At 40.8% G+C, this 57,671-nt stretch carries 42 protein-coding genes, 1 tRNA gene and 1 pseudogene (1 of these 44 running past the window's edge); 15 read left to right on the forward strand and 29 right to left on the reverse strand.

The window, feature by feature from the left end; translation table 11 throughout:
• Positions 1-893 precede the first annotated feature (893 nt).
• The 15 genes and pseudogenes from rfbB (AB8M93_RS15985) to AB8M93_RS16055 all read right to left on the reverse strand — a co-directional run.
• A pseudogene (rfbB, locus tag AB8M93_RS15985) lies at positions 894-1,733 on the reverse strand (dTDP-glucose 4,6-dehydratase); the annotation flags it as partial.
• A 587-nt stretch (positions 1,734-2,320) separates the two neighbouring features.
• Positions 2,321-2,995 (reverse strand): hypothetical protein, encoded by a 675-nt coding sequence (locus AB8M93_RS15990; protein WP_373059514.1) that lies wholly within the window; start codon positions 2,993-2,995, stop codon positions 2,321-2,323.
• A 342-nt stretch (positions 2,996-3,337) separates the two neighbouring features.
• Positions 3,338-4,213, reverse strand: coding sequence for a glucose-1-phosphate thymidylyltransferase RfbA (gene rfbA, locus AB8M93_RS15995; protein ID WP_373059516.1), 876 nt, complete (start codon positions 4,211-4,213; stop codon positions 3,338-3,340).
• Positions 4,213-5,187, reverse strand: a complete 975-nt coding sequence (locus AB8M93_RS16000; protein ID WP_373059518.1) for a UDP-glucuronic acid decarboxylase family protein — start codon at positions 5,185-5,187, stop codon at positions 4,213-4,215. The genes rfbA and AB8M93_RS16000 overlap by 1 nt, the downstream gene beginning before the upstream one ends.
• Positions 5,188-5,374: 187 nt before the next feature.
• The gene (rfbB, locus tag AB8M93_RS16005) at positions 5,375-6,433 is read right to left on the reverse strand and encodes a dTDP-glucose 4,6-dehydratase (RefSeq protein ID WP_373059520.1); all 1,059 of its coding nucleotides are present in this window, start codon (positions 6,431-6,433) and stop codon (positions 5,375-5,377) included.
• 236 nt (positions 6,434-6,669) lie between these two features.
• On the reverse strand, positions 6,670-7,620 hold the full coding sequence (locus tag AB8M93_RS16010) for a GDP-L-fucose synthase family protein (protein ID WP_373059522.1): 951 nt from the start codon (positions 7,618-7,620) through the stop codon (positions 6,670-6,672).
• Between the two features lie 262 nt (positions 7,621-7,882).
• Positions 7,883-8,995, reverse strand: coding sequence for a GDP-mannose 4,6-dehydratase (gene gmd, locus AB8M93_RS16015; protein ID WP_373059524.1), 1,113 nt, complete (start codon positions 8,993-8,995; stop codon positions 7,883-7,885).
• 59 nt (positions 8,996-9,054) lie between these two features.
• On the reverse strand, positions 9,055-9,840 hold the full coding sequence (gene cysQ / locus AB8M93_RS16020; protein WP_373059526.1) for a 3'(2'),5'-bisphosphate nucleotidase CysQ: 786 nt from the start codon (positions 9,838-9,840) through the stop codon (positions 9,055-9,057).
• Positions 9,841-9,868: 28 nt separating this feature from the next.
• The gene (locus AB8M93_RS16025) at positions 9,869-10,222 is read right to left on the reverse strand and encodes a four helix bundle protein (RefSeq protein WP_373059528.1); all 354 of its coding nucleotides are present in this window, start codon (positions 10,220-10,222) and stop codon (positions 9,869-9,871) included.
• An 88-nt stretch (positions 10,223-10,310) separates the two neighbouring features.
• The gene (locus AB8M93_RS16030) at positions 10,311-11,567 is read right to left on the reverse strand and encodes a sulfate adenylyltransferase subunit 1 (protein WP_373059530.1); all 1,257 of its coding nucleotides are present in this window, start codon (positions 11,565-11,567) and stop codon (positions 10,311-10,313) included.
• Between the two features lie 73 nt (positions 11,568-11,640).
• Entirely contained in the window at positions 11,641-12,546 is a 906-nt protein-coding gene (cysD, locus tag AB8M93_RS16035; RefSeq protein WP_373059532.1) for a sulfate adenylyltransferase subunit CysD, read from the reverse strand.
• Positions 12,539-13,138, reverse strand: coding sequence for an adenylyl-sulfate kinase (gene cysC, locus AB8M93_RS16040; protein ID WP_373059534.1), 600 nt, complete (start codon positions 13,136-13,138; stop codon positions 12,539-12,541). The genes cysD and cysC overlap by 8 nt, the downstream gene beginning before the upstream one ends.
• Positions 13,131-13,574, reverse strand: a complete 444-nt coding sequence (locus AB8M93_RS16045) for a DUF2061 domain-containing protein (protein ID WP_373059536.1) — start codon at positions 13,572-13,574, stop codon at positions 13,131-13,133. The genes cysC and AB8M93_RS16045 overlap by 8 nt, the downstream gene beginning before the upstream one ends.
• A 452-nt stretch (positions 13,575-14,026) precedes the next feature.
• Positions 14,027-14,500, reverse strand: a complete 474-nt coding sequence (locus AB8M93_RS16050; RefSeq protein WP_373059538.1) for a UpxY family transcription antiterminator — start codon at positions 14,498-14,500, stop codon at positions 14,027-14,029.
• A gap of 534 nt (positions 14,501-15,034) precedes the next feature.
• Positions 15,035-15,116 (reverse strand) — tRNA-Leu (locus AB8M93_RS16055).
• 199 nt (positions 15,117-15,315) lie between these two features.
• On the opposite strand from AB8M93_RS16055, the gene AB8M93_RS16060 reads away from it, so the two are divergent.
• The 4 genes from AB8M93_RS16060 (at position 15,316) to AB8M93_RS16075 (ending at position 18,333) form a co-directional block, all read left to right on the forward strand.
• Positions 15,316-15,903: a HupE/UreJ family protein gene (locus AB8M93_RS16060; RefSeq protein WP_373059540.1), complete on the forward strand. Its 588-nt coding sequence runs from the start codon at positions 15,316-15,318 to the stop codon at positions 15,901-15,903.
• A gap of 87 nt (positions 15,904-15,990) precedes the next feature.
• Entirely contained in the window at positions 15,991-16,422 is a 432-nt protein-coding gene (locus AB8M93_RS16065; protein ID WP_373059542.1) for a deoxycytidylate deaminase, read from the forward strand.
• Positions 16,419-18,014, forward strand: a complete 1,596-nt coding sequence (locus AB8M93_RS16070) for a S41 family peptidase (RefSeq protein WP_373059544.1) — start codon at positions 16,419-16,421, stop codon at positions 18,012-18,014. The genes AB8M93_RS16065 and AB8M93_RS16070 overlap by 4 nt, the downstream gene beginning before the upstream one ends.
• Positions 18,015-18,024: 10 nt before the next feature.
• Positions 18,025-18,333: a hypothetical protein gene (locus tag AB8M93_RS16075; protein ID WP_373059546.1), complete on the forward strand. Its 309-nt coding sequence runs from the start codon at positions 18,025-18,027 to the stop codon at positions 18,331-18,333.
• Here the strand turns inward: AB8M93_RS16075 and AB8M93_RS16080 are convergent.
• From AB8M93_RS16080 to AB8M93_RS16090, 3 genes are read right to left on the reverse strand one after another with little or no spacing between them, the layout of a single operon-like run.
• Positions 18,325-18,936: an FAD-dependent oxidoreductase gene (locus tag AB8M93_RS16080; RefSeq protein WP_373059548.1), complete on the reverse strand. Its 612-nt coding sequence runs from the start codon at positions 18,934-18,936 to the stop codon at positions 18,325-18,327. The genes AB8M93_RS16075 and AB8M93_RS16080 overlap by 9 nt on opposite strands.
• Complete coding sequence (locus AB8M93_RS16085) at positions 18,936-19,136, reverse strand: hypothetical protein (RefSeq protein WP_373059550.1); 201 nt, start codon at positions 19,134-19,136, stop codon at positions 18,936-18,938. The genes AB8M93_RS16080 and AB8M93_RS16085 overlap by 1 nt, the downstream gene beginning before the upstream one ends.
• 1 nt (position 19,137) lies before the next feature.
• Positions 19,138-19,716 carry a MarC family protein gene (locus AB8M93_RS16090; protein ID WP_373059552.1) on the reverse strand — a complete coding sequence of 193 codons (579 nt, stop codon included), beginning with the start codon at positions 19,714-19,716 and terminating at the stop codon, positions 19,138-19,140.
• A 126-nt stretch (positions 19,717-19,842) separates the two neighbouring features.
• On the opposite strand from AB8M93_RS16090, the gene AB8M93_RS16095 reads away from it, so the two are divergent.
• The 5 genes from AB8M93_RS16095 (at position 19,843) to dgt (ending at position 26,596) form a co-directional block, all read left to right on the forward strand.
• Positions 19,843-20,418, forward strand: coding sequence for a DUF3109 family protein (locus AB8M93_RS16095; RefSeq protein ID WP_373059554.1), 576 nt, complete (start codon positions 19,843-19,845; stop codon positions 20,416-20,418).
• Positions 20,419-20,692: 274 nt separating this feature from the next.
• Positions 20,693-21,670 carry a ribonucleotide-diphosphate reductase subunit beta gene (locus tag AB8M93_RS16100; RefSeq protein WP_373059556.1) on the forward strand — a complete coding sequence of 326 codons (978 nt, stop codon included), beginning with the start codon at positions 20,693-20,695 and terminating at the stop codon, positions 21,668-21,670.
• Between the two features lie 147 nt (positions 21,671-21,817).
• Positions 21,818-24,277: a ribonucleoside-diphosphate reductase subunit alpha gene (locus AB8M93_RS16105; RefSeq protein WP_373059558.1), complete on the forward strand. Its 2,460-nt coding sequence runs from the start codon at positions 21,818-21,820 to the stop codon at positions 24,275-24,277.
• A 304-nt stretch (positions 24,278-24,581) separates the two neighbouring features.
• Positions 24,582-24,959, forward strand: a complete 378-nt coding sequence (locus AB8M93_RS16110; RefSeq protein WP_373059560.1) for a GxxExxY protein — start codon at positions 24,582-24,584, stop codon at positions 24,957-24,959.
• A 293-nt stretch (positions 24,960-25,252) separates the two neighbouring features.
• Complete coding sequence (gene dgt / locus AB8M93_RS16115; RefSeq protein ID WP_373059562.1) at positions 25,253-26,596, forward strand: dGTP triphosphohydrolase; 1,344 nt, start codon at positions 25,253-25,255, stop codon at positions 26,594-26,596.
• Here the strand turns inward: dgt and AB8M93_RS16120 are convergent.
• The 3 genes from AB8M93_RS16120 to AB8M93_RS16130 all read right to left on the reverse strand — a co-directional run bounded on the left by AB8M93_RS16120 (position 26,593) and on the right by AB8M93_RS16130 (position 30,779).
• Positions 26,593-27,663 carry an acyltransferase family protein gene (locus AB8M93_RS16120; protein WP_373059564.1) on the reverse strand — a complete coding sequence of 357 codons (1,071 nt, stop codon included), beginning with the start codon at positions 27,661-27,663 and terminating at the stop codon, positions 26,593-26,595. The genes dgt and AB8M93_RS16120 overlap by 4 nt on opposite strands.
• Before the next feature lie 305 nt (positions 27,664-27,968).
• Entirely contained in the window at positions 27,969-28,970 is a 1,002-nt protein-coding gene (locus AB8M93_RS16125) for a DUF3078 domain-containing protein (RefSeq protein ID WP_373059566.1), read from the reverse strand.
• A 36-nt stretch (positions 28,971-29,006) separates the two neighbouring features.
• A complete protein-coding gene (locus tag AB8M93_RS16130; protein WP_373059568.1) occupies positions 29,007-30,779 on the reverse strand; it encodes a 1-deoxy-D-xylulose-5-phosphate synthase in 1,773 nt (590 codons plus the stop codon).
• Between the two features lie 170 nt (positions 30,780-30,949).
• Here AB8M93_RS16130 and AB8M93_RS16135 point away from each other — a divergent pair, with 170 nt between their 5' ends.
• The 6 genes from AB8M93_RS16135 (at position 30,950) to AB8M93_RS16160 (ending at position 43,384) form a co-directional block, all read left to right on the forward strand.
• Positions 30,950-31,399 carry a nucleoside deaminase gene (locus AB8M93_RS16135; protein WP_373059640.1) on the forward strand — a complete coding sequence of 150 codons (450 nt, stop codon included), beginning with the start codon at positions 30,950-30,952 and terminating at the stop codon, positions 31,397-31,399.
• 86 nt (positions 31,400-31,485) lie between these two features.
• Positions 31,486-33,606, forward strand: coding sequence for a thioredoxin domain-containing protein (locus tag AB8M93_RS16140; protein WP_373059570.1), 2,121 nt, complete (start codon positions 31,486-31,488; stop codon positions 33,604-33,606).
• Positions 33,607-34,067: 461 nt separating this feature from the next.
• Positions 34,068-37,208 (forward strand): SusC/RagA family TonB-linked outer membrane protein, encoded by a 3,141-nt coding sequence (locus AB8M93_RS16145; protein ID WP_373059572.1) that lies wholly within the window; start codon positions 34,068-34,070, stop codon positions 37,206-37,208.
• A gap of 9 nt (positions 37,209-37,217) precedes the next feature.
• Entirely contained in the window at positions 37,218-38,936 is a 1,719-nt protein-coding gene (locus AB8M93_RS16150; protein ID WP_373059574.1) for a RagB/SusD family nutrient uptake outer membrane protein, read from the forward strand.
• 99 nt (positions 38,937-39,035) lie between these two features.
• Positions 39,036-42,431: a VCBS repeat-containing protein gene (locus AB8M93_RS16155; protein ID WP_373059576.1), complete on the forward strand. Its 3,396-nt coding sequence runs from the start codon at positions 39,036-39,038 to the stop codon at positions 42,429-42,431.
• Positions 42,432-42,514: 83 nt separating this feature from the next.
• The gene (locus AB8M93_RS16160) at positions 42,515-43,384 is read left to right on the forward strand and encodes a TIM barrel protein (protein WP_373059578.1); all 870 of its coding nucleotides are present in this window, start codon (positions 42,515-42,517) and stop codon (positions 43,382-43,384) included.
• 179 nt (positions 43,385-43,563) lie between these two features.
• Here the strand turns inward: AB8M93_RS16160 and AB8M93_RS16165 are convergent, their stop codons facing one another.
• The 8 genes from AB8M93_RS16165 to AB8M93_RS16200 all read right to left on the reverse strand — a co-directional run.
• Positions 43,564-44,442: a glycoside hydrolase family 16 protein gene (locus tag AB8M93_RS16165; protein ID WP_373059580.1), complete on the reverse strand. Its 879-nt coding sequence runs from the start codon at positions 44,440-44,442 to the stop codon at positions 43,564-43,566.
• A gap of 227 nt (positions 44,443-44,669) precedes the next feature.
• Positions 44,670-45,440, reverse strand: coding sequence for a glycoside hydrolase family 16 protein (locus AB8M93_RS16170; protein WP_373059582.1), 771 nt, complete (start codon positions 45,438-45,440; stop codon positions 44,670-44,672).
• A 630-nt stretch (positions 45,441-46,070) separates the two neighbouring features.
• On the reverse strand, positions 46,071-48,350 hold the full coding sequence (bglX, locus tag AB8M93_RS16175) for a beta-glucosidase BglX (RefSeq protein WP_373059584.1): 2,280 nt from the start codon (positions 48,348-48,350) through the stop codon (positions 46,071-46,073).
• Positions 48,351-48,453: 103 nt separating this feature from the next.
• The gene (locus AB8M93_RS16180) at positions 48,454-50,085 is read right to left on the reverse strand and encodes a family 16 glycosylhydrolase (RefSeq protein ID WP_373059586.1); all 1,632 of its coding nucleotides are present in this window, start codon (positions 50,083-50,085) and stop codon (positions 48,454-48,456) included.
• Positions 50,086-50,099: 14 nt separating this feature from the next.
• Complete coding sequence (locus tag AB8M93_RS16185; protein WP_373059588.1) at positions 50,100-52,226, reverse strand: hypothetical protein; 2,127 nt, start codon at positions 52,224-52,226, stop codon at positions 50,100-50,102.
• Positions 52,227-52,255: 29 nt separating this feature from the next.
• Complete coding sequence (locus AB8M93_RS16190; protein WP_373059590.1) at positions 52,256-53,791, reverse strand: RagB/SusD family nutrient uptake outer membrane protein; 1,536 nt, start codon at positions 53,789-53,791, stop codon at positions 52,256-52,258.
• Between the two features lie 27 nt (positions 53,792-53,818).
• Complete coding sequence (locus AB8M93_RS16195) at positions 53,819-56,929, reverse strand: SusC/RagA family TonB-linked outer membrane protein (protein ID WP_373059592.1); 3,111 nt, start codon at positions 56,927-56,929, stop codon at positions 53,819-53,821.
• Between the two features lie 241 nt (positions 56,930-57,170).
• Positions 57,171-57,671: the 3' end of a triple tyrosine motif-containing protein gene (locus AB8M93_RS16200; RefSeq protein ID WP_373059594.1), read on the reverse strand. The gene runs 2,283 nt beyond the window's last position; 501 of the gene's 2,784 nt are visible here — the last part of the coding sequence; the start codon falls outside the window, past its right edge — the gene reads right to left on this strand; it ends in the stop codon at positions 57,171-57,173.

The following is a 57,671-nucleotide window of genomic DNA, read 5'->3' on the forward strand; positions in this document are numbered from 1 at the left end:
GTGAGTAGTGAGTAGTGAGTAGTGAGTAGTGAGTAGTGAGTAGTGAGTAGTGAGTAGTGAGTAGTGAGTAGTGAGTAAAATTGAAAAAATTATCGCTGATGAGGAAATCAACCGGGGAAAGTTACTAACATTACCTAAGAATATTCTATTAAACAATGTCAGCATTTTTAAAGCTAAAGGCAAGCCATTTTCAGCAACTATAGATGGTAGGACAGCGTATTAATCAGGATGAGGTAAATTACAGAGAAAAACTTACAGCCTAAACCTGTAGCTTAAAAAGTTTTTGTGAGATGCAGGCCCACTCCAAATTTCGAATCTCTATAGGAATTAAGATCTGAACCAATTTTAAGATTAAGTAAAAAAGGCTTCTCCAGGATCCGGGCTTCGGAATAAAGGTACAGCGCATCTTCGTCTAATCCTTCAGAATTTAATGCTTCGGCATAAGTACCTTCGTTATGGGAATAACTTACCAGTATTTTGAATGGATATTCACGGGAGAAAAGATTTGCAATACCTTCCAGGCCAAAATGATGAGCAGCAAATTTATTATTGATAACAAGCTCCATTTCAGTGTCATAAAGAAAAAAAGGAGCACCTAAAATCTGGTCCTGGTATGCAAAACCCGAATTATACATCAAACGATGTCCTAAATAATTATCGGCACCCCATTTATTGACATCATGACTTTGGTCACGGGTATAATAAAATTCATAAATAATGGATTGAAACCAGCCGCTACCATTATTTTCAACAAAGATTCCGTACCGCCCATCAGGAAAATTGGCAAAACGGCTGCCTGAGCCATCTTCAAAAATATTATTATAAATAAATTGGGTAGTAAGATCGCCGCTCTTTTTAGTAATATACACTTCCCATGAGCCAAGATGGTTACCCAACGCATTGCTCACATCTCCCTGTCGTGCTCCTTCAGCACCCATCTGGTTGCATAGCAATTTCACCAGATCTATATTTTTCCATTCATTGAACCCACCAATATTATAGGAATCATTTAGTTTGCCTCTATGATACACAAGATCTATAGCAATGGCATGATCTATAACATACAACCAGTCCCGGGTGTAATTACCATCTCCATAAACTGGAAGGGGTTTTTTATTGATGATATTATGGATCATTAGGGGGATTAGCTTTTCCGGAAAATGATTGGGACCATAGTTATTGGAACAATTGGTTATTACTACAGGCAGGCCATAAGTATCAGCATAGGAGCGAACAAAGTGATCTGAAGAGGCTTTCGACGCGGAATAAGGCGAATGAGGATCATAGCTGGTTTTTTCGGTAAAAAAACCTGTTTCCCCCAATGCCCCGTAAACCTCATCTGTAGAAACATGATGAAAACGCTTACCACTAAAATCACGCTGCCAAATAGCTTTGGCCGCATTTAGGAGGTTTACAGTTCCCAGAACGTTGGTCTTAACAAATTCTAATGGTGAACTAATTGATCGATCTACATGGGATTCTGCTGCTAAATGTATCACACCATCAGGTTGTTCTCTTTTAAATAAATCCTCAATAAAAATAGCATCAGTAATATCTCCTTTTACAAATCTGTAATTGGTTGATTCCTCAATATCCTTTAGATTTTCAAGGTTACCTGCATAGGTAAGACTGTCGAGATTGATTATCTCATACTCCGGATAGTGGTTCACAAACTGCCTTACCACATGAGAACCAATAAAGCCAGCTCCACCGGTAATAATTATTTTTTTCATTTCTCTTGTATTATGTGAGAGGTTTTATTTTCATAATCAATGAAAACCTCTTAGAATCACTGATAAGAATTCCCCAATGTATTATTTTTGTTAACTAGAAAATACTTCATCACTCAAATTGCTGCTGTTATTTCCAAAAGAAGGTTAAGCAGTTTAATAAAATATATATTTACCAGTTGTTCCACGGCTTCGCCTCTATTAGCCCCAATTTTCGGAGTAATAAGACTATATTTTAGGAAGCCGCAAAGCTAGAGGTAGAAATTTTTTATCCAAAGCTTAATATGTTAAATTTTTTAACTATTAAATTTTTATACATTAAGAAATGATTAGATATTTTATAAAAGTTTTTGTAATTGTAAATAGTGGTAAGTTTATAATACCAATTAAAAAAAGATGCGCCCCTGTTTTTAAGGAATTCTGAAATTTAATAAGATCTTTCTTTTGGTATCTAACTCTAAAAAAATCATACTTTTATACAGATGATGAAGGAATTCATTTACATAAAGTAAATTAAACAGAAGGAGGAACTCGACCAAAGAATATTTACAAAGACAAAAACAGTTTTAATAAATTATTGCAGATGAATTTTAAAAATAGCATCCCCCACGGCCACTTCTAGCCCACCTGGGTTTACTAGTATCAAAGATCCTGTAGCCAATGCTGAGCATAAACTGGTTTAACCGCCCATCATCAAAATAAGCTTCCTGCATAATATTACCTATGTCCACAAACTGGTTTCTTTTAGAATCAAAGGTAAAATCAAAGCGAAGATCTATTTCCCACCTGTTAAGCACTACTTTAACACCCAGCTGGGTGGCAATATTCCTTTGTAGCTCCTGTATGGGAACAGCAGTATTTTCCAGGTCTGCCTGTAGAAAATTCTGATATGCAGGGCCTGCGTATATAGCCACAGGGCCATAAATATTATATCCAAATAGTAAAGGAATACTAATCTTATCTACGGAATATACAGAAGGCAGGTTTGGAAATGCGAATTCCCCTTCGGCATGGCTGTAAAACACCTCCGGGCGAACAAAGAATTTACCAAAACCCACTTCTAAAAAAGCCCCTCCTAAAAAACCAATTTTAGAATCTGCCGAAAAAGAACCGGCTGAACCAACTACTTCAGCAGCTTTTTCATTAACAGTATATCCCAGGCCTGCTTTCAGGCCAAAGCTATATTCCTGGGCAAAAACCGGAAATGCCCCGAACAGGAATATTAAAAATATTCCGATTTTAAATATGTGTTTTAACTTTCCCAATAGAATAGATTAAGCTTGAAACAACAGCTATTTTCAAAAGTAGAGAAAAAATGAGCTTTCGTTTTCTTATTCACAAATGTTTAAGATTATGTAGCTAGCTTTAACCTTAAAACGGGTATTTTGCAGATTTAGTCTCTGGTATAAAAAATTCCAGTAATTTTTGTTCTGTTAAGGCAGGAGTAAAGCCTTTTAGGTAATAACCTCCTCTTATTAAATGGCTGGAAGTTTTGCCTTAAAATTATTTACTACAGTATGGCATCCCGTTCGGAGCTAAAATTTTAGTTGTCCAGCTATAAAGTTCCCAGGAAAGCCCTTCGCCGTATAATAATTATTAAAAGACCTTTAATCCCTGATCCTTTTTAAAAGGTACTGGCCATAGGCGTTCTTTTGAAGTGGCAGCGCCAGTGCCCGTAATTCTTCTTTGTTGATATAACCTTTCTCGTAGGCTATTTCTTCTATACAGGCCACCTTCAGGCCCTGCCGCTTTTCTATGGTATGAATAAAATTGGAGGCTTCCAGCATGGATTCGTGTGTTCCGGTGTCCAGCCAGGCATAACCCCGGCCCATTAATTCCACTTTTAAATTCCCCTGTTTGAGGTAAGCTTCATTTACCGCCGTAATTTCCAGCTCTCCGCGATTACTTGGTTTTACCGCTTTTGCAATTTCTACTACAGAATTCGGATAAAAATACAAGCCAGAAACTGCGTAATTACCCTTTGGCTTTTCGGGTTTTTCTTCTATACTTATCACGTTGCCGCTTTTATCAAATTCGGCTACCCCATATCTTTCAGGATCATTTACGTAATAGCCAAAAACCATGGCTTTCCCTTTCTTTTCCACATTTTCCCGTGACTGCTTTAGAAGTCCGCTGAAGCCATGCCCATAGAATATGTTATCCCCCAGCACCAGACAAACGTTATCTTCCCCAATAAACTCCTCGCCAATAATAAATGCCTGGGCCAGGCCATCTGGGCTTGGCTGTTCTTTATATTCGAATTTCATGCCTAATTCTGAGCCATTACCCAATAATCTTTTAAAATTCGGCAGATCTTCAGGCGTTGAAATCACCAGGACTTCCCTTATTCCCGCCAACATAAGTACAGAAAGAGGGTAGTAAATCATCGGTTTATCGTAAATACTGAGCAGCTGTTTAGATATTCCTTTTGTGATTGGATATAAGCGGGTGCCGGAGCCCCCGGCGAGGATAATGCCTTTCATTATTCCTGGTTATTTAACTCTCTTGACCTTGTGGAGAGCAATTCTTCAAAATAAGCGATGGTTTTCACCAGCCCTTCTTCCAGCCCAACTTTTGGCTCCCAGCCACCTAGTTCCTCTTTTGCCAGGGTGATGACCGGCTTGCGCTGGGTAGGATCGTCTTTAGGCAGGTCCAGGTGGATAATTTTAGAATTGGAGTTGGTTAGGGAAATAATTTTATGGGCGAGTTCCAGCATGGTAAATTCGCCGGGATTACCAATATTTACCGGCCCGGTAAAGCCGTCCCGGCTGTTCATCATTCGAATGGTACCTTCCACCAGGTCATCTACATATTGAAAGCTTCGGGTTTGAGTGCCGTCCCCAAAGATGGTAATATCTTCTCCTTTTAAGGCCTGAACTATAAAATTGGAAACCACCCGGCCGTCATCAGGATTCATGTTAGGGCCATACGTATTAAAGATCCTGATGATCTTGATATTTACGTTATTTTGTAGATGATAGTCCATAAATAAGGTTTCTGCGCAGCGCTTGCCTTCATCATAACAGGAACGCTGGCCTATAGGGTTTACGTTGCCCCAGTAGCTCTCCGGCTGCGGATGTACAGCAGGATCCCCATAAACCTCACTGGTACTGGCCTGCAGGATCTTCGCTTTCACCCTTTTAGCAAGCCCAAGGGTATTAATAGCACCCATAACCGAGGTTTTGACGGTTTTAATGGCGTTATACTGGTAATGTACCGGGGAAGCAGGACAGGCAAGGTTGTAAATCTCATCCACCTCAGCAAAGTAAGGACGGGTGATATCATGACGAACCATTTCAAAATAAGGGTTGTCCAGCAGGCCTATAATATTCTTTTTACTTCCGGTGAAGTAATTATCCAGGCAAATCACCTCATTGCCCTCTTCCAGCAATCTTTTACATAAATGAGATCCCACGAAGCCGGCTCCTCCTGTTATAAGTATCTTTTTTCTTTCCAACTTTCTATATCTTTTTAATTTTTCGATTTAGCCTGTAAAATAAACCTAAGGATTAACTAAAGTATTCCTGACCGCCTATTTCAGCAGAACCTAAATAAAGTTTTATAAGTATTTAAAGGGTTTAATATCACTACTTCTTTAAAATTTTTCGCCTCTGTGCCTGCTTCAGCTTAAGCCAGAAGTTTTTTTAAACATACTGCTTTTTATAATACTCCTGGTAGGCTCCGGAAGTAACATTTTTTAACCACTTTTCATTTTCAAGATACCAGTCGATAGTTTTACCAAGTCCTTCTTCAAAAGTAACACTGGGTTTCCAGCCCAGCTCTTCATGAATTTTGCTGGCATCAATGGCATACCGGAGGTCATGGCCCGGCCGGTCTTTTACAAAAGCGATCAGCTTTTCACTTTCACCAGGTTCCCGGTTTAGTTTTTTATCCATCTGGCGGCATAGCAGTTTCACCAGGTCTATATTTTTCCATTCGTTGAATCCTCCAATATTATAGGAATTATCCAATCTGCCTTTATGAAACACAAGATCTATGGCGATGGCATGATCTATAACATACAACCAGTCCCGGGTATAATTGCCATCCCCGTAAACCGGAAGCGGCTTTTTATTAATGATGTTATGGATCATTAAAGGAATAAGCTTTTCCGGAAAATGATTGGGGCCGTAATTGTTGGAACAATTGGTAATAACTGTCGGAAGGCCATAAGTATCTGCATAAGATCTTACAAAATGATCTGAAGAGGCTTTAGAAGCGGAATATGGCGAATGCGGATCGTAACTTGTCTTTTCGGTAAAAAATCCTGTTTCCCCCAATGCCCCATAAACCTCATCTGTAGAAACGTGATGAAAAAGTTTATTGCTGAAATCATTCTTCCAAATTATTTTTGCAGCATTCAGAAGGTTTACCGTGCCCAGCACATTGGTTTTTACAAATTCCATAGGAGAGCTTATGGAACGATCTACATGAGACTCTGCGGCAAGATGAATAACCCCATCTGGCTGCTCTTTTCTGAAAAGTTCATTTACAAAGGTTTCTTCAGTAATATCTCCTTTTACGAAATAGTAATTATCCTCATTTTCAATATCTTTTAAATTTTCAAGATTGCCGGCATAGGTAAGTTTATCCAGATTGATAATCTTATAATCAGGGTATTTTTTTACAAAACGCCGCACTACATGAGAGCCTATAAAACCCGCACCTCCTGTAATAATTATTTTTTTTGAAAATGATTTCATTTACCTCATCCGGATTAGGCGGAAATATACCATTGTTATGGCTATTATGAAAATCCTAAGGCCGTTACACATCCGACTTTCCTTAAAGGAAGATCAACAAAATTGTAATTGTTCTATATAATTCAAAGGATTTACCCCATCTAACTACAATTATTTTTAAGCTAAAACCTTCTACCTGAAAGAAGAGACAGCTATGTTTTAAGTATATCCCTAAGAAGGGAAGACTTTAACCAATATTATAACTTTACCTGCTTATAATTTTCACTGTTTTGCAGGAACCATCCATAGGTTCTTTTAATCCCTTCTTTTAATGAGGTAGTGGCTTTCCAACCGGCGTTTTTCATCTTATCCACATCCATCAATTTTCGTGGGGTGCCATCCGGCTTACTGCTGTCCCAGATAATCTCACCATCATGGCCTACTATTTCCTGAATCAAGACTGCCAGTTCTTTTATGGTGATATCTTTCCCTGTACCTATATTGTAAAGATTTTCCGGCAGTTTATTATTAAGAGCAAAGTAAACAGCATCGGCAAGGTCATCTACAAACAAAAATTCTCGCATAGGATTACCAGAACCCCATAATTCCACAGGTGTATTTCCATTTTTAGCGGCATCATGGAATTTCCTGATCATCGCGGGAAGTACATGGGAGGTCCTTAAATCGAAATTGTCATGCGTCCCGTATAAATTAGTGGGCATAAGGCTTACAAAATCTTTTCCGTGCTGCTTTCGTATCGCTTCACAAGCCTTAACGCCGGCAATTTTGGCTATGGCATACCACTGATTAGTTTCCTCCAGCCTGCCGCTAAGGAGGTATTCTTCTTTTAAAGGCTGGGGAGCCAGTTTGGGATAGATGCACGAACTGCCCAGGAATATAAATTTTTCCACCCCGGCCTTATGTGACTCATCTATAAGGTTATTCTGGATTTGCAGATTTTCCATTAAAAACTGGTAAGGATAATCATTATTAGCCATTATTCCTCCCACCCTTGCTGCCGCATCTATAACCACTTCCGGCTTTTCTTCCGCAAAAAATTGTTTTACAGCCTGCTGATCACGAAGATCCAGCTCCTTAGAAGTTTTTCCGGTAATATTGGTAAAACCTTCTGCTTCCAGCTTTCTCCAGATCGCGGAGCCTACCATACCACGGTGGCCGGCGATGTATATTTTCGTATTATGTTCCATAAATTTAGATTTCGCGGATTTAAAGATCGATTCCGCCGATAGTTCTAAGAATATTTTAGCTCCCCTCCTTTTTTTAAGGAGGGGTGGCCAAAGGCCGGGGTGGTTAAAATTTACCCTTCCGTCTTAACCTGCTCCCGCAGGTTAATCCACCTTCCCTTTAATAGGGAAGGAGCTGCTTATATAACAATCATTCGGAATATTTAAAGACATTACTCTCATGTTTTAACCGCTTCCACCATTTTACTGTTTCACTGTTTCACCATTACTCGTAATAATTCATAATCTGGTACCCGCCGTCTTTGATGTGTTGTTCCTTCTGCATCAGTTTTATATCGCTTTGCATCATGTCCTTTACCAGGTCCTGAAGATCGTATTCCGGTTTCCAGCCCAGTTTGGTGTTGGCTTTAGTGGCATCTCCAATAAGCAGATCCACTTCAGTAGGGCGGAAATAATTTGGATCTACAGCCAGCACTTCCTTGCCTTTCTTCAACTGAAAATGCGGATTACTGCAGGATTTTACATATGCTTTCTCTTCTACTCCTTCGCCTTTAAACTCCAGTTCTATTCCTGCTTCAGCAAAAGCCATTTTCACAAATTCCCTCACGGGGGTGGTTTTTCCGGTTGCAATTACCCAATCCTCAGCCTCTACAGCCTGCAAAATCATCCACATCATTCGAACATAATCTTTAGCGTGCCCCCAGTCCCTTTGCGCATCAAGATTACCCAGGTAGAACTTATCCTGTAAACCTAAAGCAATCCTTGCCGCTGCTCGGGTGATCTTACGGGTCACAAATGTTTCTCCTCTTAACGGGGACTCATGGTTAAAGAGAATCCCGTTGCAGGCGTACATCCCGTAAGCTTCGCGATAATTTACCGTAATCCAGTAGGCATACATTTTTGCCACGGCATAAGGGCTGCGGGGATAAAAAGGAGTGGTTTCAGACTGCGGCACTTCCTGCACCTTACCATATAGTTCTGAAGTGGAAGCCTGGTAGATCCTGGTCTTCTTTTCAAGGCCTAAAAGCCTCACCGCATCCAGGATCCTTAAAGTTCCCAGGCCATCAGCGTTCCCAGTGTACTCGGGAATTTCAAAAGAAACATGCACATGGCTCATCGCGGCCAGGTTATAGATCTCATCGGGTTGAATTTGTTTGATGAGACGGATAAGATTGGTACTATCGGTCATATCCCCGTAATGAAGAATAAAATTCCTCTTCTCTTCATGCGGGTCCTGGTACAGGTGGTCCACCCTATCTGTATTAAACAATGAGGACCTTCTTTTAAGGCCATGCACTATATATCCCTTTTTAAGAAGAAATTCACTTAAATAAGCCCCGTCCTGCCCGGTCACCCCGGTGATTAATGCTGTTTTCATTTCCTCGCTAATTACATGGATTTATCGATTTAAAAGGATTGCAACAAGTTACGTTAGTTTTACTTGACTAAAAACCAGTTATTCAATAATTTTTCCCGGTTATAAAGCATTTCTTTTTTTGTGCTGTACTCGAGCACTTTTTTACCTGCAAAGCTACATATCGCCTGCCCGGCTGCGGTATCCCATTCCATGGTTGGAGCAAAGCGCGGATATTCATCAGCCGCTCCTTCAGCAACCATACATAATTTTAAAGAACTTCCCTTCGAGATGCTTTCCACTTCGCCATACTTTTCTTTCAATTCTTCAATATATTCAACCGTTTCCGGAGAAAGATGGGATTTACTGGCTACTACTGTAAATATTTTGGTGTTCGTTATGGGAAGTTTGGAGGCTTCTTTAATTAATTCTTCAACTGAAGTAACTCCATTATTTACTTTTGATTTGAATGAACCAGAATATTTATCAGCGAAATAAATCTCTTTCAGGGCAGGTACATAAATCACTCCTAAAACAGGCTTTTGATCTTCTACTAAAGCTATATTGACAGTAAACTCTCCGTTCCTTTTAATAAACTCTTTGGTTCCATCTATAGGATCCACAATCCAAAGCTGCTTCCAGTTTTTTCTTTCTTCATAAGGAATATCCTTGCCTTCTTCTGAAAGTACAGGGATTTTAGTTTCTTTCAGGAATCTCATGATGATCTTGTGAGAAGCAAGATCGGCTTTGGTAAGCGGGGTAGTATCTCCTTTAAAGCCCACTTCAAAATCTTCATTTTCATAGATCTCCATGATTCGATTGCCGGCGGCCAGGGAGGCTTTTATTGCTGTTTCGAGTAGTTGTTTCATTTAGGCTGTAGGCCATAAGCTATAAGCTTTAGGCTTTTAATTTTTTACTTAAACTGTATACTTTTTTCTTGATGAGATTTATTCCGGAATTAAGTTTTTCAACCTCTTCCTCATCCATAAATGATAAATCATGTGCCAGAATGAAAAAATATTCTAATTCGTGAGCAGATCCCAGGGCAATCTGAACGAACCGGTTAAAATCCTTATCAGTTTCTCTACCACATCCATCACTAAAATTTGAAGGGATGGAATACGCAGCTCTTTGCATCTGTGTAACCAACTGATATTTTTCAGAATCTGGAAAGGAAGAAGTGATTTTATAAACATCCAAAACCAGTTTATGGCTTAGCTTCCAAACATCATATTTCCTGAAATCTCTCACTTTTTCCGCTTTAGGCTTTAGGCATTAAGCTGTAGGCCATATTTTATTTTTAAAAAGCATACAGGCTATAGCTTACGGCTTAAAGCTTTTAGACTATCATCCCCGCCGCTACGGTCTCGTTGGTGTTCTCATCAATTAAAATTATGCTGCCGGTATTGCGATTATCCCTGTAGGAATCCAGCATGAGCCTGTGGGTGGTCCTTATCTTTACCCTGGCGATATCGTTCATGGCAAGATCCTTATCTTCTGTATTCCTGTTATAGGTATTGATATCGATCTTGTAAACCACATCCTTGATCATCGCACGCTGCTCGTTAGAAGTATGTATCACCGTATATTTTGCCCTTGATTTTGCCGAGTCATTATTTAACCAGCACAGCATTACGTCGAACTCCTGCTCTCCCTCGGGCTGATTGTTCTTCTTTACGATCATATCCCCACGGCTGATGTCTATATCATCTTCCAAAGTCATGGAAACAGACATAGGCGCATAGGCTTCCTGAATCTCCTGCTCGCCGGCATTGATAGATTTTATTTTGGAAGTAAAGCCCGAGGGCAATACCGCCACTTCATCTCCCGTCCTGTAGATGCCACTGGCCACACGGCCCGCATAGCCCCTGTAATCCCTGAACCCTTCACTTTGAGGCCGGATTACCGTTTGCACAGGAAACCGGGCATCAATCTTATTAATATCACTGCTTATATGGAGGGTCTCCAGAATATTCAGCAAAGTACCGCCCTGGTACCAATGCATTTTTTCTGAACGGTTTACCACGTTATCTCCAAGCAAGGCACTAATGGGAATAAACCGTACATCTTTCATTAAAAGCTTGGAAGAGAATTCTTCAAATTCTCCTATAATATCATTAAACCTTTCTTCTGAAAAATCCACCAGGTCCATTTTATTTACGCAAACAATCAAATGCGGAATATTGAGTAAGGAGGCGATAAAGGAATGTCGCTTTGTCTGTTCAATTACCCCTTTACGGGCATCTATCAAAATGATTGCAGCATTGGCCGTGGAAGCCCCGGTAACCATATTGCGCGTGTACTGGATATGGCCCGGAGTATCTGCGATAATAAATTTTCTCTTTGGAGTGGTGAAGTACCGGTAAGCCACATCTATGGTGATGCCCTGTTCTCTTTCATCCTTTAAGCCATCGGTAAAAAGTGCCAGATCCACCCCATCATAGCCCTTTTTTGCACTGGTGGCACTTATTGATTCCAGCTGGTCTTCAAAAATCGATTTTGAATCGTAAAGCAGGCGCCCGATAAGGGTGCTCTTCCCGTCATCCACACTTCCTGCCGTTGTAAATCTTAATAACTGATTGTTGTTGATTTCCATTTTTTTTTGATGCTATAAGCTGTAGGCTTTAGGCTATACTTACTGCATATAGCTTAAAGCTTAATGCCGTTTTCTAAAAGTAACCTTGTTTCTTCCTGTCTTCCATTGCGGTTTCAGAACGCTTATCGTCTGACCGGTCTCCTCTTTCGGTTTTACGCATAGCTGACACCTCCAAAGCAATTTTCTCTAAAGTGTCTGCTTCAGATTCAATTCCGCCGGTAATGGTAATGTCTCCCAGGGTACGGAAACGGATCTTCTTTTTTTCGATTTTCTCCCCTTCTTCCAGCCTCAGGAATTCAGAAACCGGAATAAAGGAATTGCTCCTTTTTACCACCTCACGTTCATGGGCAAAATATAAAGAAGGAATTTGAATGTTTTCCCTTTTAATATAGTTCCATACATCCATCTCTGTCCAGTTGCTTATTGGAAAAGCACGAAAATGCTCTCCTTCAAAATGTTTGCCGTTTAAGAGGTTCCAAAGTTCCGGCCGCTGATTTTTAGGATCCCATTCCCCAAAATCATTTCGGTGAGAAAAAAACCGCTCTTTAGCCCTGGCCTTTTCTTCATCCCTTCTTCCCCCGCCTATAGCGCAATCTACTTTATTGGATTCTATGGCATCCAGAAGAGTGGTGATTTGCAGGGAATTCCGCGTAGCATTTTTCCCTTTTTCTTCGGCCACCCTTCCCAGATCTATAGATTCCTGTACAGAGCACACTATTAGTTTTGCACCCAGCTCTGCAACAAGAGCATCCCTGAATTCTATAGTTTCCGGGAAATTATGCCCGGTATCCACATGCATTAAAGCAAAAGGAATCTTAGCCGGATAAAAAGCTTTTTTTGCCAAATGGGTAACCAGAATAGAGTCTTTGCCTCCCGAGAAAAGGATCACCGGATTTTGAAACTGTGCCCAAACCTCTCGAAGAATATAAATTGCTTCCGATTCCAGCTCATCCAGGTAATTAAGAAAATATTTATGCATCTTTAAGTATTAATTTAGGTGCTACTTTTTTTAAAATGATCTCTACCGCTTTATCAATCTCGCAACTTTCAGTATCTATAATCACATTAAAATCAAGAGGTTTCTCATAAGGAGAACTAATGCCAGTAAAATCTTTGATTTCCCCGGCTCTTGCTTTTTTATACAACCCCTTTACATCCCTCCTTTCGCATTCCTCTATAGAAGTATCTACAAAAACACCAAAAAAATTCTCTTCTCCAACAATGTCTTTCACCGTTTCCCGGTCTGCTCTTAAAGGGGAAATAAAAGCTGCGATCACCACAGTGCCGGAGTCGAAGAAAAGCTTTGCAACCTCAGCAATCCTTCTAATATTCTCACTCCTGTGCTTTTGGCTAAAACCAAGATCTTTATTAAGGCCGCTTCTTATATTGTCCCCATCTAAAGAGTAGGTGTGTATGCCTTTATTGAACAAGACTTGCTCTACAAGGCTGGCCAGGGTAGATTTGCCTGAACCGGACAACCCGCTAAACCAGATCACCAACGGCCGGTGTCCTTTTAATTTATTTCTTGAAATCCTGTTAATGTTATAATCCTGCGGAACGATATTATCCATTAGATCCTGATTTTGTTTCCTGTTTGTGTTCAGGGAGTCCGTAATTGCTTTTGTACCAAATTCTTTCATGGAAATAGTACAAGAGCATTTTAGTAATCACCTCGGTAAAGCCTATCTTTAATCCTGTTAAGGCATTGCCGGAGATAAGCCATGCAAGGAGCATGGTATCCATTGTTCCCAAAAACCTCCAGCTAAAGGTTTTCAGAAGATGCCTAAACCGGCTTTTTTTAATTTCTCCTTTTAGGTCAAGCCTGTACCAAATCCTTTCATGAAGATAATACAACAGGGTTTTAGTTACAACCTCTGCCATTCCTATTTTCATCCCGGTTACAGGATTTCCTGAGATAAGCCAGGACAGCAGGATGGTATCTATACTCCCAACCATTCTCCATGTTGCCGCTTTGGCCAGGTGCCTTTTATAAGCCGAATCTCCCATTAATATTTAACCGCCAAGCTTTTTATTCTTTCTTTTTCCAGCATAAGCCACTGCTTAAATCTACTCTGAAATTAAATTAAGCTTACAATTCCATAAACACCAAACATAGAACAAAGCTTCCGGGAATTTTGAGTTTCCTATTCCCAAAACTATAAAAGGTATTTGGAACAATCTGCCATTTTAAAGGAAGATTAATTCTAATCCAACGTAAAAATAAAGTACTGGAACAATTTCTTAGATGCCAAGGAGCGTAACGAAGACAACTGGTTTGTGAAGGGAAAGCTAAAATTTGCTCTGGCAGATATAGTTAGAATCTACCTGTTGTATTTCTCCTATATACTAAGTAGGAATGTAATAGGTTTGAACTTTGCAGAAGCCCTGGGCTTTAGCTGAAGCAACCTTTTTACCCCCTCAACCCGTAATTTAAACTTTAATAACACCTAACTAAACCCTCAAACCACATCTGATATTTTGGCCGTGACCAGGCAACCTATAGCGGGAAGGAAAAGCCGCATTCTCTTTTTCCCTATTTCCTGAATATTCGCCTGTTGGTCCTTTAATGCCCCCTGGGATATTTTTACCGTATCCCCAACGGAGTACTTTTCAACTTTTACCTCATCTACCTCATCGTTTTCCAGCCAGTTCCTCAGGGTTTCTATTTCTTCATCTCTTACCACAGCAGGTTTCCCTAACCAAAACAGGTAACGCACCACTCCGGGAGCATCAAAAACTCTTGGGCGGTCTTTATCGCTAAGCCGCACAAAAATATAAGATTTAAAGAGCGGGGAGGTGATTTTCTTTTTGCGATCGCTCCACTGCCTTAACTCGGTATGGGTAGGACAGTAGGTTTCTATTTTTAATTGCCGCAGCGCTTTATCCACCTTCATTTCCCACTTAGGTTTGGTATACAATACGTACCACTTCATGATTTCTTTTTTAATTAAACCATTCCAGGTAGGGAGCCGGAGGTTTTTTTAACACCCTAAATCTACAAATTATATATTAAAATGGCAGATAGAATTAAGGCCAGAAATCGCTTTATTGTGACCCATATTTTAAAATCTCCCGAGATTGCCCTTTTACCATGCAGCAGTAATCTCAGTTTACAGATATATTTTTTATTCCTGAGCAATTTTGCATAGAAGACGACCTGAAAAAGCAGGTTTAGATTTATAAAAATTTCCATGCAGAAATTATTTTTTCTACATTTACTAAATTGGAAAAGGTAATACTCAAAAAGTCTGTCTTAGGGGTCGGGAGAAATTTCGAGCCGTCATCGCTTAAAAATTTAGAATTTGCCTTTTAATTCCTTTGATTTTGGTATTTTCCTGGCTATTGTATTCAGTATTTATTGGGCTATTGCCAAAAATAAAATTTATCAATTGAAATTTTGAGCTTACTATATTTTTAATTCAAAAAACAAAAAACCCTTGCAAATTAGCTTTACAAGGGTTCTTAAGTACTCGAGGTGGGAATCGAACCCACACTTCCGAAGAAACTGGATTTTGAATCCAGCGCGTCTACCAATTCCGCCACTCGAGCAAATGGAGGGCAAAAATAATAAAAATTTCCCTCCGCAGTCAAAATTATCAGGGATTTTTATTCCCCTTCCATAACATTAGCCTTTCCGGAAACCACTAAGCTAAAAAACTGATTTCCCCAAAATATTCCCTGGCAGCTTCCAAAGTTTTGCAAATTCTTCGCGATATCGTACTTTCGCCATTTCCCATAATAGAAATAGATGTCTCAGTTTTGGTTGTATTACAGGCTTGGCCTGGAACATATTCTGGATTGGCAGGCGTATGATCATGTACTATTCCTGGTTGTGCTTATTGTGGGTTATACCTTTAGCAGCTGGAAAAAAATTCTCTGGCTTATCACGTTATTTACTATAGGCCACACCCTGGCATTATTCCTTTCGGTTTATGAAATAGTGAAGGTAGACACCGCCTATGTGGAATTCCTTATTCCGGTGACCATTCTTATTACCGCCTTTTACAATGTTCTTACTGCAGGTAAGAACGAAAAAAGCCGAAACCAGAACATGCTTTATTTCACCACGGTCTTCTTTGGCGTTATCCATGGCCTGGGATTCTCCTCCTACTTCAAAATGATTGCATCCACCGGCGAAAGCAGGTTCTTCCCGCTACTGGAATTTGCCCTGGGTATAGAAACGGCACAGGTTGCCGTAGTTTTAATAATAGTGATCCTGGGCTTTATTTTTCAGAATATGATAAGGGTTTCCAGGAGGGATTGGATCCTGGTTATTTCTTCTGTTGTTATTGGTATTATTTTACCCATTCTTCGGGATAATTTTCTGGCAATTTAATACTTTAGCTATTCTGAAATTTTCAGAAATCTGATTTTCAATACTTCAACTCTTCAGCATATATCCTGAAGTGCAGAACAATTACGCATGCAAAAAAACAAGCAACTTAAATACGATAAAGCTTACCTTAGGATCGCCCGGGAATGGGGAAAGCTTTCCCACTGTAAAAGAAAGCAGGTTGGCGCACTTATTGTTAAAGATAGAATGATAATTTCTGACGGGTATAATGGCACTCCCAGTGGTTTTGAGAATTTTTGTGAAGATGAAAACGGCTATACAAAATGGTATGTGCTTCATGCAGAAGCAAATGCTATTCTTAAAGTTGCCGCATCTACGCAATCCTGCAGCAAAGCCACATTATACATTACCATGTCTCCCTGTAAGGAATGCAGTAAATTAATTCATCAGGCCGGGATCACCCGCTTAGTATATAATATTGACTATAAAGATAATTCCGGGCTGGAGTTCCTTCAAAAGGCGGGAGTGGAACTTCAACAAATAACAGACTTAGATAATTGAAAGATAAAAACAAAATATATATCCCATTACTTCTTGGTATGGCCTGCGCCCTTGGTATTTTCCTGGGAGCAAAGCTGGATATTTCTACTTCACAAGGCTTATTTTCAGAAAATCCCAAGAAGCAAAAACTCAACAGGCTTATTGACTACATCGATTATGAATATGTAGATGATGTAAATACAGACAGCATTGTTGATGTTACCGTAAACAGGATCCTGGAAAACCTGGACCCGCATTCTGTTTATATCCCCAAGAAAGAATACGATGCTGTAAGTGAGAATATGCAGGGGGATTTTGTGGGAATTGGCGTTAGCTTTTATTCCGTGGGAGATACCGTGGTGGTTATCCAGCCGCTGGAAGGCGGCCCAAGCCAGGATGTTGGAATCCATGGCGGGGATCGCATTCTGTACGCAAATGACCAGCAACTTTTTGGAAAGAATTTGTCCAATGACTCTATAATTAGCCAGTTAAAAGGTGAAGAAGGCAGCAATGTGAACCTGAAGGTGCTGCGCAAGGGAGAAAAAGAAATACTGGATTTTAATATTACCCGGGGCAAAGTTCCTTTAAAAAGTGTGGATGCTGCTTATATGCTTACCAACAAGCTCGGCTATATTAAAATCAACCGCTTTTCAGAAACTACTTATGAAGAATTTGATAAAGCTTTGGAGAAGCTTCGCAAACAGGGAGCAAAGGAAATTGCACTGGATCTTCGCAATAATCCCGGGGGGTATCTTGCTGAAGCCATTAATGTAGCAGACGAATTTTTAAAAGATGACAAGCTTATCCTCTTCACCAAAAACAAAAGCGGCGCAATTGAAAAAACCTTTGCACAGCGCCACGGAGATTTTGAAAACGGTAAGGTATATGTGCTTATAAATGAAGGATCTGCCTCTGCCAGCGAAGTGGTTGCGGGCGCCTTGCAGGATAATGATGTGGGCACCATTATTGGCCGAAGGTCTTATGGAAAAGGACTTGTTCAGCGTGAAATGGACCTGGGTGACGGCAGCGCGGTGAGATTAACCATTGCCCGCTATTACACTCCTACCGGCCGCTCCATTCAAAAACCTTACGAGGAAAATAACGAAAAATATTTTAACGACTACCTGCGCCGGTATCGCAATGGCGAACTGCAATCTGCCGACAGTATTCATGTGGCAGACTCCCTGCGCTATATTACCCCCGGTGGAAAAGTGGTCTATGGCGGTGGCGGCATTATTCCGGATGTATTTGTCCCTAAAGATGTGGATGCTGAAAAAGAGCAGATTTCACTGTTGCTCAACCGCGGATTTATGAGCCGTTTTATTTTTGAAGTTCTTGATGAGAACAGGAGCTACTTTAATTCCCTGAGCAGAAAAGAATTTGAGAAAAAGGTTATTATTGATGACCAGATGGTTGCCGACTTTTTAAGATATATAAGGTCACATCCGCCCGGGTTAAACATTAAAATAAGCCATTATGAGCCCCTGCTAAAACAATACCTTAAAGCGGTTATGGCTGAACAATTGTTCGGAACTAATGCATTTGAACAGCTAAAAAATGAAGATGATCGAATAATAGACAAAGTAATCGAATTGTCGAAGGAAAAAACCTAATTTAGGTGATGTGAATACTACCTACGGATATCTATGGGCCTGTGTGACCATCTCCCCTCTATTATTTTTTATAATCGCGGTGAGCTTCCGGTTACTGGATAACAGCTCTCTTCTTTTTCTTCAGAAGGAGATTTTGGTAAATTCCTCCAATGTTTCCATAAAAAGTATCCAGGAGCAAATAGAAAATCATCCGGATGAAACCTTTAGAAAACAGCTTAAAAGAGCTTTGGTTTACAGGAAACTGCACCGCACCTTTATCTGGTTAATGGTACTTTCCCTGCCCATAATGCTGGTTTCGCTTTACCTGTTGTTACACTAATTTATCGTGCACTTTTACATGCTCCCCATTATTCCATTGGGTTAAAACATCTGTTGCCACCGCGGCACCGCTACCACAGGCAATGGCATACTGGCTCCTCCAGCCGGCCAGAGAACCCGCCACATACAATCCCGGAGCTACCAGGTGATCCTCATTTTTAAGCTGAAGCCTGTTTTTTGATGTTTTTGCCTTCTTATGCGGAATAATATACTTTTCCAATCCATTAATACGCAGTGAGGCTTCATATCCCACCGCCACCACCACGGTTGTGGCAGTATAACTGTTTTTATTGGTCACTACCTGAAATCCTCCGGCTGCAAGAGCAGTGATTTCCTTTACTTTTTCCTTTTCAATCAGGGCAACCTCAGGATAAAGATGTTGCAATTGCTCCTTGCCTCTTTTTAAAATAGAATTTCCGGTAGTTCCGGGCTCTAGACCCAAAACATTATTAAACAATGCCGATTGTAAATGAGAAGTTTTTTGATGCAGGATGATCCCGGCTGTTTTCCCTTCAGCAAAAGGTTTACTCATGGCAGAACCAATAACCAGGGCACAGGACATGCCCGCAGCTCCTCCCCCTACAATTAACACATCAAAATTCATTATCCCTGCTTTTGCTTTTTGGCAATTGTACGTGATATCAACAGGATAACCATAAGTATAATCACACAGGTACTGGCAAGGATAGCCGCCGAGGCTTTGGCACTGTCCCCATCCAGAAGATTATTAAAATCCAGGATACTTATATTATAACCAATTAAAACAACAGCCAGTAAAATTATGGTATATATAAAAAACTTCATTTTAGAAAAGACTTTGAATATTTGCCGTAAAGAGCTTCACTGCAATTGCCAGCAGGATCACTCCAAATATTTTTCGAATTACATTAATTCCCTGCTGCCCTAATATCCGCTCAATTTTACCGGAAGACTTCAGCACAGCATATACAAAGATAACATTGATTACAATAGAAACAATGATATTTACCGTTTCATATTCAGCCCTTAAAGACAAAATAGACGTCATGGTGCCCGCACCGGCAATAAGCGGGAAAGCCAGCGGCACTATAGAGGCCGTTTGCGGAGTATCGTCTTTATAAAGCGTTATCCCAAGGATCATTTCCAGCGCCAGAAAAAACAGGATAAAGGCACCGGCCACGGCAAAAGAGTTTACGTCAATCCCAATAAGGTTTAAGATTTCCTTTCCTAAAAACAGAAAAACAACCATCAAAAGCCCGGCAACAATAGAAGCTTTTTCACTTTCTATATGGCCGGATTTCTTCCGCAGATCTATAATAATGGGAATGCTGCCAATAATGTCTATCACCGCGAAAAGCACCATGCTGGCGGTAAATACTTCCTTTAAATTAAATGTGGACCACATAGGCTTCAAAATTTCGCGCAAAAGTACTGTTTAATAGAGAAATGAGAAGCCGGGAAAACCAAGATTTTTTATAAAATTCTATGGTGCAAACCATGCCGAAAGCACAGATAAAATTATATTTGCAGCATGTTTCAGTTAGGAAAAACTATAGTATCTGAAGAGATCATTAAAAATGATTTTGTGTGCAACCTCTCTGCCTGCAAAGGAGCCTGTTGTATAGACGGGGATGCCGGCGCGCCGGTGGAGCAAGAGGAAGCCCGAATCCTGGAAGAGCTATATCCCAAGATTAAACCTTTTCTACGGAAAAAGGGTATACAGGCCATAGAAGAACAAGGCACTTCCATCACAACAGATTTAGGAGAAATTGAAACCCCGCTTATTAATGATGCCGATTGTGCTTATGTAACATTTGATGAAAAAGGCACTGCCCTCTGCGGGATTGAAGAAGCCTACAATCAGGGAGCTATAGACTGGAAAAAGCCTGTTTCCTGCCATCTCTATCCTGTTAGGGTACAGGATTATACCGAATTCTCTGCCGTGAACTACCACCGCTGGCAAATTTGTGATGATGCCTGTAGCCTTGGGGCTGAGCTGGAAGTTCCGGTATATAAATTCGTGAAAGAAGCACTTATCCGCAAATTTGGGGAAGACTGGTACCTGGAACTGGAAAAAATAGCTGAAAACCTTAACAATAGAGACTAACGGTTTCCTGAAATTATTGCTTTTTTATTTCTCTGCTATTGCTTCCATAGGGTTTACCCGCTCGCCTCTCACTTCAGTATTTATTATCCTTTTAAGTACTTTTTCATTAAAATTCCCTCCTGTTTTCATCTTTTGTTTTAAGAAAATTTTGGCTGTCCCTGTTAAAAACTTTGTGGAAAACGTTTAAATCTTTTCCTACAAACCAACTAAGGAATTTACAATCTTTGTTATGGACGTAACCTATTAACCACTACAAAACTAAACCCTTATCGCTATGGCCCAACTGGAACCCATTTTACAGGAAAACAAAGACCGGTTTGTAATTTTTCCCATAAAACATCATGATATTTGGGACTGGTATAAGAAAATGGAAGCCAGCTTTTGGACAGCCGAAGAGATAGACCTTCATCAGGATTTGAACGATTGGAACCACAAACTAAATGCTGACGAGCGTTACTTTATAAAACATATTCTGGCATTTTTTGCCGCTTCAGATGGAATTGTAAATGAAAACCTGGCAGAGAATTTCGTAAACGAGGTGCAATATGCCGAAGCCAAATTCTTCTACGGCTTTCAGATTATGATGGAAAATATTCATTCTGAAACCTATTCTCTTCTTATTGATACGTATGTAAAAGAAGACCGGGAAAAAGAGAAATTGTTTAAAGCCATAGAAGTTTTTCCTGCCATTCAGAAAAAGGCAAAATGGGCATTGAAATGGATAGAATCAGATTCTTTTGCGGAACGATTAATCGCTTTCGCAGCCGTGGAAGGGATTTTCTTCTCAGGCTCCTTCTGCTCGATTTTCTGGCTGAAAAAACGCGGATTAATGCCCGGGCTAACCTTTTCTAATGAACTTATTTCCAGGGATGAAGGTGTGCATTGCGATTTTGCCGTTCACCTGCACAATATCCACCTGGTGAACAAAGTACCAAAGGAACGCATTCGTGAAATTTTGGTAGACGCCTTAAATATTGAACGCGAATTTATCACCGAAAGCCTTCCCGTAAGCCTTATTGGAATGAACGCAAAGCTCATGACGCAGTACCTGGAATTTGTGACCGACAGGCTGCTGGTAGAACTTGGCTGTGAAAAAGAATATGGCGCTTCCAACCCGTTTGATTTTATGGACATGATCAACCTGCAGGGAAAAACCAATTTCTTTGAGAAAAGAGTTGGGGAATATCAGAAGGCCGGGGTGATGAATAAAGATAAAAATTCAGATAAAATCAGTTTCGACGCTGATTTTTAGAGAAAGCCGCAAACAGCACGCTATCCCCCAATAGGTGCTGTTTCAGCTTTAAATAATATAACCACCGGAATTCCCGCATTTTTCCGCGGAAAGAACCTGGCTAGAATACCTATACCCTTATTTAAAGTTAACTAAAACTGAAATCTGATGTACGTAGTAAAAAGAGATGGACGCAGGGAGCCCGTAATGTTTGATAAGATCACCGCCAGGGTCAAAAAACTTTGTTACGGCCTTAATGAACTGGTAGAACCCGTAAAAGTTGCCATGCGGGTGATTGAAGGTTTGTATGACAATGTGACCACCAGCGAACTGGATAATCTCGCTGCTGAAATTGCCGCCACCATGACCACTTCGCATCCGGATTATGCAAAACTGGCCGCACGTATTTCAGTCTCCAACCTGCATAAAAACACCAAAAAGACCTTTTCTGAGGTCATGGCAGATCTTTATGAATACATAAATCCCAGGACGGGAGAGAAAGCTCCCCTGCTGGCAGATGAGGTTTATGAGGTGATTCAGAAGAACAAGGAAACCCTGGATTCTACCATTATCTACAACCGGGATTTTGGTTATGATTATTTCGGCTTTAAAACCCTGGAACGTTCTTATCTTTTAAAACTAAACGGAAAAATAGCCGAGCGGCCGCAGCACATGCTTATGCGCGTGGCGGTTGGAATCCATTTAAATGATATAGACGCTGCCATTGAGACTTACGAGCTCATGTCTAAAAAATATTTTACCCACGCCACTCCTACACTTTTCAATGCCGGCACGCCAAAACCTCAAATGTCTTCCTGTTTCCTGCTCACCATGAAGGACGACAGTATAGACGGCATTTATGATACTTTAAAACAGACCGCGAAAATTTCACAATCTGCAGGAGGGATTGGCCTTTCCATACATAATGTTCGCGCCACGGGATCTTATATCTCGGGGACCAATGGTACTTCTAATGGCATTGTTCCCATGCTAAGGGTTTTTAACGATACCGCCAGATATGTGGACCAGGGCGGCGGGAAACGTAAAGGCTCCTTTGCCATGTATGTAGAACCCTGGCATGCCGATATTTTTGATTTTCTTGATCTTAAAAAGAACCACGGAAAAGAGGAAATGCGCGCACGTGATCTTTTCTATGCCATGTGGGTGCCGGACCTTTTTATGAAAAGGGTTGAAGAAGACGGGAACTGGACGCTAATGTGCCCGCATGAGTGCCCCGGCTTGTATGATGTTCATGGCGAAGAATTCGAAAAACTTTACCTGAAGTACGAAGCGGAAAAAAAAGGACGAAAATCCATAAAAGCAAGGGAACTTTGGGAGAAAATCCTGGAATCCCAAATTGAAACCGGGACTCCGTATATGCTTTATAAAGATTCCGCCAACAGGAAATCAAACCAGAAAAACCTGGGCACGATCCGTTCTTCAAACCTGTGCACCGAAATTCTTGAATATACCAGCAAAGATGAAGTTGCCGTTTGCAATCTTGCTTCCATCGCTTTGCCCATGTTTATCAAAAATGGCGAATTTGACCATAAAGAACTCTATAAAATCACCAAACGCGTCACTAAAAACCTCAACAAGGTGATTGACCGCAATTATTATCCTGTTGAAGAGGCGCGCAATTCCAACATGCGCCACCGGCCGGTGGGATTGGGGGTACAGGGCCTGGCCGATACTTTTATAAAGCTGAGACTGCCTTTTACAAGTGATGATGCGAAGAAGTTAAACCAGGAAATCTTTGAAACCCTCTATTTTGCTGCTGTTACTGCTTCTATGGAACTGGCAAAAGAAGAAGGCCCATATTCCACTTTTAAAGGTTCGCCCATAAGCCAGGGTGAATTTCAGTATAATTTATGGGGTATAAAAGATGAAGACCTTAGCGGCAGGTGGGATTGGGGGAAACTCCGCCACCAGGTGATGAAACATGGAGTGCGCAACTCCCTTCTTGTGGCGCCTATGCCAACAGCTTCCACTTCCCAGATCCTGGGAAATAATGAAGCTTTTGAACCCTACACCTCAAATATCTATACAAGACGTGTGCTTTCCGGGGAATTTATTGTGGTGAACAAACACTTGCTGGAAGACCTTGTTGCCCGTAATTTATGGAATGACGAGGTTAAAAATGCCATTATGCGGAACAATGGTTCTGTACAGGATATTGATGTAATTCCGCAGGACCTGAAAGAACTTTATAAAACGGTATGGGAAATGAGCATGAAGGATATAATAGATATGTCCCGCCAGCGCGGTTATTTTATAGACCAGTCGCAGTCCCTAAACCTGTTCATGGAAAATGCCAATTTTGGAAAACTTACTTCCATGCACTTCTATGCCTGGAAAAGCGGTCTTAAAACCGGGATGTATTATCTAAGGACAAAAAGCGCTGTGGACGCCATAAAATTCACCCTTCAGAAAGAAACAAAAAAGGAGCCTGTTGCTGAAACTGCTTCTGCCGCGCCTTCCCGTGCCGCTGAAACTTTAAAAAAAGAAGAAAATACCAATTCAACCACTCCTCATGAAGAAGGCTCACTTTCCGCGGAAGAATTACGGGCCATTATCGCACAATCCAAAGAAGAGGAAGGTGACGATTGCTTAATGTGTGGATCTTGATTAAAGAGAGGAAAGACTGTTGAATGTTGAATGTTGAATGTTGAAAGAGTACAGAAACAATTTACAAAGGAAGACAGATAAATGAATTGATTTTTCAACAAAGCGTTCTGCGAAAATCAGCGAGATCTGCGGGGGAAAACATAGTACGTTTGATTCTGAAGAGGAGCCTGATCTCTCAAAAACAGCTTCAGAATAAAGAGAAAGAAGTAATTTTTAATGCGGATGAAGCATTGCGAAATTCCTTTTTCAGAAAATCCCGATCCAATCCATAGAAATAGTACCTTTAAAAAATTGAATGCACCTGATGAATGAAAATGAAATATCTTATAAAATAAGAGGGGCTATTTTTAAAGTTTTTGGGCAATTGGGACCGGGATTATTAGAATCTGTTTACACAGCTGCATTGCAATATGAGTTAGAAAAAGAAAATTTAAATGTTCTTAAGGAAGTTCCTGTTCCTGTATATTACCAAAACCAGAAGCTTGAAATAGGTTTTAGATTAGATTTACTTGTAGATCAGAAAGTTATTATTGAAATAAAATCTGTTGAAAATTTGGCAGAAGTCCATCATAAGCAGGTAATCACTTATTTGAAACTAACGAATTTAAAGCTTGCCATTTTAGTTAATTTCAATGTTAGCAATATTTCCGCAGGAATATTTAGAAAGGTAAATGGACTTTAGATCTTTTCACAGGAACCTTAAAAAAGATTTTTCTCCCGCAGAAAACGCAGGGAACCGCAGAAAAATATTTATTTCAGAAACTCAATCTGCGAAAATTAGCGGGATCTGCGGGAAAAAGCAATGAAGAATTTTCCCGCAAAAATCGCAGAGAAACGCAGAAAAATTATTTGCTCTCGGGAACTCAATTTACGGAAATGGGTAGAATCTGCGGGAAAAATTAAGGCAGGGTCACTTTGATTTTACTATTTTTGGTTTCGAAAAACTCACTGCTAACGCTATACCAGAAACTAAGTATGAACTGGGAACAACTTTTATCTTTAAAAAGATCTGGAGACACGCATAAAAGATTAAGAAAAGAACAAAATGAAACCCGGCTTGGTTTTGAAGTAGATTATGACAGGGTAATATTTTCTTCCGCCTTTCGCAGTCTTCAGGATAAAACCCAGGTGATTCCGCTTTCCAGGACAGATTTTGTACATACCCGCTTAACCCACAGCCTTGAGGTGTCGGTGGTGGGAAGATCCCTGGGCAGGCTGGCCGGGCAGAAAATCCTGGAAAAACACCCGCATCTCTCCAATATTCATGGTTACCAGATGAACGATTTTGGTGCCATAGTAGCCGCCGCAGCCCTGGCCCACGATATTGGGAACCCGCCCTTTGGGCATTCCGGTGAGAAAGCCATTGGAGAATATTTTAGTCATGGCAACGGCAGCCGTTTTAAGGATCAGTTAAAACCTTCAGAATACCAGGATTTGATAAAATTTGAAGGCAATGCCAATGGCTTCAGGATACTTACAGAAAACCGTCCCGGCATCAACGGCGGATTGCGGCTTTCTTATGCCACCCTTGGTGCTTTTATGAAATATCCCAAAGGGTCCCTTCCGCATAAACCCACAACAAACATCGGGGATAAAAAATTCGGTTTTTTTCAGACAGAAAAAGAGACTTTTTTGAATGTGGCAGAGGAACTAGGGCTAAAACAAACAAGAAGCGGGGAAAATTTAAGTTTTGCTCGCCACCCCCTGGCATTTTTAGTTGAAGCCGCAGACGATATCTGCTATACTATCATCGATTTTGAAGACGGTATTAACCTTGGGCTGATTGATGAGGAATATGCCTTAGAATATCTTATAAAACTGGTAAAAAACAGCATCAATACCTCCAAATATCACAGCCTTACCTCTACGGCAGACCGGTTGAGCTACCTGCGCGCCCTGGCCATAAATACCCTCATTACCGAAGCCGTGGAGATCTTTCTTGCCAATGAAAAAGCTATTCTTGCGGGAGAATTTCACAGCTCTTTGTTTGATAACAGCAGTTTTGAAGCCCAGATTAAGGATATTATTAAAATAAGCGTGGAGAAAATTTACCAGAGCGAAGAGGTGATTAGCAAAGAAATTGCCGGTTATAAAATGCTTTCCCTTTTACTGGATACTTATACCAACTCCTTCCTTCCTGAACATCCTTCTAAGGAATCCAACTACAGCAAGCTGGTTAGAAACTCTGTTCCAAAATTGCAGATTCCCGAAGAACAGACCACCTACGAGTCGCTGCTTCAAATTTGCTCTTATACCGCTTCCCTTACCGACGGTTTCACCGTATCTTCATTTGAGAAATACAACGGTCTTAAAATCTAAGGAACTTTTTGCTCATGCGCTTTAAGTACATTACACCAAACCGGGGATCTTTTAAGGATTTTTAGCTCTTTCCTGCGCCTGCCTAAAAAAAGAAGCCTGGTAAAAAGCGTCTGGTCAAATAAATGGGCAAAAATAACAGGCAAAAATAAACTTCCTGTAAGTAACACCGGGAACATAAAACCTCCAGCCTGGACTTCCATTGCCTTAAAGAACTCATCTATACACACCTGTACCAGGATATGCATTAAAAAGATGGGGTATGCAAATTTTCCTATTATAGCCAGTGGTGGGTTTCTTATTTTTATATTCATAATAAAAAAAGTACTTGCCACTCCCATTAGCATTCCTACACCTCCATCCCTAAAGAAAAAACTGCTATGAATACCCTGATAAACCTTATACTCCCTAACCAATGCCCCAGCCAGGAAAAGAAGCAAAAGAACATTTATCTGGGCCTGTTTCAACTTCAGATAAAAAAATCTTTGGATCCCAATACCGAGTAAAAAAAACGGTAACAGGTATAATGCCCCTGTCCAGCTGAAGAAACTCTCATTTACTAAAGGTAAGGTGGTATTTTTAGGCCATACATGTACAAAAAAAGTCGATACAAGAAGGGAAAGGCAAAAAGTAATTGTCCAGCATACCACATTCTTAATACACTGCAGGATTTCAAAAAGCATTACTAAAACAAATACCACTAGTAAGGCATGTAGAAACCAGAATTGAAAGTAAGGCCGGTAAAGCGCTTCCGGAAGAAGATGCCAGTTAAGGTAACTATAAAAATATCCCGAAGCAGCAAAAAAGGTGGCAGCCCAGGTTATTCCAGGGATTAAAATTCTTCTGATTTTCTTTGCCAGAAATAATCGCCAATTATTTTTTTGAACAGGCCGCAGAGAATACACAAAACCACTTATAACGGTAAAAAGCGGCATCCTTAAATAATCAAACGGAATGTGGAACTGCCTTAAAACAGAAGCCTGTTCTAATCGTAAATACTGGCAAACATGAAATAAGACAACCAATAATATCGCAATGCCCCTTACGGTTTCAATATGCTTATTTTTCATAACCTGTATAAAAATTTTGAGCATTAACCGAATTAAAAAGAAAGGTATAATTCATTTAAAAGGAAGTATGCTTTTGTGAAAATTATCTCTTAAATGAATAAAAATTAGATAATTTTTATAAGAATGAAGGAGGATATAGAAAATTTTAGACCAAAGCGATACTAATCCCGATTACCTGCTCCTCCTACATAGATCTGCAAATCAATCCTTAGCAGCCATCGTGCTGCTATTGCGGTAGAAGCAAAAGGGAATTTTTTTAAATTCAGAATAAAAAAGATGTCTGGAAAGTCTGGAGATAAAATACCCTAGAATTCATAAACCACCCCTACTCCCAGGGTTTGTTTAAATTGGACTCGGGGGCCAAAAGTTTCCAGATCCCCGTCCCCATCCACATCTTCTTTGTATTTTACATCATCGTCATACCGCAAATGAGAACCAATACTGGCTTTAACAAAATCATTAACCTTTAGGTTCACATTTAACTGCCAGTCCACATCAATATTTCCAAAATTATTCAAGTAATCTGAATAAAGGCTGAGCCTGTTTTTCACGTTTATATTTTCAAAAACCTCCTTTTCAAAATTACTCGTAAGCAAAAAACCAAATTCGGTCCTAACCATTTCGCCTTCCTCCACAATCTTTCCGTCTTCATCTCTTACCGCCGGCGTCACGCCAAACATTCCTTCATTGGCAAGGCGCTGGTCCAGTACAAAGGTCGATTTTTGAGTAACGGGTGACACATACACGGTTAATTTTTCTTCAGGATGAGAATATTCGGCACCAATCCCCAGGAACAGGTATGCCGGTGCCATAAATTTGGATATGGGATAAGCCTTCTCCGGATATTTATAGCCATTCGAAAACTGGGTGTTAAAATCGAGCTTTGCAGAATAGAACCAGTTAGAAGTGGAATCCGGCCGGTATCCAACAGTAGAACTTAACAGGAGCTCATCTTCCGTTTTTCTAATTTCGCGCCCCTCCTGTGCGTTTAATCCATAGCGTATTACCGCAGAATTGCTCCACTTGGTAAGCGCTTTTTTGTAATTCCTTTCAAAATTACCATGTATTAAAGCCGAAATAGAATTATTCCCCCCGCTGTTCCAGTTTACAAATGCCACTTCGCTAAAATCCAGTCCCACAGCATTTTCTTCATCCCAATAAGTAGCTACGTTGGTTGCGGTGCTATCCTTTACAGCAATACTGTCGCTAACCTCTGTGGTATCTGTAACCTTTAGATGAGGAAATTCTAATGCATAGGTATTAAGGGAAATAAGGCCAAGAAAAAGGCCCATTAAGCTGATTTTCATTTTATTTAAATTCTCGGAATTGCAAAAATATAAATTTTAAAGCAGTGCCTCTAAAACACCGCGTATATTTTCAACGCTTATTCCGGCAATTTCTTGTAACGCTGCCACATTTCCATGTTCAATAAATTCGTCGGGGATTCCAAGATTAATCATCTGGCCGCTAAAATTTTTTTCTGAAGCATATTCCAGTATGGCAGTTCCAAATCCTCCGGTGACCGCTCCATCTTCCACAGTAACTATTCCTCTATAGCCTGAAAAAATGTTCTGAAGCATAACTTTATCGAGCGGTTTTACAAAGATCATATCATAATGGCCAATTTTTTCTTTTTCGGCTATTGCTGAAATTGCTTCGGAAGCATTCTCTGTCATTTTTCCTATACTTAAAACCGCAATTTCCGAACCTTTGCGCAGGCATAGCCCTTTCCCGATTGGCATCTGCTTAAAAGGCAATCGCCATTCTGCCATTATCCCCCTGCCTCGGGGATAACGTATAGCAAGCGGATGCCCAGGCTGAAGCTGCGCCGTAAATAACAAATTTCGCAACTGGATCTCATTTGAAGGCGCCGCGACTATCATGTTGGGAATACAGCGCAGGTATGGAAGATCAAACACTCCATGATGTGTGGCACCATCTTCGCCAACCAGCCCCGCCCGGTCAATACAAAAAATAACCGGTAAATCCTGCAGCGCCACATCATGGATCAACTGATCGTAGGCGCGCTGCAGGAAAGTACTGTAAATCGCACAAAAAACTATAAATCCCTGCGTAGCCATACCTGCTGAAAGGCTTACGGCATGCTGCTCTGCAATACCCACATCAAAAGCCCTTTCCGGGAAAGCTTCCATCATAAATTTAAGGGAACTTCCCGTGGGCATTGCCGGGGTAATCCCTATAATTTTCTCATTCTGCTTCGCCAGCTCCACCAAAGTCAATCCAAAAACATCCTGGTATTTTAAAGGCAAACCTTTGGTATCGTAATTAAGCAGCTCGCCCGTATCCGGTTTAAATTTTCCGGGAGCATGATATTTTACCTGGTCTTCTTCAGCCTTCTTCAGTCCTTTCCCTTTTGTTGTGATTACATGGAGAAATTTAGGACCCGGAATTTCTTTAAGTTCTTTAAAAACCTTTATCAGGGAATGGATATCATGGCCATCTACCGGCCCAAAATAATTAAAATTTAATGCCTCAATAATATTATCTTCAGCAGGTTTATATCCCACTTTTGCCTTGGTAAGATATTGTTTCAGTGCCCCTACACTGGGGTCTATTCCAATGGCATTATCATTAAGCACCACAAGCAGATTCGCTTTGGAAACCCCGGCATGGTTAAGGCCTTCAAAAGCCATTCCGCTGGCAATGGAGGCATCGCCAATTACCGCAATATGTTGCCTACTGGTTTCGCCTTTAAGCCTGGAAGCTATCGCCATACCCAGTGCTGCCGAGACCGAAGTGGAAGAGTGTCCCGTTCCAAAACTGTCGTAAATACTCTCAGTCCTTTTTGGAAAGCCGCTTATCCCGTGAAGCTGCCGATTGGTTTCAAAGATATCCCTTCGGCCTGTGAGGATCTTATGCCCGTAAGCCTGATGCCCCACATCCCAAACCAGCAAATCTTCAGGCGTATTAAAAACATAATGCAGGGCAATAGTAAGTTCCACCACCCCAAGACTGGCACCAAGATGCCCTTCTTTGGTAGCCACAATATCAATAATGAACTTTCTTAACTCTCCGGCCAGAATTTTTAAATCTTCCGGAGAAAGCTTCCGTAAATCTGCAGGCGAATTGATTGTATGAAGAAGATGATTTTCCATTTTTTGACACTGGTCCAGATTTTTGCCTTTCTTCAGCAAGAAATCATTTAGAGCGTAAAGATAGAAGCAGATTTTTAAGTGCTGAAATTTATGCTTATGAATATTGAAAAAACAAACTTAAAAGGTTACTCAATAATATTTACCTTGTGGAAGAATTTAAAAAGTTAAGCATGCTTACTCCTTTTGATGACAATTATTTTATGAAGAAGGCTCTGGATGAGGCCCATATCGCATTTGAAAAAGGGGAAATTCCAGTGGGGGTAGTGGTAGTGATTAAAGAAAAGATTATCGCCCGCGGACATAATTTAACCGAAATTTTAAACGATGTGACTGCCCATGCCGAAATGCAGGCCATTACTGCAGCCTCTAATTTTTTAGGTGGCAAATATCTTAAAGATTGCACCATGTATGTAACCCTGGAGCCCTGCCAGATGTGTGCCGGTGCGCTCTATTGGAGTCAGCTTTCAAAACTGGTATATGCGGCCAACGATTTACAACGCGGTTACAGGACCATGGGCACGCAGTTACATCCTAAAACCCAGGTAAAAAGCGGAGTAATGGAAAAAGAAGCTTCGGCATTATTAAAACGATTTTTTATTCAGAAAAGAAACCTCAACTAGCTTCCGGAAAAATAGTTTTTCCTGTACATGGTGTTTATAGTTATATTTATTCTGAAGAAAAAAACCAGGTTCTCAAAGCTACCTTTATGAATTTACAATTTTCAAAACTCCTTAGCCTTTCCGTTTTTCTTTGTTTATGCCTGGGCAGTTGCGGGAAAGGTAAAAAAGCTGATGAAGAGCCTATTTCTAACCGGTTGGCCAAAGCCAGTAGCCCATACCTTATAGAACATGCCGATAATCCTGTAGATTGGTACGAATGGGGCCCCGAAGCCCTGGAAAAGGCAAAAAATGAAGACAAACCTATAATTATTAGCATTGGGTATGCCGCGTGCCACTGGTGCCATGTTATGGAGGAAGAAAGTTTTATGGATTCTACCGTGGCCGCAATTATGAACCAGAATTTTGTTTCTATAAAAATTGATCGTGAGGAAAGGCCAGATATTGATAAAATTTATATGAATGCGGCGCAGTTGTTAAATGGCAGTGGAGGCTGGCCTCTTAATGCCGTTGCGCTTCCTAATGGAAAACCTTTTTTTGCCGGCACTTATTTCCCTCCGGATGAATGGAAGAACCTGCTTACCCAAATCTCTGAAGCTTATAAAATTGACAGGGAAAACCTTACTAAAACCGCTAACGCGCTTACTGAAGGAATAAGAAACAATAACGGAATTGTGAATCCTGAAATTAACAAGTCTGGCTTTTCCAAAGAAGCCTACATCGGCGTTCTCGAAAACTGGGAAAAAACCTGGGATACTGAGAAAGGCGGTTATAAAGGTTCACAAAAATTTCCTTTGCCATCAGCCTGGGAATCACTTTTGCAATATCATTACCTTACACAGGATCCCAAAGCCCTGGAAATGGTGGAGACCAGCCTTCAACATATGGCAAGAGGCGGTATTTACGATCAGTTAGGCGGCGGATTTTCCCGTTACACCACAGATCCCGACTGGCTTTATCCACATTTTGAAAAGATGCTCTATGACAATGCCCAGCTCATAAGCCTGTATTCCAAAGCGTTTAAAGTTACCGGCAATACTGAATTTAAAAAAGTAGCAGAGGAAAGCATTGATTTTGTAGAAAAAGAACTGGCTAATGGTGAAGGCGGATTTTATGCATCACTGAATGCCGACAGCGAAGGGGAAGAAGGAAAATTTTATGTTTGGACCGCAGATGAAATTAAAAACACACTAACTTCTGCCGAAGCCGATTTGTTTTTAAAATACTTCAATATTGAAAACTACGGCAACTGGGAAAAAGGAAAGAATGTGCTTTACTGCAAGTATTCCGAAGAAGAATTTGCCGTTGAAAACAACATGAATCCTGATGAGGTAAAGCGAATAATCACAAAGGCTAAAGATAAACTCCTCAATAAGAGAAACCATAGAACAAAACCCAGTATAGACCATAAGTCCCTTACCTCCTGGAACGCTTTAATGCTAGAAGCCTATTTAGATGCCTACACAGCCTGGGGAAATAGAATATATCTTGAAAAAGCGATTAAGACTGCTGAATTTTTAAACGCCAGTATGATGAAGCAGAAGCAGGGTCTTTGGCGAAGCTATAAAGACAACCAACCAAAAATTGAAGCGTTCCTGGATGATTATGCTTTTTTAAGCAAGGCATACCTGCACCTTTACCAGGTTAATTTTGAGCTGAAATGGCTTGAAAAAGCAAGAAGTTTAACCGACTATTCCATTGCTCATTTTCGCGACCCTGAAACCGGAATGTTTTTTTATACCGAAATAACTAACAACGAGCTGGTCGCCAGGAATATGGAAACCGAAGATATGGTAATGCCCTCTTCTAATGCCATAACCGCTTATAATCTCTTTACTTTGGGAACCCTTTTTGAAAATCAGGAATATCTGGCAATAAGCGACAAAATGCTTACGAGGATGTTTGGACAGGCTATAGAACAACCTGCCTACTATTCAAAATGGGTAAGCCTTGTGGGAATTGAAACATTTGGCGCTTATGAAATTGCCATTATGGGAGACGAGGCTGCTCAAAAAAATCTTTTACTTCAGCATAATTACCTGCCTACTTCCGTTTTTATGGGTGGAAATAAAGAAAATTTACCGCTTCTGGAAGCAAAACTTGCTCCTGATAAAACCCTTATCTATGTTTGCCAAAACCGTACCTGCAAATATCCAGTAGAGGGAATTGATGAGGCTTTGGTTATCCTAAAAAACAGCAGGAAAAAGTAATTTTAGGAATTTCATAAAATTCTCCTCTCACCCCAATCCTTACGACTTAATAATCAGATTGTTAAAAACACCATTTTAACACAAATGAAATATTTTTATCAAAATATGATGGAATAGTATTAACGATCCGTAAGGAATCTTTCTAAATTTCATTTTTATAAATTATACTCTAATTTTTCAACGATCACATATTTTACATGCCAAAATATTATTAATATCTAAAATGTATTGTATATTTAACCCGCAGGTCTTTAAAATAAAGGGCATATTTCAATCGAAATAGGCAATTAAATTTAACATCTATTGTTAATCATATCAAAATATAAATACTGACCTAGAAGGAATGCAGGCTTAAAAACATGGCTCCGAAACAATCTAATTTAAACTGATCTAAGAATCACATGCATTATTAACAACCATTACCAATTAATCAAAAAAAGGGACTAACTAAAAACTAAATTATGAACAAAAAGGTTAAAATCAATCCCACAGGCCGGTCTTTCGGGAATAAATATTTACAGGCCGGCATCATCATTTTTTCACTTCTGGTATGCTTGTGCATTCCGGAATCTTACGCATTTAATGGGCCCGAAGAGCTCATACAACATGAGGTTAGCGGAACCGTAATCGATGAAAACGGTTCTCCGCTTCCGGGCGTTAGTGTATTTATCCAGGGCACTTCTACAGGTGTGGCTACAGATTTTGACGGTAAGTATTCTATTTCAGCCGAGGATGATGCCATCCTGGTGTTTAGCTATGTAGGTTTTGGCACCCAGCAGATTCCTGTAAATGGAAGAGCCGTAATTGATGTAGTAATGGCTGAAGATGCTGCTGCTCTTAGTGAAGTGGTTGTTACAGGCTATAGCAGCCAAAGTACCAGGGATATTACGGGTTCTGTTTCTGTAGTGGATTCAGAGAACCTTGAAGCTGTATCGCCATTAAATGTAGAGGAGGCTTTACAGGGCCAGAGTTCTGGAGTTGTGGTTGGTAACCAGGGCGGCCCGGGGCAGGGAGCTGTAGTACGTATTCGTGGTTATGGAACAATAAACGGGAATGATCCTCTTTATATTATAGATGGAACCCCTACAGGAGCAGGACTTACAGATATTAACCCAAATGACATTGAGTCTGTTCAAATTCTAAAAGATGCTTCCTCAGCTGCGATCTATGGTAACAGGGCTGCAAACGGGGTAATTATTATAACCACCAAAGGAGGCAAAAGAAATCAAAAGGTGCGCTTTAATGCCAATGTCTATACAGGAATAGATTTTATTCCAGATTCTGTATTTCCAGATATGGCTTCGCCGCAACAACTGGCAGATGCCATCTGGCAGGCTGCTGAAAATGACGGTACCGGCTTCCCCAGCAACCAACAGTTTGGAAGCGGGCCAGAGCCTGTAATCCCAAATTATCTTTTCCCAAGGGGCGCACAAACTGCCGATGAAAGTTTGTATAGTTATCCAGATAACAGGATCACCAGATCCAATCCTGAAGGAACAGACTGGTTTGATGAATATTTTAATCCTGCCACAACCAAGAATTTTAATGTGAGTGCAGCCGGCGGTTCTGAAAATGCCAGCTTTTTTATGTCCTTAAGCGCATTAGACCAGGAAGGTACAGGTTATGCCACAGACTATACCCGGTATACCCTTAGAGCCAATTCCAGCTTTGACGTGAGCGACAGGTTTAGGGTTGGAGAAAATCTTACTCTTTCCTATTCAGATCAAACTATTCCTCCCGGGGTAGATGTAAATGATGGAACCATCACAAACCTTTACAGAATTCATCCTTTAATCCCGGTGAGGGATGTAGGAGGAAATTTTGCAGGAGTATGGGTACAGGGATTGGGTAATGCAGATAACCCTATTGCCAATGCCGCCAGAAATAAAGATAATGGTATTTTGAGTTTTAGGGCGCTGGGTAATTTTTACGGAGAAGTAGATATTCTAGAAGACCTTACTTTTAAGTCTAACCTTGGTTTTGATCTGGAGTCTACCAATACCACTAATTTTGCCCCTGCAATCTTAGAAGCTGAAGCCCCCACAGATAACCTTTTAACCGAAAGTTCTTCCTTCTTCAGAACCTACACATGGTTTAATACCCTAACGTATGATAAGATTTTTGAAGAGCACAGCTTTAGTGTGTTGGCGGGAACAGAATTTCACAAAGAGTGGTACAGGGCATTTAGCGCTAACCGTGGTGGATTCTTATTTGATGATGTAGAAAACATCCGATACCTGGATCTTGGAACACAGGCATATTCCGGTTCTGGTAATGGCTATATTTCAGCTTATTTTTCTGCCTTTGGAAAAGTGGACTACAAATACAACGACACTTACCTGTTAAGTGCCACTATTAGATACGATAGTTCCTCTTTATTTCAAAAGGACAACAGGGATGGTGTTTTCCCTTCTTTTAGTGCAGGATGGAGAATTAGCAACGAAGCCTTTATGGAAGATTCTAATGTTTTTACAGATCTTATGTTGAAAGCAGGTTATGGAATAGTGGCTAACAATGGTAATATTTCCACCTCAGCTACGGTAAATACCTATTCCCCAAACAACGACTATTATGCATACCCTACCAGTATTAATAGTGTTGCCTCCGGTTATGGGCTTAATGCCAGGGGAAATCCAGACCTGGAATGGGAAACAACCACCACTTTAAACTTAGGGATCAGCTCCCGTTTATTCAATACTTTAAATTTCGACTTTGAATATTATAATGCTGATACAGAAGATATGTTATTGTTTGTTCCAAGTGATCCAACGATCTATGGATTAACTAATGGTACAACCCAGAACCTTGGGAAGATGAACAACACCGGCTTTGATGCGGCATTGTCCTATGACAGTTTAGGAGATTCAGATTTCAACTTTAGTGTAGGGTTTAATATTTCTGCTTATAAGAATGAAGTTGAATATCTTAACCCCGATAACCTTGATTCTTTCATACAAGGAGATCGTGTAAGGGACCAATTACCTAACAGAACAATGGCCGGCCAACCTTTGGCTTCCTTTTATGGTAAGGTTTTTACCGGGATAGAAAATGGCAGAATGCAATTCGCAAACGATGGAGAAACCACGTTCATTGGTAATCCCCATCCGGATTTTACCTATGGCCTTACTTTTAACGGAGACTATAAGAATTTTGACTTTTCTCTGCTCGTGCAGGGATCACAGGGAAATGATATTTATAACTTCCTTAAATTCTTTACAGATTTTAACACCTTTCCGGGTGGAAAGAGTGTAGATTATGTAAATTCCAACGGATTACCAGAACTAACAAACGATGCGGCAATCATTTTAAATGAATCGGCTCCTTCTACCTATTATGTTGAAGATGGCTCCTATGCAAGGCTAAAAAACATCCTTATAGGATATTCTTTACCCGATAACCTTGTACAAAGCATTGGTGCCGATAAAGTGAGGTTCTATTTACAGGGAAAAAATTTGATTACTATTACTGATTATACCGGGTTGGATCCTGAAGTTAATTTGAGAAATGCCCCGGGCACCAACGCCAACCTTACCATTGGGCTGGACAGCGGGGTTTATCCTATAGACAGATCAGTTATTCTTGGCTTAAACGTTTCATTATAAATTTTTACTATGAAAAAAATATTTGGATTATTTATGTGTACAGTGCTTTTATGGTCCTGTAATGATGAATTAGATGTACCCATTCAATCTGTAATTTCGGGTTCCGATGTTCCGCTAAATGCAAGGTTCATTAACACCCAGGTAATAGCAGCGTACGGTATGCTGGATGGCAACCAGGCCAATGATAACGTTTGGCGCGCAGCTGCCTCCAATTGGGTGTATGGCGAAGTCGCCGCAGACAATGCCTACAAAGGCAGTGATGCAGGGGACCAGTCCGAAATTACGGCATTTGAAACTTATGCCGCAGCGGCAAGAAATTCCTATGTAGATTACAAATGGGTTTCTATTTTTGAAGGGGTTTCCCGTACCAATATTGCTATAAATGCAATTAACGGAGGGCTGGAAGCCGGGACATTAACCGAGGAACAGGCCAATGAGTTTCTTGGCGAAATGAGGTTCTTAAGAGGGCATTATCATTTTGAGGCCAAAAAAATGTTTGGAAATGTTCCTTATGTAGATGAAAATACAACCGAAAGTACCACCAATATGGGGGTAGATGTATGGGCAAGAATAGAAGAAGATTTTCAATTTGCTGTAGATAACCTGGATCCTTTAAGCACCAGGGTAGGAGGAGCCAATTCCTGGAATGCCAAAGCTTATCTGGCTAAGGCGCACATGTTCCAGTTAGATTATGATGCTGCCAAGCCTCTGCTTGACGACATTATAAATAATGGCCCTTACGCGTTAAACACCTATTTTCATGACAATTTTAACGCCGAAACCAATAATAGTGTGGAATCTGTTTTTGCTGTTCAGAATTCTGTGAATGACGGAAGCAATAACAGTAGTAATGCCGCATGGGGAGATGTACTGAATTTCCCTAACGGTAGCCCCATTGGAGGTGGATGTTGCGGATTCCTGCAACCTTCGCATAATCTCGTGAATGCTTATAAAACAAGCGCATCTGGCCTACCTTTACTGGATACTTTTAATGAAACCAATATTAATAATGTAGATCCACAGGATGATTCCCCAAGTGGTTTTGCAGACGATGAAAGTTTTGTAGAAGAGCCAGGCCCTTTAGATCCCAGGCTGGATTGGACTGTGGGTAGAAAAGGAATTCCGTTTCTTGGTTGGGGAGATTTCCCCGGTCTGGCATGGATTAGAGATCCCGGTAATGGTGGCCCATATGTTTCAAAGAAGATTGTGTATAGCGCAGACCAGGCAGGTTCTGTAAATTCACTTACTGGCTGGAACACAGCTATAAATTCCATCAATACAAACATTATCCGGTACGCAGAAATTCTTTTATGGCGTGCAGAGATTGCCGCTGCAGAAGGAGATTTAACCATGGCGGCTAACCTGGTAGACCAGGTTAGAGCTCGTGCTGCAAATCCTGAGACCTGGGTGATGGATGACGATGGTACTCCAGCTGCAAATTATGAGATTAGCTTATATTCTGAAAACGGAGGTTTTCCAGACCAGGAATACGCAGAGAAAGCGGTGATGTTTGAATACAGGCTCGAAACTGCACTGGAAGGACACCGGTTCTTTGACCTGGTAAGAAGAGGAAAAGCTGAAGAAGTATTGAATGAGTACCTTCAGGAAAATGACACCCGTTCTTACCTACAGGGAGCTTCCTTTACACCTAAGGCAGCCCTTTTCCCAATCCCACAACCTGCCATAGATCTTAGTGGCGGTGTTCTGGAGCAGAACCCGGGATATTAAGAACTATAAATCATTAATTATTATATATTTAGCCAACGGAGTTTATTTACATAAGCTCTGTTGGCTTTTAAAAAAGCATTGATTTAATTCCCAACTACCATGTCTTTTAGAATTAAGATCCCTTTTGTAGTTCTGGCCTTTGGATGCATAGTTTTCTCCTGCTCCAGAGAGAAAAAGGATAAAACCTTACAATTCCAACAGCTTGATAAGGAGCTTACCGGGATCACTTTTCAAAACACAGTTACAGAAAATGACAGCCTTAACTTCTTTACCTATTCTTACATCTACCTTGGAGGAGGAGTAGCAACAGGAGACATTAATAATGATGGCCTGGCAGATCTTTTTTTTACGGGTAATATGGTGCCTAACAAACTTTATCTTAATAAAGGCAATCTCACTTTTGAAGATATTACGGAAAAGGCAGGAGTTACCGGTGATAAAAGATGGTTTACCGGAGTCACCATGGCCGATGTTAATAATGATGGTTTCCTGGACATTTATTGTTCTGTAGGAGGAATGGATAAACCCAAAAAAAATATTTTATACATTAACAATACCGATGGCACTTTTACAGATAAAGCAGCAGAATATGGAGTTGATGATGAAGGCAACAGCATCCAGGCTACTTTTTTTGATTACGATCTGGACGGGGACCTGGATCTTTACGTGGCTAATTATCCTCCTACTCCTTTTAGTGCCAATAACGAATTCTATAAGTTTAAAACAGAAAATGTAAAGGAGGTTGAAACAGACCATTTATACCGGAATGACGGCGGGCATTATACTAATGTTACCGATGCATCCGGATTAAGATCTTTTGGCCTTACTTTAAGCGCCACTGTAGGCGATCTGAATGAAGATGGATGGCCAGACCTCTATGTCTCCAATGACTTTAGTACTCCAGATTATCTTTACCTCAACAACCAGGACGGTACTTTTAAGGAAGTCGTAAAACAGGCTACCCGCCAGACATCTTTCTACGGAATGGGAGCAGATATTGGGGATTATAACAATGACGGCTTCCTGGACATCCTGCAGGTAGATATGGCCCCAAAAAATAACCGCAGGGCCAAATCTAATATGTCCAGTATGAATCCAGGCATTTTTTGGAGCACCGTAAATAATGGATTTCATTACCAGTATATGCAAAATACCCTGCAAACCAATTCAGGAGTTATACTGGATAGCATACCTCAATACAGCAACACTTCACGCCTTGCCGGTTTATCTTCTACAGACTGGAGCTGGGGACCACTTTTTGCCGACTTTGATAATGACGGGCTAAAAGATGTTTTTGTATCCAATGGTACAAGGAGGGAAATCAACAACCGCGACTTTTTCAACAAGCTGGCGCAAGATCCTAATAAAAGGGATAGCCTGCTTCAAAAGAACCTCGCTATTCCTTCAGAAAAAATAGATAACTTTATTTTCCGGAACAAGGGAGACCTTACTTTTGAAAGAACCAATGAAGAATGGGGAATATCATATAAAGGCTTTTCCAATGGTTCTGTTTATGTAGACCTGGATAATGACGGAGATCTGGAAATTGTGACCAATAATATAGATGATTATGCTTCTGTTTTTGAAAATAACAATGTTAATGGAAATAACTACCTGGATTTCAATTTAAAAGGACCGGCACAAAACCTTAATGGGTTGGGCACCAGGATCTATGTAACCACTTCCAAAGACACCCAAATGCAGGAACTTACCCTTAGCCGTGGCTTTCAGTCTTCCATAGCACCAAAGATACATTTTGGGGTAGGCAAGGAAAACACGGTTAAAGAAGTAAAAGTAATATGGCCCGATAAAAAAATACAAATCCTGAAGGCCGTCCCGGTAAACAAACTTATGGAACTGGATTATGCTAATTCTACTATTCCTGAAGATATAGCTGCCAAACACCGAACTCCCTTATTTACCACCATTAAGGCAGATTCCATGGGATTGGAACATAAGCATATAGAAAATTATTATAACGATTTTGAAAAAGAAATCCTACTGCCTCATAAAACTTCCATGTTTGGGCCCGCGCTGGCAGTTGGAGATCTGAATGGTGACGGGCTGGAAGACCTCTACATTGGTGGGGCTTCCAACTATCCCGCAGGCATTTATTTCCAGGGTGAAAACGGATTTGAAAAACAGGATTTCCCGGATATCAGCAATGATAAAAAATATGAAGATCTGGGGGCGCTTATATTTGATGCCGATAATGATGGAGATATGGATTTGTATGTGGTAAGCGGGGGAAATGAGTTTCATAAAGATTCAGAAAGGCTACAGGACCGCCTATATGTAAACGAGAATGGTAATTTCAAAAAATCTTCCACCGCCCTGCCGCAGATGATCACCAGCGGATCCCGGGTTTATGCCGAAGATTTTGATAAGGATGGAGACCTGGACCTTTTTGTTGGTGGCCGGTTGGTGCCAGGCAATTATCCCTCTCCCGCAGATAGCTACCTGCTGGAGAACAAATCCCAAAAAGGCATTCCAAAATTTGAAAATATTACCAGTACCGCAGCTCCAGGATTTAAAAAGCTGGGCCTGGTAACCAGTGCCAGCTGGACAGATTTTGATGGTGACGGATGGACAGACCTTATTATTGCAGGAGAATGGATGCCTATTAAGGTTTTTAAAAACGAAGAAGGGAATTTTGTAGATATTACCCGGCAAATGGGCCTGGATGATACCACGGGGTGGTGGTTTAGCCTTCAGGCGGGAGATTTTGACCAGGATGGCGATATGGATTTTATTGCGGGCAATCTCGGCCTAAACTATAAATATCAGGCAAAGGAAAAGGAGACTTTTGACATCTACTTCTACGACTTCGATAACAATAATGAAAAAGATATTGTGTTAAGTTATTTTAATGACGGGGAGAAATTCCCGGTGAGGGGCAGGGAATGTTCCTCTCAGCAAATGCCTGGAATAAAATATAAGTTCAAGAATTACCAGTCCTTTTCAGAAGCCACCCTTGAAGATATTTATACTGAAGAATATTTAGAAGATGCATTACATTACCAGGTGAAATCTTTTGCAAGCTTGTATATAGAGAATGCAGGGGGTGTTTTTAAATTACATAAATTACCTGTGGAAGCTCAAATTTCCAGCATTAACCAGGTACTTATAGAAGATTTTGATCATGACGGGCATCCTGATGCATTAATTGCAGGAAATTTGTATAGTTCCGAAATTGAGACTCCCCGCGCAGATGCAGGGATGGGATTATTTCTTAAAGGAAATGGAAAAGGAGGATTTGAAGCTGTGCCCGCCAGAAGAAGCGGCTTTTTTGTACCGGGGGACGTAAAAGACATGGCCCTGCTCCATACTCCGGAAGGAACTTATGTGGTAGCAGCAAAAAACAATGATTTTATCCAGATAATAAAATTGAATAAAAAGCAAAACACTCTCCTTACGTCAGGGAAAGAAGAACGCAAAGAGAACCTGAAAAATCAGGATGCCATAACTCAGAATATTCAGTTTTTGAGCAATTAATCCCGTTAAAAAATAACTGAAAGAGAAAATTTTTGGAATATTTAATTAACTTCTAAACTTTTTAGAAAAACAAAATAAACATCATGATACATAGAAGAACATTTCTAAAACAATCTGGCCTCGCACTTGCGGCTACTACACTTTTGCCCGGAAGCATCTTTGCCGGCAACAGCAAACACAATGTGGGCCTACAGCTATATTCCCTGCGGGAATCCCTTCCTCAGGATGTAAAAGGAACCCTTGAGAAAATAGCCAAAGTGGGCTTTAACGAGGTGGAAACCTACGGCTATTCCACAGATAATGGATTTTGGGGCACCAGCCTTAAAGAATTCAGGAAAATGCTGGACGATAACGGACTATCTACCCCTAGCGGCCATTATGGAATGGATCCTTACCTGAAGGAAAACGGCACCAAAGATGAGCTGATGCATGCCATAGAAGCCGCCAATACCCTGGAACAAAAATATGTTATTATTCCTTACCTTTCTGAAGGATTAAGGAACAACTACGGCAGGCTGGCCGATAAATTGAATGAAGCCGGGGAAGCATGTAAAAAAGCAGGTTTAAAACTGGCCTATCACAATCACGATTTTGAATTTGATAAATTTGACGGGGAAACAGCTTATGAAATCATGCTGAAGAATACAGAAAAAGACCTGGTGTCTTTTGAAATGGATATTTACTGGGTGGTAAGAGCAGGCACAGATCCCGTAGCTTTAATTGAAAAATATCCCGGCAGGTTTCCACTATGGCATGTTAAAGACATGAGCAAAACCAATCACGAACTGAATACCGAAATTGGAAATGGCTCTATAGATTACAACAAGATCTTTGATCATCAGAAAAAATCAGGGGCAAAACATTTAATCCTGGAACAGGAAAATTTTGAAATGGAGCCGTATAAAAGCCTGACAGAGAGCTATAATTATATTCAGCAGGAACTGCTGGGTTAAATCTACGATAAGATTAAAATATATTGAGTTTTCTATTGCTGAAGTAAAACAAATAAAACTTCAGCAATAGAAAGCTTTTTCTTCTACTTCCCGGCATTCTAACCAATCTTTACGACATTTTCAGCTACTTTGATATGATAACAATTCTGCGCAAAAAATTTCTTACCAGCTCTCCTCTTCTATTGCGTTACAAGTACCCAGTCTATTAGAACCTTTGCTTTTCCATCCTTAATAAGCTGAACCGTAGCTTCTGGAATTCCCGGGTATGGCTCCTCCACGCCATTGGTCTTTTCAGGATACGCACCGCCTAAAGCCAGGTTCAAAATTAAATATTTAGGATTATCAAAAGCCCAATTTCCATAATGCTCTACCATTTCCCTTGTGACCCTGTAAACCAATCTGTTGTCCACCTTAAAACTCAATCCCTGTGAGTCCCAGTCTACCGAATATACATGCCACCCCGTGACATCCTCCCCTTCAGAAAAATAATATTTATTTACCAGCGGGGTCTCTCCAGAATAACCAGGGCCGTGAAGTGCCACCCCAATCCAATCGGTTTCGCCTACGTATTCCATGATATCAATTTCTCCTGTGGCCGGCCAGTTTCCTCCTCCAAGGGCCCAGAATGCAGGCCAAAAGCCTGAACCTGCCGGCAGTTTCATCCTGGCAGCAGCTGTACCATAGGTAAACATTACTTTATCCCTGGTATTGATCCTTCCGGAGATAAAATCAAAATTTTTCCCGTTGATGGCTCCAAAATTTGGTGCATAAAGCGCTTTTAAAACCAAGGCCCCATTTTTTGCCCCCATGGCCTCTTCTTCCTTTTCCAGGTAAATTGTAGCGGAAGAATCTATATAAACCTGTTGCTCATTGTTCACGTGAAAATCTGCACCAACTACATTCCAGCTCGTCCGGTCCAGCTCAACATTAGAAAAATCCTCGAAAAAAATGGTATCTGTATCTTTTTGAACATTCTCATTTACGGGTTGAGCCTGTAGCATTTCGGCGGCTAAAAAAGCCGTGATCAAAAATAAAATCTGTAGATAAATATTACGCATTTTTCATAGCTTTTAGAATTATGTAGTCACTGGAAAAACAGCCGAAATCTTTAAAGGACTATAACTAGTGGTTTGATTTCAAATTCCCCAAAGTGCTATAAAAACCTTCAAAAAAAATACACCTATAAGGTTTTTAAACCTTGCAGGATTTCCCATTTAATCCAATTTGATAGTTTTGTGACAAGACTGATAGTTACAAAAGATTAGACTTTTCCGGAACTTTAGTTTTACAGTTGTGTTACTTTTATATAATCTACATAGTATTTCTGCGGAAAAATGGAATCATCTACTTCAGGGCCTCCAAAATTGCCGCCAACCGCCATATTAATCAGAAAGTAGAAGGCTTTCCGGAAAGGATAATATTCTTCATTATATTTTTCAGGAATAAAATTATAAACAGAATTTCCATCCACGAAAAATTCGATGTTATCGGCAGTCCATACCGCCTTAAAAATATGATATCCTTCTTCTATATCCTCAATAATGGTCTTTTTTGAGCTGGCATTCCCCGCATGATGGGCGGGATAATGTAGCGTGGTATAAACGGTATTCGGCTCGCGGCCCACATATTCCATAATATCGATCTCTCCCGAAGCCGGCCAGCCAATTTCACCAATATCACTGCCCAGCATCCAGAAGGCAGGCCAGATCCCCTGCCCTGTTGCTACTTTTGCCTTAATTTCAATTTCACCATACTTAAACTCCACTTTATCTTTGGAATTGATCTTTCCGGAATAATACTTATCTCCATCTTTAACCGCAGTAATAACCAGTTTGCCGTCCGCTACCTCAACGTATTTGCGGTCATAAACCTGGCGCTCGTTATTACCCCAGCCGCAAAGGTTGGGACATCCGTCTCCTTCTTCATAGCTCCAGTTTTCCATATTCAGCTTATTGCCATCAAAGTTTTCTTCGAAGATCACTTTTTGGGCCTTGATTGAAAGCGGAAGCAGCGCGATTGCTAAAACTGCTATCCAAAATTTGCCTTTTTTCATCATATTATTTTTTAAATTTTCATATTTCAGAATAATTCGTGTAGTTCACGAAGGAGATGCTGAAACAAGCATGGCTTGTCGGCAGACAGGTTATCATTGACGTTTTCTTTACAGTAACAAATTTTCCCTTCGATCATTAAAAATTCGTATTGTTTCATATTTGTTCATTTTTTTACCTGTGCATTCCTCTCCCTACAATGGTCGGATTCAATAAAAACCAATCCTGTCATAAAAAAAATTGAAATTCATTTCAGCACAAAAGTTCCTATAAACTATTTCTTTTTTGCATCGCCCAAAAAAGAAACAAAAAAGTCTAGGCTTACGAAAGCTTATCTAAATTTTTTGTTCAGCACCTAAATTTTAGGAACTCGCCACTGTAATTCAACTAAAGAGAGAAAAAGGTCAGGCTCAAACAACCTAAAATTTTACGGTGCTTTCACTTCAAATTTCACGCTAAGCTTTCGATAGGCCCGGAGGAAATTATAAAAGCTATAAAGTCAAAAACAATCCCTTTATCTAAAAAACTAAAAACAAAATAAACACAGTAGCTTCAAAGATATTTGATGAAAGGTTTAGGACGTATCCCTGCGTGGGATAATGTTCTTATTATGGGTTTCAACATGACTGGACCTTTTACTTGTTCAGGGTGAACTGCGCTTTTTTTACATCCCTGGAATTTCCGCCGATAAACACGTTAAAATCCCCGGCTTCAGCTTCCCATTTTTGATTTGCAGTGTAAAATTCCAGCATTTTTTCATCTATACTGAATTCTACGGTTTTGCTTTCCCCGGGAGCAAGCTCAATCATTTTAAAGCCTTTAAGTTCCTTTACCGGCCGCGCCTTGCTGGCCACAAGATCCTGAAGGTACAGCTGCACGACTTCCTTTCCCTCCACGTCACCGGAATTGGTAACCGAAATACTGGCTGTAATTTCACCATTCTCATTCATTTCTTCTGAAGAAAGCTTCAGATCGCCATATTCAAAGGTGGTATAACTCAAGCCATAACCAAAAGGATACAGCGGATCTTTGCCAACATCGGTATAGGTGGAAAACGTCACGTGTTCTTCGCTATATGGGCGGCCGGTGCTTTTTTGATTATAATATAGCGGCTCCTGTCCCACTGCTTTTGGAAAAGAAACCGGAAGCTTGCCCGAAGGATTATATTTCCCGAACAAGACATCGGCTATGGCATGGCCACTTTCACTGCCCAGCTGCCATGCTTCCACAATAGCCGGCATTTTTTCTGCAGCCCAGGTAATTTCCATAGGCCTGCCGTTGATAAGCACCAAAACGATATTCTTATTCACCTTATAAATCTCCTGCAGCAATTCCTGCTGAAGCCCTGCCAGGCCAATTTTCGCCTGACTCCTTCCTTCTCCCGTCTGGAAAGCATCTTCTCCTAAAGCCATAAGCACCAGGTCGGCATTTTTGGCTTTTTCGATGGCTTCCGAAAAACCGGACCGATCGGTTTCATTGATCTTAAGCGGCATTAAAAAGCTTCTTTCCCCAATTCCCAATTTGGCACCTTCAGCATAGGTGATATTTACATCATCTCCTGCAGCTGCTTTAATACCTTCTAATACTGAAACCGCCGAATTTGCTTCTGCCTGGGCACGCCAGTTCCCTATAGGTGAATCTTTATCATCTGCCAGGGGCCCAATCACTGCTATATTTTTTACTGAAGGTTTTATGGGTAAAAGCTCATTTTCATTCTTTAGAAGAACGATGGACTTTTTAGCAATATCACGTGCCACTTCCCGGTGTTGTTCATAGGAAATTTCTTTGGCAAGGTCCGGGTTTGCGTAGCGGTAAGGATCTTCAAAAAGCCCCATTTTAAACTTGACCCGCAAAATTCTTTTTACGGCTTCATTGATAAGGCTCTCGTCTATTTTCCCCTCCTGCACTAGATCCATAAGGCCGGCTTCATAAGCGCCGCCTTCCATATCCATATCGCTGCCTGCTTTAAGGGCAATTTCTGCGGCCTGCTCTTTGTCTTTGGCAAAGCCGTGGTAGATCATCTCGGTGATAGAGCCCCAATCTGAAACCACGAATCCATCCCAGTTCCAGTCGCCTTTTAAGATGTCGCGCTGCAGCATTTTGTTCCCGGTGGCCGGCGTACCGTCTATGGTATTAAAAGAGTTCATAAAAGTAGCCACTCCAACGTTTGCCGCAGCCTTAAAAGGAGGTAAGATCATATTATGAAGTTCGTTTTCTCCAATATTCACAGTATTGTAATCGCGCCCTCCTTCAGCAAAACCATAACCGGCAAAGTGCTTCGCGGTGGCGGCAATGGTGGTACTGTCGGCCAGGTCATCTCCCTGGTAGCCTTTCACTTTGGCTATTGCTACTAATGAAGTGAGATAAGGATCTTCGCCCGATCCTTCCATGATCCTTCCCCATCGTGCATCTCTTGAAACATCTATCATAGGCGAAAAAGTCCAGTTTACCCCATCGGCTACCGACTCTACCGCAGCAATACGCGCAGATTTTTCCATCGCCTCAAGGTCCCAGCTGGCAGTTTCCCCAAGGGGCACCGGGAAGATGGTTTTATAGCCGTGAATCACATCGTAACCAAACATCAACGGAATTTTAATCCGGGAATTTTCCATGACCAGTTTTTGCGCTTCCCGCGTGGCATCTACAGAAAGAACGTTAAGCATCGCCCCTACAAGGCCTTTTTTAAGCTGTTCTTCCTTTTGCTTATTTCCAACTTCAGAAGCAGGGCCGGTAAGGTCCCAGCTCCCGTTATACTGCACCAGTTGCCCTATCTTTTCTTCAAGCGTCATCATAAAAAGTATAGAATCTACTTTGGATTCTACGTTTTTAACGGAGCTTTTGATATTTGAATTCTGGGCAGTGCTTACCAGCTGAGCGAGCAGCAGTAAGACGAGCAATATGCTATTTTTCTTCATCTTTGAGTAATAAAAAGCCTGTTTAAAAATTTATTTCCTTTCTATGCTGAATTTCTTCAGAAAAAAAAGCTTTTTTTAAACAGGCCTGTATTTAAATTATTTCCTATTGATAAACCCTTACATAATCAATTTCCATGGAAGCTTCCTGGAATGCAGGATCTATTTCCCCTCCAAGGTTACCCCCCATGGCAACGTTAAGAATTAAGAACAAGTCTTTATTAAATGGGGTAGAGGCGTCATTATCAAAAGTAAAATACACTTCGCCATCTAAAAGAAAAGTAATATTCTCCTCTGTCCACTCCGCTTCATACAAATGAAACTCGGAAGTGGCATTTTGAATTTGGGTATCGCCTACCACCGCATTTCCACCGGAATGTTCAGGATAATGCAAGGCTGAAGAAGTTCTGCCTGGATTATTACCCACCCATTCCATGATATCTACTTCTCCGGTTGCCGGCCAGCCCACCTCATCAAAATCGGCTCCCAACATCCAGATGGCAGGCCAGGTTCCGCCACCTTCAGGCATTTTTGCACGTACTTCTACTCTCCCATAGGTAAATTCAAAATTATCTTTGGTATTGATACGGGCTGAAGTAAAATTGAAACCGCTTTCTGCTTCACGCCTTGCGGTAATTATAAGGTTACCATCCTCAACATTTACGTTATCTTGGGTATAATACTGAACTTCATTATTGCCCCAGCCATTGTTGCCATTTCCGGTTTCATAATTCCATGTATCGGTATCCAGGGCGTCGCCTTCAAAATCGTCTTCCCAAAGCAGGTCTTCAAACTGGGTTTCGAACTCTTCTGGTTCTTCTGCTGAATCTGAAGTCAGTAAAAACCACCAGTCAAATTCACCATTTCCATCGGTGGTTTTTAGCCATAATTCGTTTGGTACAGATCTGTCCACAATTTGATAGCGGTGGTCTCCCCCGGTATAGTAACCTATAAAACTTGTACCATTAAGAGCAATGGTTTCCACACCTCCCGGGGCAGCGATGTTCCAGGTTCCTGTATAATCGTTGTAAGGTACATTAAGCACATCTGCTCCCTCCACTACGCCTGCTCCGGCTCCTAATTCGTCTACCAGATTGATCCTTCCAAAGATGGTTCCCTCCGGATTTGTTTCCGGCTCATCGTTGGTACTGTTGGTGATATGAACGAAGGTACGATCCTCCTGAAATATATACCGGTCATCATACATACCGGCGCCTGCCTTCTCATTTGCCCCGGCCGCATACCATTCAGGTCCATTTAAACCACCCACGGGACCAAGCCCAAAATGGGCGGGGGCTTCAGCTTTAATCCTCCATTCTTTGGATCCATCTCCCACTAACTTATCTATAAGGTCATCTGGCGGAGAATAGTTTACAAATACATCTACCCCTATGGTCATTGAACTTGAGGTACCGCCAGGCCCATAAGCTATTATGCTTACATCGTATATTCCGGTCTCTGAAAACTGGTGGGTTATCTCTCCATTGGAGGATATACTGGTGTTTCCATCTCCAAAAATATATTTATACGTCATTGCCCCATCGGCAGTGGCATTAAAGGTCACTTCGCCACTACCATCTCCCTGTGGCATCTCATTGGATTGACCAGTAACATCGGCCTCAGCGCTCAAATTGGTGGGAGCAGTTATTTCTCCTATTTCATAATCGTCTTCAACACAGGATTGGAAGCCTGCAGTGAGAACGAAAATGAATATGAATCTTCCTAATATATTCTTCATTTTGATCATTTTTTCTAATTATGGAAATACAGGTTATCTATATAAAATGTTCCCCCGTTATCTGGCTGAACATCAAACTTAAACTGAAATATATCACTAATGTCAAGTCCCTGGTCTGTAAATTCTGATAACGGAATTTCCACACTGTTCCATTCATTTGGTGTAACACTAATACTTACAGGTTTCTCTCCAGACCTGCTTATCAAGAAGAATGGAATGCTGGTATAATCTCCAGACCATACATCAATATGCACTGTGGTATATGCAGTCGCATCTATATCTTCTCCAATATCAATACCCTGATAATTTGCGTTGGCATATTTGATGGCTTCATTCCCATCTATACTTAGCATTTCATAAGTAGTAGACTGCCCCCAGTCCGGATAATAATTCACTCCTGATGGATTTGGGTAAGCATCACTAAAAATAGATTGCACATCTGCTGCATCTGCAGTTGGTGTTGGTGTCGCCGCTTCGGGTTCATCAGGGCCCAGGGCAGTCTCATCATAAAAATATACATTATCTATAAAGACCGTTGCTTCTCCTACCGGAGTGGCGGAATAGATTAGCTGAGAAATATTTGCCCTTGCTGTAAGCCCTTCAAAATCTTCTAAAGCAAGATCCAGGCTCACCCATTCTCCCTGGGTTGGATTTTCAATTGTTATTTCGTGTTCAGAATCATCGCCTCCCTGGTAGCCGCCATCAGGTCCAAAATCTACCAGTTTAACCTTAACCACCGTGGCATTATTCGTCCAGATATCGGTATGGAAATGGGTCATTTCAGAAGCATCTATTTGTGATCCTACAGTTTCTATTCCCACAAAATTTAACGCGCTGTATTTTTTGGTTGCATTCCCATCAATCTCAACATCTTCCAGGGTGGCGGCAGACCAGTCTGTTCTCCAGGTATCCACGGCCACATTGGTATATGCATCGCTGAATAATGAAATTACAGCTTCTTCAGGTAACGTAGGGGTTGGAGCTGCTATTACCGGGGACTCAGGAAGCCCGGGAGCCGCTTTCATAATATCATCTACATAAAAAGTTCCCGCAGTAGTACCAGGCCCGTCAATGAAGATCACCATTGTTCCATATTGGCCGGTAGGCACAAAGGCTTCCCCATTGTCCCCGGCACCATCTACGTAGCTTTTTACTGCATCTGTGGCGAAATTAAAACTTAACTCTTCCCAACCTGTTCCCTCGTGGTTAGCCGTAACTTCAGTTTGTCTTTCTCCATTAACACCCCCTTCAAACTTTAAAAGTACGGGCAGGGCTACATCAGACCACATTTTCATCGTAATGGTTTTATTCTCCACACTAAAATCTACCGGTGTTCCCAGGTTGAAGGCCCCACCTTCATAAGCTGCGCCAGAATTGGTGATCGCACCAACCATAGAGGCTTCATTGTTTGCTCCGGAAAAATCAGGGTTATCCACCACTTCAAAACTGGTGCCGTTAAAGGTAGAGAAAGCGTAGTTCACATTTTGTTCGTCAAAAGTAATGGGAAGTTTGGCAGGCTCTGCTTCAGGAACTGTTACCACTACTGTTTCTTCAGTAGTAGCTGCACCCCCACTTAAGGCAACCACTCTAAGATCATAATCCCCGGGAGCTAAATAGGTATAGTCCAGGGTTTCTCCGGGCATTAAAGCGGTGGCCTCTTCATCTTCATTTTCTCCAAAGTAAACATTGAACATGGTAGCATAATCTGCAGTCGCGGAAACAGTAATATTCTTAGGGTTGTTTTCTGACTGGACCACATCTACCACAAGGTTCTCCGGGGCCCTGAAAGAAACCGTAAGATTTTGGGTACCACTGGCGGTTACGCCATTAAGGTTTTGCCCTGTTACCTCCACCTGGTAGTCTCCTTCATCATAAACATGTTCTACAGCCTGGCCTGGTCTTATTTCTCCGGAAACTTCTGAACCGTCACCAAAATCAATACTGAAAAGGTTAGCGCCTTCTCCGGTAGGGATTATAGTTACCAGTCCTGTATTGTCCTGGGTAATCTTAAAAGTAGCCCCAAGATTGGAAGGAGCGGCCATACCTTCAAGATCTATTCCCAAATCATCATCGTCCTTATCGCAGCTCACTATAGAAGTACTGACAAAAACGGCTATTATTATTCTAAAAATATTCTTCATACTGTTTATTTACTGTTGAATAATCGCATTTATTGATAAGCAGGATCTTGCTCTAATTGTGTGTTATTTAATTCTTGTAAGGGAATTGGCAGCTTATCGTGTTTACCTTCCACATATCCTTTAAATTCCAAATATTGAGCAGCTAAACCTGCTCTTTGGAGATCAAACCAGCGATGTCCTTCTCCCGCCAGCTCCAACCTTCTTTCCCTAAGGATATTTTCAAAAGTTGCAGGGATCGATTCCTCATTAACCCTGTTTCTTACGGCATCCAGCAGTGCCTGTGCTCTGTTGGAGTCTCCACCTCCCCTCACTAAAGCTTCTGCTTCCAGGAGGTAGGTATCAGCCAGTCTTATATCATAGAAATTCTGAGGCCAGTTAAGCTCAAAATTACCTCCGCCTGTAGAGCGGTCTTCCTGTTCTCCGGCAAATTTCTTCAAAAAGTAGCCGGTGTCCTGATAGCTTTCCTCATAAGAAACAATTCCTAATTGTGCAAGACTGTCAAGATTACTAATGGTGTATTTGTATCTATTGTCATAGCTGCCATCGCTATAAATAAAAGCATCAGCCAATTCTTCGGTTGGTATATTAAAACCCCAGCCGGCAATAAAATCGGGTGCCCCCATGCCTTGTTGAAGAACATTATATCCACGGGGTGCTGACATTTGATTTAGCAGGTTACCTTCTGTACATCCAATACAACCCCAGTCCCCCCAATTTGAAGCAGAAGTATGAATAACCTCAAATATTGATTCCTCATTAAACTGATTTTCATTTTGGAATAGGTCACCGAAGTTATCAAGAAGATGATAACCATACTGACTGGTGCCACCAGGAGTTCCATTAACCTCCTGAAGTTGTTGTGCTGCCTCTTCAAATCTTTCTAGGTGTAGGTAAACTTTTCCCAGTAAAGCCTTTCCTGCACCTTGTGTTGCCCTACCTGCTTCAGTTGCCAAATCTAGCTCTGCAGGCAAATTAGGAATAGCTTCTACCAGATCTTGTTCTATAAGAGCAAAAACTTCGGAACGATCTACCTGCACGGCATTCCCTAGTTCACTAACTGCAACAGGTTCAGTAAATAAAGGAATACTTTCAAATAACCTGATCAAATCAAAATAATAGTACGCTCTAAGAAATTTCATCTCTGCCTCGAACCTGCTTCTTAATTCCTCATCCATTTCTGTATTTGGCAATTTAGACAGCAGTACGTTTGCCCTGTAGATTCCGGAATAACTTCTTCTCCACAATTCTTCCTGTGGCCCAGTGGCAGGGTCTAAGGTGTAACTGGACCAGGCCTGAATAGCCGGAACATCCTGTGAATTTCCACCTCCTGCATAAAAGTCATCTGAGGCAACATTTAAGGCAAATTCTTTTGCTACATAATTACCTCCTATCCACCCCACCGGATCATAAGCTGCAACCAAACCATTATAGGCTTCCTCTGCATTACGATAGTAGTTTGATTCCAGGCTTTGACCTCTTGGTTCAACCTCTAGATAATCCTCACTACACGCAATCAAAGTAGCTGCTGAAACAACGGCTGCTACATATCTCATTATTTTTTTCATAATAATATCTTTTTAAATTTTTTACAATTAAAATCCAATTGATGCCCCAAGCATAAAAGATCTTGCCTGCGGATATATACCTCTGTCTATACTTAATACACCACCGCCAATTTCAGGGTCAAAACCAGAGTATTTTGTAAAGGTGAAAAGGTTCTCGCTCATTACATAAACCCTGACTTTTTCAAAACCGATGTTAGAAAGAGCACTTTTGGGCAAGCTATATCCTACCTGGGCCGTTTTAATCCTGAAGTAATCTCCGTCTTCCAGATAAAAATCAGAAGGATTACTATAGTTATTATTTGGATCGTCATTTGTCATCCTCGGAAATGAATCAGAAGTTCCTGGCCCAGTCCATCTTTCAAGAGCTTTAGCGGGATAATTGGCATTTGCAATATCCAACCTGCGGAGCCCCTGAAATATCTGGTTTCCTGCCACCCCCTGTCCAAATACAGTAAAATCAAAGTTTTTATAGTAGCCGTTTATAGTAATACCATACGACCAATCAGGAGTTGGGTCCCCAATAAAAACTCTGTCTGCTTCATTAATAGAACCATTCCCATCGGTATCCTGCCATCTAAAATCTCCTGGAACAGCATCTGGCTGAATTAGCTGCCCTTCAGCATTTGTATAATTATCAATTTCTTCCTGAGTTTGGAAAATTCCTAAAGTTTTAAAACCATAGAAGGAATTTACTGCTTCTCCTACAGCAGTCCTGGTAATAGGGAAAGTACTTGATTGGAATGCCACACCACCGTCCAGGTACTCCTGACCATCACCTAAAAAGGTAACTTCATTACGGAGGTAAGAGGCATTTGCATTGGCAGAAAGACCAAAATCTTCCCCGCTCAATGAATATCCTAAATTCATTTCTACCCCTGTGTTTTTCATGTCTCCAACATTTCGGGCTGGGTTTCCTATAACCCCCGCAAAGGCCGGAATTCTTGGGTATAATAGAATGTCTGTTGTTTCTTTTCTATACCAATCCACTTCAAGGGAAAAGTTATTTAAAAATCGGGATTCAAATCCAATGTTCAACTGACTGGTTTCTTCCCACTTGAGATCTGGGTTGGCAGGTGCATCAGGACTGTATCCAACATCGTAGCTCCCCACTTGATCTCCAAAAGCATAATTTCTTCCGGAACCAATAGTAGAAAGGAAAGCCAAATCTCCAACGTTATCATTACCCACAATTCCATAACTTCCTCTAAATTTAAAGAAGCTAACAGGATTATTCGCACCCCAGAAGTTTTCTCTAGAGGCCACCCAGCCAACTGATGCTGAAGGAAAGATACCATACTTGCTATTGGCACCAAACCGTGAGGATCCATCTCTACGAATTATGCCGCTAAAAAGGTATTTTTCACCATAGTTGTAGTTTATTCTACCAAAAAGAGAAGCAACTTTATGTGGCACATTTTCATACCCATTGGCCACTATGTCATCTTCAGGTACATTAAAATTTAAAGAAGCATCATCAAAATTATCAACAGGAATTCCGTACTTGGTTACGCTTAATCCTTTGGCTTCATTTTCCTTGTATGCTCCCTGACCTAAAAGTATAGTAAAATCATGTTCTCCAATTTGATCTGAATAAGAGACTGTATTCTCTATATTGTAATCAAGTTTATTATTATTACTTCTGGTAAAGGAAGTTTGAGCAGTACTTGTAGAAGCGTTTAAATAGTTGATGGGGGTAAAGGACTCGTCACCCCAATAAGATAGTTTTGCACCAAAATTAGAACGGAAAACCAAGCCTTCGAGGGGCTCCGCTTCCACAAAAGCATTTCCTACAAAATTGTCACTGTAGCCAAAGTTACCTAGACGCGTTTGGATATAAGCTAACGGATTTATGATTTCCTGAGCGACGTTTTGGGAAATACCGTAGGGATTTCCATTGGCGTCCCGAAGAAAAGGTAGGTCTTGATTGTATGGAAATTGGGCCAGTCTCTCCGGATCTGTCACTATTACTGGTGTTAGAGGATCTAAATTGATGGCTGAACTTAGTGGTCCACCGTATTCACTATTGGTATTTCCAATTCCAACACTTTTATTTCTGGAATAACCAAAATTTTCCCCGAAAGTTAACCAACGGGTGATATCATGAGTAGAATTCAGACGTAGGTTGGTACGTTCATAGTTAGAGATATCTGTCGCCACAATACCTTCTTCCTCCAGATAACCAAATGAAAAATAAAAGCTGGAAACATCACTACCTCCGCTAAGGCTAAGTTCATGGTTTTGTCTAAAGGCTGAATCGTTAAAAATAACATCCTGCCAATCTGTTCCATTTCCAAAAGTACTTAAATCCGAAAAAACCACATCTCCACCATCATTTACGCTAGCTTCATTCCGTAGAATGGCATACTCTGTAGCATTGGTGAGGTTAATGTTAGCTGCGGGTTCTGAAAATCCCGCGTAGGTGTTATAACTGATCTTCATCTTGCCTTCTTTACCAGATTTGGTGGTTATAAGAATAACCCCACTGGCTGCCCTTGCCCCATATATCGCCTGGGAGGCCGCATCCTTTAAAACTTCTATGGAAGCAATATCAGATTGATTTAAATAGTTAATTCCGCCATTATCAACTACAACTCCATCAACAATCCATAATGGGTCATTATTGTTTAAAGTAGTAATTCCCCGCACCCTTATTGTAGCACCAGAACCAGGCTGCCCGCTGGACGCAGCAACGGTTAATCCGGAAGTACGCCCTTGTAAAGCTTCTCCTACGGTGTTTATTGGCAGTGTTTCAAGATCTGAAGAATTGACACTTGAGATGGCTCCTGTTACAACACTTTTTTTCTGCGTACCATATCCCACTACCACCACCTCCTCAAGGTCACTTTGATTTTCCTCTAAGGTTACGTTCAGGGTTTGAGCCTCATTAATAACAAATTCTTTGTTATTAAAACCTAGGTAGGAAAATACAAGAGTATCATTTACTTCCACATCTACAGAATAATTTCCATCAAAATCTGTAGTTGTACCATTATTTTTGTTTTTTACCAATACGTTAACACCCAAAAGTGGTACGTTATTTTCGTCTGTTACCGTTCCCTGTATCGGAACAGTTTGTGAAAGGACAGAAAATAAGCCACCCCATAATAAGGTAATTAAAAGACAAGAAAATTTCTTCATGTTGAATGATTGTTAAAAATTATATTGCAATATATTAAGAGGACGTTAAGATTTCTGCATTAGAACCTTTACAAAAAGTCTACATTTTTTAAAATGGCAAAATATCGGATCAAATTTTGCTAAAAATTAAAATATAACAAGCCCTAGCATGGATTTTGTAAATTTTTGTCTTTCATGAAAAAATTTGTACGCAATGAACGTGTAGAGGTAATGTAGAGTTTTTTTACCGAGCTGTTAAGTTTCAGACAGCCAAAATGTAATCCGTAAGATTGTCATTTCTTCCTAATTTCATCTTTTTACGCAAACGATATCGTTTAATTTCCACGCTCTTTACAGATATGTTTAGTAAGGGAGCCATCTCTTTTGAGGATAAATTAAGGCGTAGATAAGCACACAATTTTAGATCATTAGAAGTAAGTTCAGGATGTTTCTGCTTCATCTTGTGGAAGAAATCTTTATCGGCATTGCTAAATGCTTTTTGAAAGAAATTCCAGTTATCTTCTTCACTTATATCTTTATCTATCGTCTTGATCACAGATTTCACCTTGCTGGACTCCGCCTCCTGCAACCTGTGTTTAATATCTGAAAGAAATTCATTTTTCTTAATCAGGCTCATGGTAGAGGCAGCCAGTTCCCTGTTCTTATTCTCCATATCCTGCTCCAATCTTTCATTTTCTAATTTTATGATCTTTTGCTCGGCTTCAAGATTGCGCATCCTGAGGGCTTTTTCGTTTTCTTCCAC

The organism is Autumnicola aciditolerans (assembly GCF_041679265.1).
Taxonomy (GTDB): Bacteria; Bacteroidota; Bacteroidia; order Flavobacteriales; family Flavobacteriaceae; genus Autumnicola.

Bases quoted from the DNA above. Each gene is read 5' to 3' on its own strand.
- AB8M93_RS16065 (WP_373059542.1), top strand. From the start codon at position 15,991: ATGCAAAAAAACAAGCAACTTAAATACGATAAAGCTTACCTTAGGATC.
- cysC (WP_373059534.1), bottom strand. From the start codon at position 13,138: ATGGATAATATCGTTCCGCAGGATTATAACATTAACAGGATTTCAAGA.
- AB8M93_RS16125 (WP_373059566.1), bottom strand. From the start codon at position 28,970: ATGAAAATCAGCTTAATGGGCCTTTTTCTTGGCCTTATTTCCCTTAAT.
- gmd (WP_373059524.1), bottom strand. From the start codon at position 8,995: ATGAAAACAGCATTAATCACCGGGGTGACCGGGCAGGACGGGGCTTAT.
- AB8M93_RS16145 (WP_373059572.1), top strand. From the start codon at position 34,068: ATGAACAAAAAGGTTAAAATCAATCCCACAGGCCGGTCTTTCGGGAAT.
- AB8M93_RS16090 (WP_373059552.1), bottom strand. From the start codon at position 19,716: ATGTGGTCCACATTTAATTTAAAGGAAGTATTTACCGCCAGCATGGTG.
- AB8M93_RS16135 (WP_373059640.1), top strand. From the start codon at position 30,950: ATGCTTACTCCTTTTGATGACAATTATTTTATGAAGAAGGCTCTGGAT.
- AB8M93_RS16105 (WP_373059558.1), top strand. From the start codon at position 21,818: ATGTACGTAGTAAAAAGAGATGGACGCAGGGAGCCCGTAATGTTTGAT.
- AB8M93_RS16085 (WP_373059550.1), bottom strand. From the start codon at position 19,136: ATGAAGTTTTTTATATATACCATAATTTTACTGGCTGTTGTTTTAATT.
- AB8M93_RS16110 (WP_373059560.1), top strand. From the start codon at position 24,582: ATGAATGAAAATGAAATATCTTATAAAATAAGAGGGGCTATTTTTAAA.
- AB8M93_RS16180 (WP_373059586.1), bottom strand. From the start codon at position 50,085: ATGAAGAATATATTAGGAAGATTCATATTCATTTTCGTTCTCACTGCA.
- rfbA (WP_373059516.1), bottom strand. From the start codon at position 4,213: ATGAAAGGCATTATCCTCGCCGGGGGCTCCGGCACCCGCTTATATCCA.
- rfbB (WP_373059520.1), bottom strand. From the start codon at position 6,433: ATGAAATCATTTTCAAAAAAAATAATTATTACAGGAGGTGCGGGTTTT.
- AB8M93_RS16160 (WP_373059578.1), top strand. From the start codon at position 42,515: ATGATACATAGAAGAACATTTCTAAAACAATCTGGCCTCGCACTTGCG.
- AB8M93_RS16030 (WP_373059530.1), bottom strand. From the start codon at position 11,567: ATGGAAATCAACAACAATCAGTTATTAAGATTTACAACGGCAGGAAGT.
- AB8M93_RS16010 (WP_373059522.1), bottom strand. From the start codon at position 7,620: ATGGAACATAATACGAAAATATACATCGCCGGCCACCGTGGTATGGTA.
- AB8M93_RS16165 (WP_373059580.1), bottom strand. From the start codon at position 44,442: ATGCGTAATATTTATCTACAGATTTTATTTTTGATCACGGCTTTTTTA.
- AB8M93_RS16095 (WP_373059554.1), top strand. From the start codon at position 19,843: ATGTTTCAGTTAGGAAAAACTATAGTATCTGAAGAGATCATTAAAAAT.
- AB8M93_RS16150 (WP_373059574.1), top strand. From the start codon at position 37,218: ATGAAAAAAATATTTGGATTATTTATGTGTACAGTGCTTTTATGGTCC.
- AB8M93_RS16185 (WP_373059588.1), bottom strand. From the start codon at position 52,226: ATGAAGAATATTTTTAGAATAATAATAGCCGTTTTTGTCAGTACTTCT.
- AB8M93_RS16140 (WP_373059570.1), top strand. From the start codon at position 31,486: ATGAATTTACAATTTTCAAAACTCCTTAGCCTTTCCGTTTTTCTTTGT.
- AB8M93_RS16050 (WP_373059538.1), bottom strand. From the start codon at position 14,500: ATGAAGTGGTACGTATTGTATACCAAACCTAAGTGGGAAATGAAGGTG.
- dgt (WP_373059562.1), top strand. From the start codon at position 25,253: ATGAACTGGGAACAACTTTTATCTTTAAAAAGATCTGGAGACACGCAT.
- cysD (WP_373059532.1), bottom strand. From the start codon at position 12,546: ATGCATAAATATTTTCTTAATTACCTGGATGAGCTGGAATCGGAAGCA.
- AB8M93_RS16120 (WP_373059564.1), bottom strand. From the start codon at position 27,663: ATGAAAAATAAGCATATTGAAACCGTAAGGGGCATTGCGATATTATTG.
- AB8M93_RS16100 (WP_373059556.1), top strand. From the start codon at position 20,693: ATGGCCCAACTGGAACCCATTTTACAGGAAAACAAAGACCGGTTTGTA.
- bglX (WP_373059584.1), bottom strand. From the start codon at position 48,350: ATGAAGAAAAATAGCATATTGCTCGTCTTACTGCTGCTCGCTCAGCTG.
- AB8M93_RS16130 (WP_373059568.1), bottom strand. From the start codon at position 30,779: ATGGAAAATCATCTTCTTCATACAATCAATTCGCCTGCAGATTTACGG.
- AB8M93_RS16155 (WP_373059576.1), top strand. From the start codon at position 39,036: ATGTCTTTTAGAATTAAGATCCCTTTTGTAGTTCTGGCCTTTGGATGC.
- AB8M93_RS16170 (WP_373059582.1), bottom strand. From the start codon at position 45,440: ATGATGAAAAAAGGCAAATTTTGGATAGCAGTTTTAGCAATCGCGCTG.
- AB8M93_RS16060 (WP_373059540.1), top strand. From the start codon at position 15,316: ATGTCTCAGTTTTGGTTGTATTACAGGCTTGGCCTGGAACATATTCTG.
- cysQ (WP_373059526.1), bottom strand. From the start codon at position 9,840: ATGAAACAACTACTCGAAACAGCAATAAAAGCCTCCCTGGCCGCCGGC.
- AB8M93_RS16195 (WP_373059592.1), bottom strand. From the start codon at position 56,929: ATGAAGAAATTTTCTTGTCTTTTAATTACCTTATTATGGGGTGGCTTA.
- AB8M93_RS16045 (WP_373059536.1), bottom strand. From the start codon at position 13,574: ATGGGAGATTCGGCTTATAAAAGGCACCTGGCCAAAGCGGCAACATGG.
- AB8M93_RS16080 (WP_373059548.1), bottom strand. From the start codon at position 18,936: ATGAATTTTGATGTGTTAATTGTAGGGGGAGGAGCTGCGGGCATGTCC.
- AB8M93_RS16190 (WP_373059590.1), bottom strand. From the start codon at position 53,791: ATGAAAAAAATAATGAGATATGTAGCAGCCGTTGTTTCAGCAGCTACT.